The 57,671-nt window shown below is 42.1% G+C and carries 52 protein-coding genes (2 of these 52 only partly in view); 33 read left to right on the top strand and 19 right to left on the bottom strand.

All coding sequences use genetic code 11. From position 1 onward, the window contains the following. Positions 1 to 1,365 carry the 5' portion of a carboxy terminal-processing peptidase gene (locus V6259_RS04100; RefSeq protein ID WP_133010963.1) on the bottom strand. It extends 696 nt beyond the left edge of the window, so 1,365 of the gene's 2,061 nt are visible here — the first part of the coding sequence; the start codon lies at positions 1,363 to 1,365; the stop codon falls past the left edge of the window. A 122-nt stretch (positions 1,366 to 1,487) separates the two neighbouring features. Between V6259_RS04100 and V6259_RS04095 the strand changes: the two genes are divergently transcribed. Then, positions 1,488 to 2,786 (top strand): M18 family aminopeptidase, encoded by a 1,299-nt coding sequence (locus V6259_RS04095; RefSeq protein ID WP_341583420.1) that lies wholly within the window; start codon positions 1,488 to 1,490, stop codon positions 2,784 to 2,786. A gap of 166 nt (positions 2,787 to 2,952) precedes the next feature. Here the strand turns inward: V6259_RS04095 and V6259_RS04090 are convergent, their stop codons facing one another. Both V6259_RS04090 and V6259_RS04085 read right to left on the bottom strand, forming a co-directional pair. Then, the gene (locus V6259_RS04090; protein WP_341583419.1) at positions 2,953 to 4,275 is read right to left on the bottom strand and encodes a TolC family outer membrane protein; all 1,323 of its coding nucleotides are present in this window, start codon (positions 4,273 to 4,275) and stop codon (positions 2,953 to 2,955) included. Between the two features lie 174 nt (positions 4,276 to 4,449). Further along, positions 4,450 to 5,685 carry a hypothetical protein gene (locus V6259_RS04085; RefSeq protein WP_341583418.1) on the bottom strand — a complete coding sequence of 412 codons (1,236 nt, stop codon included), beginning with the start codon at positions 5,683 to 5,685 and terminating at the stop codon, positions 4,450 to 4,452. A gap of 117 nt (positions 5,686 to 5,802) precedes the next feature. Here V6259_RS04085 and xni point away from each other — a divergent pair, with 117 nt between their 5' ends. Continuing rightward, on the top strand, positions 5,803 to 6,585 hold the full coding sequence (gene xni / locus V6259_RS04080; RefSeq protein ID WP_341583417.1) for a flap endonuclease Xni: 783 nt from the start codon (positions 5,803 to 5,805) through the stop codon (positions 6,583 to 6,585). A 131-nt stretch (positions 6,586 to 6,716) separates the two neighbouring features. Continuing rightward, entirely contained in the window at positions 6,717 to 8,198 is a 1,482-nt protein-coding gene (gene gltX, locus V6259_RS04075) for a glutamate--tRNA ligase (RefSeq protein ID WP_341583416.1), read from the top strand. Positions 8,199 to 8,285: 87 nt separating this feature from the next. Here the strand turns inward: gltX and V6259_RS04070 are convergent, their stop codons facing one another. From V6259_RS04070 to V6259_RS04055, 4 genes are all read right to left on the bottom strand, one after another. Beyond that, positions 8,286 to 10,172, bottom strand: a complete 1,887-nt coding sequence (locus V6259_RS04070) for a methyl-accepting chemotaxis protein (RefSeq protein WP_341583415.1) — start codon at positions 10,170 to 10,172, stop codon at positions 8,286 to 8,288. Positions 10,173 to 10,398: 226 nt separating this feature from the next. Further along, positions 10,399 to 10,713 carry a DUF3301 domain-containing protein gene (locus tag V6259_RS04065; RefSeq protein WP_133010970.1) on the bottom strand — a complete coding sequence of 105 codons (315 nt, stop codon included), beginning with the start codon at positions 10,711 to 10,713 and terminating at the stop codon, positions 10,399 to 10,401. 238 nt (positions 10,714 to 10,951) lie between these two features. Further along, the gene (locus tag V6259_RS04060) at positions 10,952 to 11,488 is read right to left on the bottom strand and encodes a flavodoxin (protein WP_133010971.1); all 537 of its coding nucleotides are present in this window, start codon (positions 11,486 to 11,488) and stop codon (positions 10,952 to 10,954) included. A gap of 22 nt (positions 11,489 to 11,510) precedes the next feature. Beyond that, a complete protein-coding gene (locus V6259_RS04055; protein WP_341583413.1) occupies positions 11,511 to 12,401 on the bottom strand; it encodes an AraC family transcriptional regulator in 891 nt (296 codons plus the stop codon). Between the two features lie 206 nt (positions 12,402 to 12,607). On the opposite strand from V6259_RS04055, the gene V6259_RS04050 reads away from it, so the two are divergent. Further along, complete coding sequence (locus V6259_RS04050) at positions 12,608 to 13,240, top strand: OmpA family protein (RefSeq protein WP_133010973.1); 633 nt, start codon at positions 12,608 to 12,610, stop codon at positions 13,238 to 13,240. Positions 13,241 to 13,354: 114 nt separating this feature from the next. On the opposite strand, the gene V6259_RS04045 is transcribed toward V6259_RS04050, so the two are convergent. The 3 genes from V6259_RS04045 to V6259_RS04035 are packed head-to-tail and all read right to left on the bottom strand — an operon-like array spanning position 13,355 to position 16,442. Beyond that, positions 13,355 to 14,311 carry an AEC family transporter gene (locus V6259_RS04045; protein ID WP_341583412.1) on the bottom strand — a complete coding sequence of 319 codons (957 nt, stop codon included), beginning with the start codon at positions 14,309 to 14,311 and terminating at the stop codon, positions 13,355 to 13,357. A 28-nt stretch (positions 14,312 to 14,339) separates the two neighbouring features. Continuing rightward, positions 14,340 to 15,017, bottom strand: coding sequence for a response regulator (locus V6259_RS04040; protein ID WP_133010975.1), 678 nt, complete (start codon positions 15,015 to 15,017; stop codon positions 14,340 to 14,342). 18 nt (positions 15,018 to 15,035) lie between these two features. Next, the gene (locus V6259_RS04035; RefSeq protein WP_341583411.1) at positions 15,036 to 16,442 is read right to left on the bottom strand and encodes an ATP-binding protein; all 1,407 of its coding nucleotides are present in this window, start codon (positions 16,440 to 16,442) and stop codon (positions 15,036 to 15,038) included. Between the two features lie 454 nt (positions 16,443 to 16,896). Between V6259_RS04035 and V6259_RS04030 the strand changes: the two genes are divergently transcribed. Next, on the top strand, positions 16,897 to 17,613 hold the full coding sequence (locus tag V6259_RS04030; RefSeq protein WP_133010977.1) for a YebC/PmpR family DNA-binding transcriptional regulator: 717 nt from the start codon (positions 16,897 to 16,899) through the stop codon (positions 17,611 to 17,613). A 129-nt stretch (positions 17,614 to 17,742) separates the two neighbouring features. Then, positions 17,743 to 17,949: a DUF1289 domain-containing protein gene (locus tag V6259_RS04025; RefSeq protein WP_133010978.1), complete on the top strand. Its 207-nt coding sequence runs from the start codon at positions 17,743 to 17,745 to the stop codon at positions 17,947 to 17,949. Positions 17,950 to 18,004: 55 nt separating this feature from the next. Here V6259_RS04025 and V6259_RS04020 read toward each other — a convergent pair whose 3' ends face one another. After that, the gene (locus V6259_RS04020; protein ID WP_341583410.1) at positions 18,005 to 19,240 is read right to left on the bottom strand and encodes a glycosyltransferase; all 1,236 of its coding nucleotides are present in this window, start codon (positions 19,238 to 19,240) and stop codon (positions 18,005 to 18,007) included. A 166-nt stretch (positions 19,241 to 19,406) separates the two neighbouring features. On the opposite strand from V6259_RS04020, the gene fabV reads away from it, so the two are divergent. Together fabV and V6259_RS04010 are read left to right on the top strand one after the other, a co-directional pair. Next, the gene (fabV, locus tag V6259_RS04015; RefSeq protein ID WP_133010980.1) at positions 19,407 to 20,612 is read left to right on the top strand and encodes an enoyl-ACP reductase FabV; all 1,206 of its coding nucleotides are present in this window, start codon (positions 19,407 to 19,409) and stop codon (positions 20,610 to 20,612) included. A gap of 103 nt (positions 20,613 to 20,715) precedes the next feature. Continuing rightward, complete coding sequence (locus V6259_RS04010; RefSeq protein ID WP_341583409.1) at positions 20,716 to 21,276, top strand: hypothetical protein; 561 nt, start codon at positions 20,716 to 20,718, stop codon at positions 21,274 to 21,276. Positions 21,277 to 21,284: 8 nt separating this feature from the next. On the opposite strand, the gene V6259_RS04005 is transcribed toward V6259_RS04010, so the two are convergent. The 3 genes from V6259_RS04005 to ubiG form a co-directional block, all read right to left on the bottom strand. Then, positions 21,285 to 24,206: an insulinase family protein gene (locus V6259_RS04005; protein WP_341583408.1), complete on the bottom strand. Its 2,922-nt coding sequence runs from the start codon at positions 24,204 to 24,206 to the stop codon at positions 21,285 to 21,287. Positions 24,207 to 24,268: 62 nt separating this feature from the next. Continuing rightward, on the bottom strand, positions 24,269 to 25,015 hold the full coding sequence (locus V6259_RS04000) for a YciK family oxidoreductase (RefSeq protein WP_341583407.1): 747 nt from the start codon (positions 25,013 to 25,015) through the stop codon (positions 24,269 to 24,271). Between the two features lie 31 nt (positions 25,016 to 25,046). Further along, positions 25,047 to 25,772, bottom strand: a complete 726-nt coding sequence (gene ubiG / locus V6259_RS03995) for a bifunctional 2-polyprenyl-6-hydroxyphenol methylase/3-demethylubiquinol 3-O-methyltransferase UbiG (RefSeq protein WP_341583406.1) — start codon at positions 25,770 to 25,772, stop codon at positions 25,047 to 25,049. Between the two features lie 346 nt (positions 25,773 to 26,118). On the opposite strand from ubiG, the gene gyrA reads away from it, so the two are divergent. The 6 genes from gyrA to rpsA all read left to right on the top strand — a co-directional run bounded on the left by gyrA (position 26,119) and on the right by rpsA (position 35,878). Continuing rightward, positions 26,119 to 28,791: a DNA gyrase subunit A gene (gene gyrA / locus V6259_RS03990; protein WP_341583405.1), complete on the top strand. Its 2,673-nt coding sequence runs from the start codon at positions 26,119 to 26,121 to the stop codon at positions 28,789 to 28,791. 70 nt (positions 28,792 to 28,861) lie between these two features. Continuing rightward, the gene (gene serC, locus V6259_RS03985; protein ID WP_341583404.1) at positions 28,862 to 29,941 is read left to right on the top strand and encodes a 3-phosphoserine/phosphohydroxythreonine transaminase; all 1,080 of its coding nucleotides are present in this window, start codon (positions 28,862 to 28,864) and stop codon (positions 29,939 to 29,941) included. 5 nt (positions 29,942 to 29,946) lie between these two features. Then, positions 29,947 to 31,068 (top strand): prephenate dehydratase, encoded by a 1,122-nt coding sequence (gene pheA / locus V6259_RS03980; protein WP_133010987.1) that lies wholly within the window; start codon positions 29,947 to 29,949, stop codon positions 31,066 to 31,068. A 20-nt stretch (positions 31,069 to 31,088) separates the two neighbouring features. Next, positions 31,089 to 33,329 (top strand): prephenate dehydrogenase/arogenate dehydrogenase family protein, encoded by a 2,241-nt coding sequence (locus V6259_RS03975; RefSeq protein WP_341583403.1) that lies wholly within the window; start codon positions 31,089 to 31,091, stop codon positions 33,327 to 33,329. Between the two features lie 19 nt (positions 33,330 to 33,348). Beyond that, on the top strand, positions 33,349 to 34,032 hold the full coding sequence (cmk, locus tag V6259_RS03970) for a (d)CMP kinase (RefSeq protein WP_133010988.1): 684 nt from the start codon (positions 33,349 to 33,351) through the stop codon (positions 34,030 to 34,032). Positions 34,033 to 34,195: 163 nt separating this feature from the next. Next, entirely contained in the window at positions 34,196 to 35,878 is a 1,683-nt protein-coding gene (gene rpsA, locus V6259_RS03965; protein WP_133010989.1) for a 30S ribosomal protein S1, read from the top strand. A gap of 134 nt (positions 35,879 to 36,012) precedes the next feature. Here the strand turns inward: rpsA and V6259_RS03960 are convergent, their stop codons facing one another. Together V6259_RS03960 and tsaA are read right to left on the bottom strand one after the other, a co-directional pair. Beyond that, positions 36,013 to 36,264, bottom strand: a complete 252-nt coding sequence (locus V6259_RS03960) for a hypothetical protein (protein ID WP_133010990.1) — start codon at positions 36,262 to 36,264, stop codon at positions 36,013 to 36,015. An 11-nt stretch (positions 36,265 to 36,275) separates the two neighbouring features. After that, a complete protein-coding gene (tsaA, locus tag V6259_RS03955) occupies positions 36,276 to 36,992 on the bottom strand; it encodes a tRNA (N6-threonylcarbamoyladenosine(37)-N6)-methyltransferase TrmO (protein WP_341583402.1) in 717 nt (238 codons plus the stop codon). 134 nt (positions 36,993 to 37,126) lie between these two features. Between tsaA and V6259_RS03950 the strand changes: the two genes are divergently transcribed. The 17 genes from V6259_RS03950 (at position 37,127) to bfr (V6259_RS03870) (ending at position 54,654) form a co-directional block, all read left to right on the top strand. Next, on the top strand, positions 37,127 to 38,407 hold the full coding sequence (locus V6259_RS03950; protein ID WP_341583401.1) for a glutamate-5-semialdehyde dehydrogenase: 1,281 nt from the start codon (positions 37,127 to 37,129) through the stop codon (positions 38,405 to 38,407). After that, positions 38,397 to 39,068, top strand: coding sequence for a nicotinate-nucleotide adenylyltransferase (gene nadD, locus V6259_RS03945; RefSeq protein ID WP_341583400.1), 672 nt, complete (start codon positions 38,397 to 38,399; stop codon positions 39,066 to 39,068). Before V6259_RS03950 ends, nadD begins: the two co-directional genes overlap by 11 nt. After that, entirely contained in the window at positions 39,065 to 39,418 is a 354-nt protein-coding gene (gene rsfS, locus V6259_RS03940) for a ribosome silencing factor (protein ID WP_133010994.1), read from the top strand. The genes nadD and rsfS overlap by 4 nt, the downstream gene beginning before the upstream one ends. Positions 39,419 to 39,427: 9 nt before the next feature. After that, positions 39,428 to 39,895 carry a 23S rRNA (pseudouridine(1915)-N(3))-methyltransferase RlmH gene (gene rlmH / locus V6259_RS03935; protein ID WP_133010995.1) on the top strand — a complete coding sequence of 156 codons (468 nt, stop codon included), beginning with the start codon at positions 39,428 to 39,430 and terminating at the stop codon, positions 39,893 to 39,895. Between the two features lie 11 nt (positions 39,896 to 39,906). Next, positions 39,907 to 41,790, top strand: coding sequence for a penicillin-binding protein 2 (mrdA, locus tag V6259_RS03930; RefSeq protein ID WP_341583399.1), 1,884 nt, complete (start codon positions 39,907 to 39,909; stop codon positions 41,788 to 41,790). Further along, entirely contained in the window at positions 41,787 to 42,908 is a 1,122-nt protein-coding gene (rodA, locus tag V6259_RS03925) for a rod shape-determining protein RodA (protein ID WP_133010997.1), read from the top strand. Before mrdA ends, rodA begins: the two co-directional genes overlap by 4 nt. Then, on the top strand, positions 42,905 to 43,963 hold the full coding sequence (mltB, locus tag V6259_RS03920; protein ID WP_341583398.1) for a lytic murein transglycosylase B: 1,059 nt from the start codon (positions 42,905 to 42,907) through the stop codon (positions 43,961 to 43,963). Before rodA ends, mltB begins: the two co-directional genes overlap by 4 nt. After that, on the top strand, positions 43,963 to 44,880 hold the full coding sequence (locus tag V6259_RS03915; RefSeq protein ID WP_445928498.1) for a septal ring lytic transglycosylase RlpA family protein: 918 nt from the start codon (positions 43,963 to 43,965) through the stop codon (positions 44,878 to 44,880). The genes mltB and V6259_RS03915 overlap by 1 nt, the downstream gene beginning before the upstream one ends. A gap of 84 nt (positions 44,881 to 44,964) precedes the next feature. Then, on the top strand, positions 44,965 to 46,113 hold the full coding sequence (locus V6259_RS03910) for a D-alanyl-D-alanine carboxypeptidase family protein (protein ID WP_341583396.1): 1,149 nt from the start codon (positions 44,965 to 44,967) through the stop codon (positions 46,111 to 46,113). Between the two features lie 25 nt (positions 46,114 to 46,138). Next, positions 46,139 to 46,444 (top strand): YbeD family protein, encoded by a 306-nt coding sequence (locus V6259_RS03905; RefSeq protein ID WP_133010999.1) that lies wholly within the window; start codon positions 46,139 to 46,141, stop codon positions 46,442 to 46,444. Further along, the gene (gene lipB, locus V6259_RS03900) at positions 46,445 to 47,089 is read left to right on the top strand and encodes a lipoyl(octanoyl) transferase LipB (protein ID WP_133011000.1); all 645 of its coding nucleotides are present in this window, start codon (positions 46,445 to 46,447) and stop codon (positions 47,087 to 47,089) included. Between the two features lies 1 nt (position 47,090). Continuing rightward, positions 47,091 to 48,050, top strand: a complete 960-nt coding sequence (gene lipA, locus V6259_RS03895) for a lipoyl synthase (protein WP_133011001.1) — start codon at positions 47,091 to 47,093, stop codon at positions 48,048 to 48,050. A 166-nt stretch (positions 48,051 to 48,216) separates the two neighbouring features. Then, entirely contained in the window at positions 48,217 to 50,112 is a 1,896-nt protein-coding gene (gene speA, locus V6259_RS03890) for a biosynthetic arginine decarboxylase (protein WP_341583395.1), read from the top strand. Positions 50,113 to 50,223: 111 nt separating this feature from the next. Further along, positions 50,224 to 51,108, top strand: coding sequence for a GNAT family N-acetyltransferase (locus V6259_RS03885; RefSeq protein ID WP_341583394.1), 885 nt, complete (start codon positions 50,224 to 50,226; stop codon positions 51,106 to 51,108). A 238-nt stretch (positions 51,109 to 51,346) separates the two neighbouring features. Further along, complete coding sequence (parC, locus tag V6259_RS03880) at positions 51,347 to 53,650, top strand: DNA topoisomerase IV subunit A (RefSeq protein ID WP_133011004.1); 2,304 nt, start codon at positions 51,347 to 51,349, stop codon at positions 53,648 to 53,650. A 54-nt stretch (positions 53,651 to 53,704) separates the two neighbouring features. After that, positions 53,705 to 54,178, top strand: coding sequence for a bacterioferritin (gene bfr, locus V6259_RS03875; RefSeq protein ID WP_341583393.1), 474 nt, complete (start codon positions 53,705 to 53,707; stop codon positions 54,176 to 54,178). 11 nt (positions 54,179 to 54,189) lie between these two features. After that, the gene (bfr, locus tag V6259_RS03870) at positions 54,190 to 54,654 is read left to right on the top strand and encodes a bacterioferritin (protein WP_341583392.1); all 465 of its coding nucleotides are present in this window, start codon (positions 54,190 to 54,192) and stop codon (positions 54,652 to 54,654) included. Between the two features lie 4 nt (positions 54,655 to 54,658). On the opposite strand, the gene V6259_RS03865 is transcribed toward bfr (V6259_RS03870), so the two are convergent. The 3 genes from V6259_RS03865 to V6259_RS03855 all read right to left on the bottom strand — a co-directional run bounded on the left by V6259_RS03865 (position 54,659) and on the right by V6259_RS03855 (position 56,366). Next, entirely contained in the window at positions 54,659 to 54,853 is a 195-nt protein-coding gene (locus V6259_RS03865; RefSeq protein WP_133011007.1) for a (2Fe-2S)-binding protein, read from the bottom strand. A gap of 156 nt (positions 54,854 to 55,009) precedes the next feature. After that, positions 55,010 to 55,657 carry a DsbA family oxidoreductase gene (locus V6259_RS03860; RefSeq protein ID WP_341583391.1) on the bottom strand — a complete coding sequence of 216 codons (648 nt, stop codon included), beginning with the start codon at positions 55,655 to 55,657 and terminating at the stop codon, positions 55,010 to 55,012. A 34-nt stretch (positions 55,658 to 55,691) separates the two neighbouring features. Beyond that, a complete protein-coding gene (locus V6259_RS03855) occupies positions 55,692 to 56,366 on the bottom strand; it encodes a DNA-3-methyladenine glycosylase I (protein WP_341583390.1) in 675 nt (224 codons plus the stop codon). Between the two features lie 152 nt (positions 56,367 to 56,518). Between V6259_RS03855 and V6259_RS03850 the strand changes: the two genes are divergently transcribed. Together V6259_RS03850 and V6259_RS03845 are read left to right on the top strand one after the other, a co-directional pair. Then, on the top strand, positions 56,519 to 57,244 hold the full coding sequence (locus tag V6259_RS03850) for a pyridoxine 5'-phosphate synthase (RefSeq protein ID WP_133011010.1): 726 nt from the start codon (positions 56,519 to 56,521) through the stop codon (positions 57,242 to 57,244). A 4-nt stretch (positions 57,245 to 57,248) separates the two neighbouring features. After that, positions 57,249 to 57,671 carry the 5' portion of a tRNA-uridine aminocarboxypropyltransferase gene (locus tag V6259_RS03845; protein ID WP_341583388.1) on the top strand. The gene runs 189 nt beyond the window's last position, so the window shows 423 of its 612 coding nt (coding positions 1-423); it begins with the start codon at positions 57,249 to 57,251; the stop codon falls past the right edge of the window.

The following is a 57,671-nucleotide window of genomic DNA, read 5'->3' as shown; positions in this document are numbered from 1 at the left end:
CAATGGACCACTGTAATCTGTTTTACCATCGCTGTCGCCAAGTGGCGTTACGCGACCTTTTTGATCGCGAATTTGCACAACAGGACCTGATGGGAAGAATAGGCCGGCGAGAGAATTTGCTTCTTGAAGTGATCCACCGCCGTTGTTTCTTAGATCAAGGATCAATGCAACAACGCCTTCTTGTTTCAGCTCATCGATCAATTTTTTAGTATCACGAGTTGAGCTCTTGTAGTTTTTGTCACCGCGCTGAATAGCGGCGAAATCAGAGTAAAAAGTTGGTAAGTGGATAATGCCTACTTTGTAGGTTTTTCCGTCACGCTTAACCTCAATGATGTCTTTTTTCGCAGACTGATCTTCAAGCTTAACTTTTTTGCGGACTATAGTGATTTTTTTACTGGTTTGGCCATTGCCTTTACTCGGAATGATTTCCAGATTCACCTTGGTGTTTCGTTCACCACGAATCATCTCAACAACATCGTCAAGACGCATTCCGACGATATCTACCATAGGTTTGCCTTCTTGACCTACTGCAATGATTTTATCGTTAGGAGCTAAATCTGTTTGCGTTGCAGCTGGACCGCCGGGAACTAAGCGAACGATTTTTGTGTAATTGTCGTCAGCTTGCAATACAGCGCCAATGCCTTCTAGTGACAGGCTCATATTGATGTTGAAGGTCTCAGAAGCGCGTGGTGCAAAGTAAGACGTGTGAGGGTCTAGTGTTGCGGTAATGGAATTAGCAAAAATTTGATATACGTCGACGGCGTTTGTTTGCTCAACTTGTCTAAGCTGATTTTTATAACGACGAGTTAACGTTTCGATGATTTTTTCTTGAGAGTCTCCGTTCATTTTTAGAACAAGCGCTCTGTTCTTTAAACGTTTTCGCCAATAATCATTGAGTTCACTTTCGCTGGTGGCCCATTTCAATTTTTCTGGGTCATTATTCAGTGATTCTTTTTTTGTGTAATCGAAGCCTTTAACGATGCTAGGAATGTCTTTTTCAACTTCATTTAAACGATCTTCGATGCGTTTGTCGAAGAGATTGTAGATAGTGTAGGCAACTTGTGTGTCACCGTTACGTAGAGCATCGTCAAGGCTGTCTTTGTATTTAGACAAGGCGTCAACGTCACTTTGCAGTAAGAAGCTTTTGGATGGGTCTAGAGCATCCAGGTAATATCCGAACGCCTTTTCTGAGATTTGATTATCAATAGTGGGTTTGTCATAGTGTTCGCTTTCTAGCATACTTACTAGTTGCTTGGAGACTTTGTCATACTCATGCGGTGGTTGAAGGTCTGTGTAGGCATTTGCTTGTGCCGAGGCAAAAATAAGACCCGTGAAAAGGCAAAATAATAGGCGTTTATAGTTCATCCGGTATGGGTTCTCTTAGTCTGTATTTATGTAATTAGTTAAAATCATATTAGACACAGAGCAGTAAGGCTAGCCTAACTGCTAAAAAGTCACTTTTTTAAGGTATTGTCCTTCAGGAAATTATGGAACATTCTAACTTTAATCATTCATTGTTGTCCTTTTTAAAAGATTCTCCTACTCCTTTCCATGCCACAGACAGTATGCGTAACGCGTTAACCGATGCCGGCTTCATTGAGTTGTTTGAAGAGCAAAGTTGGGTTATCGATGAAGGTGGAAAATATTTTGTTACTCGCAATGAATCTTCCATCATTGCTTTTACCACACCACAGATAGATTTTCATCAAACAGGGTGGCGCATGGTCGGGGCTCATACCGATAGTCCATGTTTGAAATTAAAACCCAATGCTCACGTTCAGCGTCATGGCTATCATCAATTAGGTGTTGAAGTATATGGCGGCGCTTTACTTCACACATGGCTAGATCGCGATTTATCTATTGCTGGGCGGGTTAGTTTTAAGAATCAAGAGGGGAGTATCGTTAGTTGTTTGGTCGATTTTAAGGACCCTATTGCCGTCGTTCCCAATTTAGCCATTCATTTAAACCGACAAGCCAACGAGGCTTTTTCCGTTAATCCACAAACGGAAATATTGCCTATTTTATGTGGTGCAGAAAATGAGTTTGATTTACAGGTTCTGTTGAAAACGCAAGTTGAGAAACAACATCCTGATGCACAAGTCGCCACTATTTTGGATTTTGAACTGAGTCTTTATGATACTCAAGCACCTGCTTTGGTAGGACTTCATCAAGAGTACATTTGTTCTGCTCGCTTGGATAACTTGCTAAGTTGCTTTGTTGGTCTTCAAGCGTTAGTAGATTCTGATATGCAGCGTCCTAGTTTGCTTATTTGTACTGATCATGAAGAAATTGGCAGTTTGTCCGCATGCGGAGCCAATGGGCCGTTTCTTGACGACGTATTAAGAAGATTGTCTCCTAACCCAGAGCGCTATGTTCAAGCCATGCAGCGTTCTATGCTAGTCTCAGCGGATAATGCTCATGCGCTACATCCAAATTATGCGAGTAAGCACGATGCAAATCATGCTCCTATGATCAATAAGGGAGCGGTGATTAAAGTTAACGCGAATCAGCGTTATGCGACCAACAGTGAAACGTCTAGCATCTATCGTGATATTGCTGCAGAAGAAGATTATACGGTGCAGAGTTTTGTGGTGCGAAGCGATATGGCTTGTGGTAGTACGATTGGTCCTATTACCTCTGGAGAAATTGGCGTACCAACGATTGATATCGGTTTACCAACCTTCGGTATGCATTCAATCAGAGAATTAGCTGGCAGTCATGATGCCCATGGTCTTTATAAAGTATTGGCGCGCTTTATGAAACGTGGAAAGTTGATAACACGTTAATATACTAACTTTGTATTAGCGAATGGGTGCTAAAACAAAAGTATTAGAGCAGAGGTATTAAGGCAGAGATATTAAGATAGAGGTATTAATACTTTTGTTAGTGAAACAGCAATGCAAAAAAAACGCCGTGAAGCGAAAGTTTCACGGCGTTTTTTTAGAAATTGGATTATTTAGCGGCGACTAACCACTTATCCAATCCTTTGATTTTATCTTCTGTTAAATCCCCAGTCGCTTCAAGCAATTGCAGTTTTTGCAATACAAAGCTGTAACGGTATTGCTGGTAAGCGTTGCGAGCATCAAATAAATTTGATTGCGCTGTCAATAGTTCAACTAGGTTTCGTGTACCGACTTCGTAGCCCGCTTTACTGGCTTCGAGGGCGCTTTGACGTGATTTAATTAACACTTGCTGTGCATGGATTCGTGCAACAGACGTTTGAAGCTCTAAGAACAAACTTCTAATGTTGAGTTCAATCGATTGTAAGGCACTGTCACGAGATTCGCGGCTTGCTTCAGCTTCGGCAGCGGCTTGTCTGATGGACGCATTAATCGATCCACCACTGTATAAAGGCATATTAACCGCTAGACCAATTGCGCCCTTATTATAAGTACCATCAGGGGTGCTAGTATTTGGATTGCTTTGGCTGTTAGAGCGAGATAATGAGCCAGTAATGGAAACGGTTGGTGTACGACCACTGGCCTTCTTGATGTCTATATTGTTTTCAGCGCTTTGCACGGAAATATCAAGAATACTAAGCTCTTTGTTATTTTTAATGGCTTGTTGAATCAAAGAATCAACTGTCATCGTTGGATCAAGTTTAATAGGGTAGCTTTTTGACAATTCTGGGATGTTGGTAATGACACGTCCGGTTAATTGTAAAAGTACTTTTTGAGCGTAAGCCACATTGGATCGATCGGTTAGTTCGGTAACTTTGACGGCATCGTATTCAGCTTGAGCATCTTGAAGATCAGTAATAGATACCAAACCTACGTCATATTGTTTTTGAACTTGATCAAGTTCACTTTTGGTGCTTTTTACTTGTGACAAGGTCGTATTAAGCGTTGACTGAGCCATTAGTAAATTAAAATAATCAGTGAGAGCGGTAAGAGATAAGTTCTCTTTTTTATTGTCGTAACTAACGCCAGCACTTTTATAATTTAGCTCAACGGCGTCAACACCGTAATTTAAAGCTGGCGAATAGATGGGATAATCTAAATCCAATGATACGGCATTGGTTTTTGCGTCGTAGTTGGTCGTTGGAGTGTCATTCTTTGCATACCCCAAACTCCCATTAAGGGAAATGCTAGGGTATAGACTGCCTTTTGTTACAGTAACCTGCTCCTTTTGAGCATTGTAAGTTGCGGCAGCAGCTCTAAGACCTGGATCCGTTTGGATTGCCAACTTATAGACATCATATAAGCTTTCAGCATGAACGGTCGCGCTGCTGATTGTCGCAGCAGCTATAAGAGTAGAGATGATATGCTTTTTCATGGATTTTGATCGGCTCTTAGTATGAAATATAGTTATATTACCCTACGGCGTGAGTAGATGGCAGTAGGGTAAAGAGTATATCTATTATTACTGTTGACCATATCATAATCAGAAAAGTTAAAAAGATATGCATTGTGTAAATTCAATGCATCGCGTTGTTATTGTTTGCAATATCTATTCTTTTAGATGAATTTGATAGCGAATTCTCTGAGTTTTATTTGCCTGAAGTTCTCCTTTCATCTCTAAGCTACTGGCTGTTTTCTTATTAATGTTTGCGCCTTCCACATTACTAATGATGCCTCGTGTATTTTGCGTAATAAAATAGCTTTGCGGTTTGTTGGCATGGTTGCTAATAGTAAGTTCCCAAACTTGTGTTGTTGGCAGCTTTTGCGACGTGCTGCTAATAAGAGATAAATTGCCTGTTAAATCAAAGCTTTTATTGGTGATCACACTAATTTCTTGTTTGGCTCGTGCACTATTAATGTTAGTGCTGTTGCTAGGAATGAGCAGGCCATTACGTTGCCAAAATGTCTGATATTGTCCAGGGAGTGCTGCGCTGTTAAGGGTGAAGTAGAGCGTATTTTGAAAAGTGAGTGGCATATTGCCTGAGTCACTAAGTGAGGTGAAAATAGTGGCGCTATGCTGACTTTTTTCGATGTTTGATTCTAGTCGAATAAGTTTAACTAATGTGTCTGAATTAGCTTTTAAATGAGTGGTTCCTAACGGATAGGTGACTTCACTGTTTGCGTAGCTAGGTGAAGCATCACTTTCATTTAATCTCATTGTGCTCTGTAGCGCTTTGGCCCTCATCATAGAGATTGGCGAGTAGTGGAGGAGGCTTTTGTTTAAGGTAATAGCATGCGTTGATCTGTTATGAATTTCCGCTGAGTTGATAATGGAAACAAGGCCATTTGCAAAGATAAGCGTACGCTTAGGTGTCCAAGATACGTCATTGGATTGATAACTTACAATACTTGGGTACTGAGCGATGTCACTTTTATGAAGAGAGTGAGCTTTTGTTGGGATAAGGTAAAAGTCATTCATGGGCAGAGTGATTAATGTGTTATTTACTTTAAGAGCAAAGCTGCCGTTAGGTTGCTCAATATTAACCAACTCTCCAGAATAAGAGAGGTCTCTTTGCTTACTGTCGACTGTTACTGGGTAGCCGACTTGAGAAGACCAATCATGATAGTTTGCTGGATGTATTTGTGTAACGGGTGAGAAGTTGGCTACTAAAGGCAACAGACTGCCTTGGTTAACCGACAAGCTAGGTGTTTTGGACGGTGCAATGTTTTCGACAATCTGGCTATTTTGAGCGTCAATTACTGCTCGTATTGGTGACGCGTGGGCGATGCCCTGAGTGCCAATAAATAATAATGGTAGGCAGAAATATATCGTCAAGCTTTTCATAAAGTCCTTCTGTTCATCAATGATTGAGCGTCGCTGTGTCGTTCTACTTGCCTGAGCATGGTAATCTACAAGCAAAATATGGCATTAATATCACAGCGTGTAAATAAAGGGTCGAGAGTGGATAAACGATTACTAATCATTGATGGACTGAATTTGATTCGCCGTCTTTATGCAGCACTTGAATCTGAGAAAGATTTAGATCGTCGAGTGGAACGCACACAAAGTATTTCTATTGATGCGTTGGTCAAATTAATTCATCAAATCGTACCGTCTCATATGGTGGTTGTGTTCGATTCTAGTGGACAAACTTGGCGTCATAAAATTTTCCCTGAGTATAAGTTAGGTCGAGTTCCAATGGATGATCAATTACTGGAGTCGTTACCTGATTTCGCTAAAGTGTTTCGATATAACAAGATCCATTGTTTACGATTAACGGGTTGGGAGGCGGATGACTTAATTGCAACCCTAGCGGTAAAGGCCGCAAATAAAGGGGTTAAGTCATACATTGTTTCTACCGATAAAGGTTTCACTCAGTTGCTTGATAATGAAAATATCCTGCAATACGATTATTTTGCCAAGCTCGGGTACGACAAGGTATGGGTACCAGGTAAATACGGCGTTCAAGCCACTCAACTGGCAGATTACTGGGCGCTTGTTGGTGATACCACTAACCGTATACCAGGCGTAAAAGGCATAGGTCCAAAAACAGCGTTGTCTATTATGGAAACGCACTCCACGATAGAAAGCATCTACCAAAATGTAACGTCCTTTTCAGACCGTATTCAGCATCTTTTATCAGACAACTATGAGCAATGCTTATTATCACGTCGGCTAGTGTCACTAAAAGTAGATGCTGAAATTGGTGTGAGACTTTCTCAGCTTGTTTATCAACCGACATAAAAGAGCAGGCATTATGGTTTGTTTGCTTAACGGCAAATATGAGGTTGGAAAAGATGTGAAACCGCTCTTACCCCATGCTACTAAGAAGATTATAATAGCGGTATTTCACGAACTGGATAAATGAGATTGATATGTCAGAGGTAAGAACTCGTATTGCACCGTCTCCAACAGGTGATCCCCATGTTGGTACGGCTTATATTGCTTTGTTCAATATGGCGTTTGCTCGAAAAATGGGCGGTAAATTTATTTTACGCATAGAAGATACCGACCAAACGCGCAGTACACCAGAATCAGAAAAAATGATTCTCGATGCGCTTCGTTGGTTAGGATTGGATTGGGCAGAAGGTCCAGACGTTGGTGGCGAATACGGCCCTTATCGTCAAAGTGAACGTGGTGACATTTACGGACAATACGCAGTGGAATTGGTGGAAAAAGGCCATGCCTTTTATGCCTTTGAAACATCAGAAGAACTCGATCAAATGCGTATTGAGCAAAAAGAACAAGGTTTGCAGCAGAAATACGATGGCCGAGCATTGGCATTGAGCGCTGAAGAAGTGCAAGCCAAACTAGACGCCGGTGTCCCGTACGTTATTCGTATGAAGATTCCTGAAGAAGGTACCTGTGTTGTTCAAGATATGCTGCGCGGCACCATCGAAATCGATTGGTCTCAAGTCGACATGCAAGTCTTGCTGAAAGCCGATGGCATGCCAACCTATCACCTTGCTAACGTGGTGGATGATCATCTGATGAAGATCACCCATGTTATTCGTGGTGAAGAGTGGATTAACTCTGCGCCTAAGCACATCTTGTTGTACCAATATTTTGGTTGGGACATGCCAACATTGTGCCATATGCCATTGTTGCGTAACCCTGATAAGTCAAAATTATCAAAACGTAAAAACCCTACCAGTATCTTGTATTACCAACGTATGGGTTACATGGCTGAATCTGTGATCAACTACCTTGGTCGCATGGGCTGGTCAATGCCGGACGAGCGTGAAAAATTCTCCTTAGACGAAATGGTTGAGCAGTTCGATATTCAGCGTGTTTCTCTAGGTGGTCCTGTTTTTGACGTAGAAAAATTGAGCTGGTTAAACGGTATGTGGATTCGTGAGAATCTTAATCCTGAAACCTTCGCACAGAAATACGTTGAATGGGCGTTAAACCCAGAGTATTTGATGCAAATTATTCCGTTGATCATGCCGCGCGTAGAAACCTTCTCTGACGTTGCTAACGTGGCAGGTTTCTTCTTGAAAGGTATGTTGCCGATTACTAAAGAAGATTTCGCATCGGTGAAAATGGAAGAAGAAACATTGCGCAAAGCGATGCAGTTTGCCTTGTGGAAACTGGAAGCATTACGCACTTGGGAAAAAGATGAAATCTTTAATACCTTGAAGTCTCTTGCTCAGGCGATGGAAGTGAAACCAAAAGACTTCTTTGCGCCTTTGTTTGTGGCTATTTCTGGCTCCAGTGCTTCTGTCTCTGTATTTGATTCAATGGCGATCCTAGGACCTGATCTTTCTCGTGCACGCATGCGTACCGCGGTGAATGTGTTGGGCGGGCCGTCTAAAAAAGAAGCGAAGCGTTGGGAAAAAGAATTCGCTGATTTGTAATTCATTTTATAGATTGGTTAACGAGCAATAAAAAAAGCCGGTTTAGCAAAATGCTAAGCCGGCTTTTTAGTGGATAGTATTTTTTGACTACTTGGTCGTGAACACACTTGTTTTACTGTCAAGGCTAGCCACTTGATCGTGAATATGGCGAGTATTTCCTTCAATACTATTGATGTCGTTATTATCGCGTTGTAGCTGTTGTGCAATTCGATCCATCTCTTCACTCATGTGAACTGCTGTTTTAGAGACCTCTTGAATTGAATGCGCCATCTGGATAGAAGAAGCTGAGCTCGTTTGAGCATTTTGTTCAATTTCACGAATAGCTATTTCGGCTTTCTCGCTGAAGCTTTCAATTGAGTGAAGGCTTTCTTGCCCACTTTGCATGGTTTTAATTGCTGTCTGGGTAGATGTTTGAATGGTGCTTACGATGTTGGTTATTTTAGATGTTGCATCGACTGTTTTTTCAGCCAATGATCTGACTTCATCAGCGACAACAGAGAACCCACGTCCAGCTTCACCTGCTCGAGCGGCCTCAATAGCAGCGTTCAAAGCGAGAAGGTTGGTTTGGTTTGCTAGATCGTTGATCATTCCTATTACATTATCAATGTCTTTCGATAGCTGACCTAGTTCATTAAGTTGCACGCCAGTTTGGTTTACAACCGCGATGGTGCTTGCCAAGCTAGACAGGGCACCTTTGATTGTTTCTGCCCCTACTTTTGCTGACTCATAAGTATCTTGAGATTGGCTACTTAATTCGTCAGTAGTGATAGAGATGCTCGAAATAGTCGTCGATATTTCTTCAGTTGCCGCAGCCAGAGAGTTAGTTTGTTCACTAACAGATCGGTTACTATCCGCAATGTTCTTTACCGCAGTATTTAGTTCAGCGACCATGCCAGAGACATCTTTGGTCGTATGAACAACATCGCCAATCACAGAACCTAGCCCGTTCGTCATTTCATTTACAGAGCTGCACAGCAAGTCAAACTCATCATTGCGCTTGCTGTTTACAAATAATCGTGCAGTTAGATCGCCGCTTTTTACTTTGCCTAAGTCTCGGATAATTTGATTAAGGGTTTTATTTACACTTCGTCCAATCCCCATCATCATCAGAGCAGATAAGATCGCAACAATGATGCTCACAATGATTAAACCGATACTGGCTTGCTCTGAGCTTTCTGATGCTTGTTGACGAGCATTTTGAACCGCACTTTGCATGAAGCCTGCTGCCGCTAAGCGGGATTCATAGAAGATTTGTTTGTTTTTTTCAAATGCGTTTTGTAGTGTGACAAGAGCATCGTTGGATTTTTCATAGCTTTGCATCGCAGAGAAATATTGCCCAATAATGTCGCTAAAACGCTCCTCAAGCCCAAAGTCTACGATGCGTTGATGAAATTTTTCGTACTTTTCCATGAAGGCATCTTTATTCGCTTTGGTCGGTTCAAAAATAAAGTTTTTTTCTGCTTCACGAACGGGGAGGAATTGTTGTTTGACTAGGCTTAAGAATGAAATTTTGTCGAGGACTTTAGTGCTTAGTTCAGATATTTGACCTTTTAAGCCAGATGAACCATTAAACCCTATCATTTGTCGTTGATGAACCAGTTTTGTTAAGGTGGTGTTATACGTGGTTAGCGTCATTTTTACATTCTTTAAGCGCTCTTTTGCCTCGGGTGAAGACACGGCCTTTATGTTTGTATCTAGAGTACCTATTGAATTCGAAAATTCAGTGTTCAAAGAGTTTAAAAAGCTTTTATAGGATTTATCATTAATATTCGAAAGCGTGTCGTATTGTTCCATTGACGCGATGACAAGCGAATCTAGATTTTTATCTACTCGTGTTAGCACTTCGAACTTTTCAGAAGCGGATGTTTGAGTATTAAGCCCTTGAAGGGCGACGGCAGTAACAATGACAAAACCAATAATAGCGGCAGATAATAAAGCCATAAGTTTGGTGCGAAAACTTAGGTTTAACAACATGATAGATCCCTATCTTTTTTATTATGCTTTATGAGTCGACGATGTCTGAAAACAGCGCATATCCGAGTAAAGTTGAAACCATTCGTGCTTAGTTGACAGTTTCATGACTATTCTATTTCTTGTGGATCTTGTTTTGCAATTAAATCAAAAGAAATTATTTAGATACGCTAAATATAATTTTTAAGTGATAAAAAAGTACATAAAAAATGAGATATTGTGTATTTCATTAGATGTCATGAGGGCTCAGCCAGATGCTCAGCATTCTATTGCCTATAAACACAACATAGCCTTGGTAGCGAACACGGCCAGTAGAGGAAAATTCAAATAGATAGGTTCGTTTTATACAGGGTTGGTGATTTGCCCAAGAAGGCCTCCAGCCATCACCTGCGACACTTTCATCGAGAAGCTGTAGGTTCAGCTTTTTACAGTGATCCCTTGCGGTAGCGACCGCTTTTTCTCGCACGTTACTGTTGCACCACCAGCCATAAAAAAGCGCAAAAATGAGTAAGATAAAAACGATGTCGGAAAGTTGTAGATTCATAGCGGTCGCTTTAAATAAAATGAAAATACATCATAGCGAATAGTAGAGAAAAAAAGAAATGCGTGACCACCCCCAAGCAGGAGAGAAAGGAAGGGTGGTCACGTGCTTCACGCTTTTATGAGCAAGCAACATAAATATCCATTAGATAAGGTGTAATTTGGTCATTCGGGGCAGCGAATGTGCAGTCGTCCAAATTTTGAGTCGTGAACCTCTTTCTAATGTGCCAGTCAGGCGATATTTACGCGGCTTCAACTGCTCTTTCTGCGTAAAGTTGGATAACCCACTGTTCGATGCGCTGATCAGTAAGTTCAAACTGTTGATCGTCGTCTATAGCCAAACCGACAAAATGTTTCTTGTCTTTTATGCAGGCTCTAGACGCTTCAAAATCGTAGCCTTCAGTCGGCCATTCACCAATAAAAGTGGCGTGTGTAGGGACCAGTTTTTCGTAAAGCCAGCCCATAGCATCAACAAAGTAATCACCATAACCAAATTGGTCGCCAAGACCATAAATAGCGATGATTTTATTGGCTAGGTTTAGCTCACTTAGGGCGTCACCTAATTCTTCCCAGTCTTCTTGAATGCCGCCAAAATCCCAAGTTGGTATGCCTAAAATCAGCATTTCGTAGCTTTCTAGTTGGCTGATAGCAATGTCCTTTACATTGAGCATTTCGACATCAATGCCAAGCTCTTTCCACTGTTTAACTATTTTCGCACCGACTTCTTCAGTGTTATTGGTATCTGTGCCATAAATAAGGCCTATTGCGGGTTGATTCATGGTTCTTTGTTAATCCTATTACTTAATGAATTTGCCCATATTGATGGCTGCTAATACCAAAATGCTGGATAAAAGCCGCTTCAAATTGAGATTCGGTGAAACCGCTTCCGGCAATCACGGAGGGTTTTGATTTTGGATTTTTACGCAACATAGCCGCGGCATAATTGATTCGGCTTCTCATGTAATAATGACCGATAGATTGACCCACCAGATGTTGGAATCCAAGTGTTAGCGCATCTTTATTCAAACCCACGTGATGAGCGAGTTGTCCAATTTTTATAGGGGGCTGATTAGGAACTTCTAACCAGTTTTGAGCCTGAAATATTTTGCTTTGACAGTCTTCACACTTTACTAGGTGATTCAAGGTTTTGATTTGTTCGACGAATGTGAAGATACAGGAATAAATGTGCCCAATAAGGCTCAAAGTTTGCTCCTGATTGGTCAGCATTGAATGACAAACGGCTCTATTTTTTTCAGTAATTGGCAAGGTAAGTGATTTTTGCCCCTTGTTAATAGACTCAAATACATCTAAAAAATATTGCACGACTTGCTCTTCTGTTTCGTTAAATAACGTAGCAACTTGTTCTGCTGTTATATGTATTTGAAATAAAGATTTAGCGTCATCTTTGGCCATGATGAAGTCGCCGATTACATCTTGCTCCTGATAACTAATCTGAATGGCCTCAATGTCATTTACTGTTAGAATTTGGCTACTACCTAGGAGTGAGAAATACAGCCCTCGACGAGCTTGTTCGATGCATAATATGTCTGAATGACTACAAAGCTGCTGGTCTATTAGTTGCAAGTTAGGGAGCAGGCTTGTGTGTCGTTTGTGCCCACTTATAATATCAGTAAGGTCCATATTGACGTCTCCATGTTCGTCATAGGCTTCGTGTAAGTAAATATTTCGCATAGGCTTGGCCTCTGTTGATAATGGTTATCATTAAAATATTATATGCCTTCAAATGCAAGTGATTATCATTAATAATTTAAATTATTATCTTGTTCTGTGTGAATGGGCAATAAGCTAGCGTGTTGTTATGTATTGCTGGCTAGTCTTGGCAATTAGGTACTTGTTACACTGGGCGCATTGATTAATAAATACAGTCTGAGGAAATTATGAATAAGTCATTAGTAATAACAGGTATTGCTATATCGATAGCATTAAGTGGTTGTACGACTACGCCAAATAATACGCAAAAAGGGGCGGGTATTGGTGCTGTTGTCGGGGCTATTTTGGGTAAGGCGACAGGTGATAATGACAAAAGTCGTTATGTATGGGGTGCTGCGGTTGGTGCTTTAGCTGGTGGTGCGATTGGACGTTATATGGACAATCAAGAGCAAGAGTTTAAGAATGAGCTTGCTGGTACTGGTGTTCAGGTTGTGCGTGAAGGCGATAATCTTCGTTTAGTTATGCCTAGTGATATTACTTTTTCGACAAGCAGTGCGGCAGTAAACCAAAGTATTGATCCAGTGCTAAACGATGTGGCAAAGGTGTTAAATCACTATCCTAAAACGACCTTGTTAATCGAAGGGCATACTGACAGTTCGGGTTCTGAGCAATATAACCAACTACTGTCAGAGCGAAGAGCGAAATCGGTGAAAAATTTACTAATAACAGATGGTGTGAATTCTCAGCGTATTACGGCGATTGGTTTAGGGGAATACCAACCGAAAGTGCCTAATACTAGTGCGGCGAATCGTCGAGAGAACCGACGTGTTGAGTTAAAAATTCAGCCTTTAGTACAGTAAAGTCATTGTTTTGAGTGTTTGTTGCTGATTTTCCATTAAGAAAAATGGGTAAGTGCAGATTTGAAACGTCATAAATGATTTTATGGCGTTTTTTTATAAGTATAAACCAATAATTTACATCAGATTGAAATTGCGTAGTACGGCAACACCAATACTGGTCGTTACTAACGAGGCAATGGTTGTTATAACGATAATATTCGCAGCTAAAGTAGCATTTCCCCCCATTGCTCTTACCATAACATAGCCTGCTGAGGCAGATGGTGCAGAGGACATAAGAAACAGCACGCCAAGCTCCATTTCCCTGTAGCCAAGAAGGTAACCACCAAAGGTAATCATTATTGGTATAAAAATAAGTTTACCTGCAGAAGCGAGTAAAGCGACGGACATGTCTTTTTGTAGCGCTTTAAAGCTTAGTGAGGCACCAGCGCATAACAGAGCCAGAGGCAATGTCATTTGTGCAAAGTAAGCGCCTGCTTTATGGAGTGTAGAAGGCAGTGTAAGGCCACTAGCAGAGAAGACTAGAGCAGCACTTATCGCAATAATTAGTGGGTTTTTCGCGATTCCCTTAAGTGTCTGGGCAATAGTATTATTCGCGCCCATAGACTTATTTAAGCAAATTACAGAGAGAATATTAAAAAGAATGGTAACGCCACCTAAATAAATTGAAGCGACAGAGAAAACGTCTTCTCCATAAGCATTAACACAATAGGCGAGACCAATAATACCCATATTTGAACGAAAGGCACCTTGGATAACTACCCCACGATCAGATTTGCTGTGAACTAATTTGGTGGTGAGTAATTCTAAAATGACATAGGTTACAGCGACCGCCAGCATGGCGTAAATGACAAGGGAAAAGTCTGTCTCTCGGCTGAGTTTTGCTTTTGATATATTGATAAATAGTAAGGAGGGGAGAGTGACGTTGAAAACTAATTTAGAGGATATATCAATGAAGTTATCATTGATTAGCTGTATTCGATATAACAGAATCCCTAGCACCAAAATCAAAAAAATTGGCATGGTGATAGAGAAAGAAAAACCGAGTACATCTAAAAAATTGTTCAACGCCATTCCTTTTAAAATGACTAGCCTTTATTGATTAGTCATTGTTTTCAAAGCGGTAGCCGGCGCCGTATACAGAATGAATTACATTTAATTCAGGTGCAACCGCAGAGATTTTTTTACGTAGTTTCTTAATGTGACTGTCAATAGTACGGTCACTTACTACGCGGCTATCAGCATAGATGCTTTTCATAATAAGGTCGCGGCCAAAAACGCGACCAGGTTCTTTGATTAGCAACTGAAGCAATTGAAATTCGACAGTTGTTAGATCAATTAACTCACCTTTATAAGTGGCACGAAGACGGTCAACGTCCAGATCAAAGCCATCTGTTCTTGGTGATTCGGTTTGGTCAAGTTCAACACGGCGAAGATTGGCTTTAACGCGGGCCACAATTTCACGAGGGCTGAAAGGTTTACAAACGTAATCATCTGCTCCCATTTCTAGGCCGATTAAACGGTCAATTTCTTCAGCTTTCGCCGTCACCATGATAATTGGAACACCACTAAACTGACGAACTTGCTTACAGATTTCGATGCCATCTAAGCCAGGTAGCATAAGGTCTAGAAGAATCAAGTCCACCTGATTGTTCTTTACGTAATCAACCGCTTGATCACCACGGTCGATATGGTGATTTTCATAACCAGCTTGGTCTAGGTAAGCACCCACTAATTCAGCTAATTTCGGTTCGTCTTCAACAATTAGTATTTTGCTCATAATTCTCTATGTTCCATATTAATTTAAAGGGAATTCTATTTTTATTCCTAAACCACCCTGTGGCGAGTGATAGGCATTAATACTGCCTTGATGGCCATCTACGATATTAGTACAGATGGCAAGGCCTAAACCTCTACCGCCTGTTGCTCTGTTACGTGAATTTTCTATTCGATAGAATTGTTCGAAAATTCGGTTTTTCTCTTCTTCGTTCACTCCTGGAGGCGTGTCTTCAAATAGCACAACAGCTTTCTCGTCTTCTCTTGTTAATACTATTTTTAGTTTTCCAGGAGCATTTGTGTACTTTAACGAATTATTCATTAAGTTTGCAAAAAGTTGGTGTAAACGATCAGTGTCACCAGTAATGATTATCGGGGTCTTCTTAATAATATCAAGTTCTAGTTCGATGCCCGCTTCATTATAACGAAGAGACATTGATTGAACGGTTTGTTCGATAATCTCATTTAGATCCGCGTCTTCCATTTTGTAATTAAGATTACCCACATCATGCATGGATAATTGATTTAAGTCATCTATAAGTCGAGCAAGATGAATCGTTTCTTGTTGCAGCGAGGCAAGGCTATCTGGTGAGACTTTGATAATCCCATCTTGCATTGCTTCAATCTCGCCTCTTAATATCGCCACAGGAGTACGTAATTCATGAGCGGTATCGGCAACCCATCTTTTTCTGGAATCTCTTGTATTCTCTAGTGTGATGGCGAGGTGATTAAAATCTGTACCTAAATCCGCTAATTCATCAGAGCCGTGAATTTTAATACGAGTATCAAAGTGGCCTTTTGACAGTTTGCGCGTTGCTTCACGCACTGTGCATAACGGTCGGCTTAGCCACTGGGCAAGCGGCCATGTGAGCAATGCAGCAATGGCCAACATAAAAGCAGATATCAATAAGAAGGCTTCCCCTTGTTGTCGAACAAATCGTAGGGTTTGGTCTTGCACTAGCGCGCGAATGGAGCGTAGCCCAATGTAGCCCACAATTTTTTTATTGACGATAACGGCGTGCGTCTCGGCTTTATCAAACGAGGTATCACCAATAAGGTTTTTCTGATTTTTGTTAAATAACAAAAATCGTTGGCGATAATATTGAGAAGGATAGATAAGATCCAAATTTGGAGTGCTTGGTGGTGGCACAAGATCTCTAAGATTTTCTAGTTTTTGTTTATGCCATGCTTTTTCCATTTGGCTTTCTTGTACCAAGAAATACCAGTCATCGTAATAAACGTATAAGTTGGCGGTTCTGTTCGCCATTTGTTCAAGAAAATCACGGTCTCTTTCTGTGGCATAAGATACAAAGCCACGGTCAAAGCTCCATTGAAAAACCTGCCACATAGAAACAATCACTAAGATATTGCTCAATACGAAGACGGCAAACAGTTTATGGCGAATTTTGAATTTCTTAGTAATCTTCATAATGGAGTCAATAAAATCCTGTTATGTGTGGACTTTCTTATGCTTAGAAAGTCGTAACGAGTTAAATAAAAATAACCTATCTATAGGCTAAAAGTAATGGCTCCGAATAGAATGTTTATCATACAGTTTTAATAATAATGTTCGCTACTTAGTCGTGGTGTAAACAATGAGGATTTGCTTGTTTTTCTGGATTTTTGTTGTTTTCGTGCTCAATGAAGAATCTTTTATGTATTTTAGCGACGTTTTAGCTTGCTGTATTGATCTAGAAAAATGTTTATATATCTTTCGTATTGGCTATTAAATTGATTCTCTTGGTATTTTTGTGACAGGTTGTAAACTCAATCAGTCGCTCGAAATGCATTTAAAAGGAGGAATCTCGCATTCTAGCAGTTCCTTCTTTTTCTCCTTCACGTTAGAATCTTGCTTTTAAGAACGCATAGAATAGGAAAATGTAATGGGCAGAGCCTTTCAAAACCGCAAAGAGTCCATGGCAAAAACGTCTGATCAAAAAGCCAAGGTTTATAGTAAATACGGCCGTGAGATTTATGTTTGCGCAAAATCCGGTGGTGTTGATCCAAACGGTAACTTGGCACTTCGTTCGCTAATCGACAAAGCGAAAAAAGATCAGGTGCCAACCCATGTTATTGATAAAGCGATTGATAAGGCGAAAGGTGGCGGAGGCGAAGATTTCGACACGGCTCGTTATGAAGGGTTTGGTCCTGGTAACACCATGGTTATTGTCGATTGTCTATCGGATAATCCGAATCGAACGTTTGGTGATGTACGTACTTGCTTTAACAAGGTTAAGTGTAAAATCGGCGGTCAGGGTAGTGTGAGTCACATGTTTGACCACAGTGCTATTTTTGTTTTTGATGGCACCGATGAAGAAGCTGTTTTAGAAGCATTGATGATGGCTGATGTCGATGTTACAGATATTGAGTTGGAAGATGGAAAGGTAACCGTTTTTACGCCAAATACAGAATATGGCAAAGCCAAAGCGGCGTTAACAGAAGCCTTTGGTGAAGTTGAGTTTGATGTTGATGAAATTCAGTTCGTTGCACAAAATATGACGGCCATTGAAGGTGACGATGTTGATCAATTTGATCGTTTCCTAGATCTTCTTAATGATCTTGAAGATGTTCAGCGTGTTTATCATAATGCTGAATATTAGGTGTTAGATTGATTCAATGGGATTTGATGCTATCAAACGGCATCAAATCCCATTGTTTTATGTTCAATATTCAATGTGTATTGATTGCTCGGCAAAGTAGCATAGTGCTAACTAAATAAGAGGTTCTGAGTGTCAAAGAAATACTCTAAAGCAAACCCTTCTAAGATAACGTCTCCCTGTGTTAATTTGTGTTCTCTCGACAAAGATGATGTTTGTATTGGCTGCTACCGTACTGGTAAAGAAATTAGTGCTTGGGGTCGTATGTCGAGTCATCAGCAGCGCGATGTGCTAATTAAAGTACGTGAACGTGAACAAGCCAGCCCGCTTGTTGATTGATTCTTTCTGCTGGCTTGTTAATAAGCTTCTAGTGTTAGTCTCGTCGATTTTGTTGTTACTTATTTTCCTCATTTTGGTTTTTTAACGCTATCCATTGAGACATGTACTGGGTGCTTTTTAGGCTGTGGTGTCTAAGCATTTTTCCCAGGAAGTGATTTCTTCTTAAGCTGTCTTTCAGTGTTAACTGCAGATCAATCCGAGTCAAAAGTCGTGGTTCCCAAACGGCTTTGTCGTAAAGAGTGTTCAGAATGCAAAAACCATTTTGTTGCATTAATTGCCAGCTGCTTTGGTCCTGATACAGTGAAACAGCAGCGTCGACAAACTCTTCTATATCGTCAGTTATTACGCCGTTCCAAGGCAAGTGACCATACATGGCTTCGGCGCCGACTGATGTGGTGATGCTAGGGGTGCCCATTTGCATGGCTTCGACCAATTTACCCTTGATGCCAGCACCAAAACGAATAGGTGCCAAGCAAATTCTGGCGCTCTTCATGACTTCTTGTGCGTCTTTTGCCCAGCCCTTGATCAGAAAGCCTTCTTTTTCATTATGCAGTTGGGTTGCTTTGGGTGGTGGGTAAGCGCCATATATATGCAGTTCAGATTTGGGAAGTTTTTTGCGTATCTTTGGCCATACGGTTTGTTTTAGATATAGCACGGCATCCCAGTTCGGAGCGTGTCTAAAATTACCAATGGTAATGAAGTGTTGGCGCTCTTCAAATGTCGGTATGACGCCGTACTCAGTGGATTTTTCCAACATGAAGGGAAGGTGAAAAACATGTGATTCTGGAACATGGAATTCATTAACGAGAAGATCTTTCTCAAACTCAGAAATCATCAAGGTTAGGTCGCAGCGATGAATAGCGGCAATTTCTCGAATGCCTAAGTCGCTGTATAAATCTTCTAATTGGAATTCTCTTTTCTGCTTTAGCGCTTGATGACGAGCTTCGCGTAGTGAGTGAAGGTCTTCGGTATTTAAAATACGCAGCGCCGTCGGGCAAAACTTTTCCACCCGCCAGCCAAATTGTTCTTCCATCATAAAGCGATCATAGATTACGGCATCGGGGGCCAGCGTAGCAATATACTGGTCAAAAGAGGCATCGTTAAGTGCGATGTGGTCGCTAGTGATGCCAAGCTCATCAAGATTGCTCATGTGTTCGGTTTGTTGAGCAGGACTAGCAAATGTAATTTGCCAATCGGCGCTACGAAAAGTATTCAGTAATTGCATCATCCGGCTGCCAGCCGCGGAAGAATTTGGTTCTGGCCATACATAACCAATGACGAGTAGATGCATTAGTGGTCTCTTTGTAGGGGAATAGGGAATGAATGTCCGGTTATTGAAAGTGAGCTAGGACATATAGGATGAGCTATTGTATCATTGTGCATAGATTTGTCTTGTCTGACGAAAGGATTTTCTGTTTGGGCAAGGTGTAAGCAAAACATGACGTTGAGAAGATAATATGATCATTAAACCAAAGATTCGCGGATTTATTTGTACGACGACCCATCCTGTAGGTTGTGAACAAAACGTAAGAGACCAGATTGCTTTTACAAAAGAGAAAGGCCAAATTGAAAACGGCCCTAAAAAAGTATTGGTCATTGGTTCTTCTAGTGGTTATGGCCTTTCTTCTCGTATCGCGGCGGCATTTGGGTCTGGTGCGGCAACAATCGGTGTTTTCTTTGAAAAACCTGCTAGTGAAAAGAAAACGGGTACGGCAGGTTGGTACAATGCGGCAGCCTTTGAAAAAGTAGCAAAAGAAGAAGGCTTGTATGCGAAGAGTATCAACGGTGATGCTTTCTCGAATGAAGCGCGTGACAAAGTAATCGAATTGATCAAGCAAGACCTTGGTGAAATTGACATGGTGGTTTATTCATTGGCATCGCCAGTGCGTAAAATGCCAGAGACTGGTGAAGTGATTCGTTCTGTGTTGAAGCCAATTGGCGAAACTTACCGTTCAACTGCGATTGATACGAATAAAGATGTCATTATCGAAGCGGAAATTGAGCCAGCAACAGAAGAAGAGATTGCTGCAACGACGACGGTAATGGGTGGCCAAGATTGGGAATTGTGGATGTCTGCGTTGCAAGAAGCGGGCGTGTTGGCAGAGGGTGTTCGTACGGTCGCTTACTCTTACATCGGTTCTGACATCACTTGGCCTATCTATTGGCATGGCGCGTTAGGTAAGGCGAAAGAAGATTTAGATCGTGCTTCTGCGGCGATTAATGGCCAGTTATCACCACTTAATGGCGGTGCGAATGTGGCGGTATTGAAATCTGTAGTCACTCAGGCGTCTTCTGCCATTCCTGTTATGCCATTATATCTTGCTATGGTCTTTAGAATAATGCGTGAAAAAGGTCTTCATGAAGGCTGCATGGATCAGGTTTATCGCCTATTCTCTGAACGTTTATATAACAATCATAATCCGGCTGAATTCGTAGATACTGCTAACCGTTTACGCTTAGATGATTTGGAATTACGCGAAGATGTACAGCAAGCTTGTCGTGAGTTGTGGCCACAAATCACCGATGAGAACTTGTTTGAAGAAACAGATTATCAACTTTACAAAGATGAGTTTCTAAAGCTTTTCGGCTTTGGCCTTGACGGTGTTGATTACAACGCTGATTCGAACCCATTGGTTGAATTTGACGTTATTACGTTACCATAAGCTAATAATAGCCTTGTAGAAAAAGGGGACTAGGTAACGGCTTAGTCTCCTTTTTTATTGTTTGATTATCTCTTATAGTATGGACTCTGCGTTTGGGGTGGTTATGAAAAAAATTATAGGCGTTGCGTTTTTGTATCCATTAATGACCTTTGCACAAACGGTCGAGATTCAGCCTGTGGATATTATTTATGGAAATCAGGTGATTCATGGTCGTCATCAAGTTGTGCTTAATTCGCCAGACAAGGTGGCAATTATTCCTGCAGAGCAGAAGAAAGCTTCGCCATTGGGTCTAAATGTTGTTGTCACCGATACCGGGGATGATCGCTCTTATCTAGAGCGTAAAACCATTGCAGCCAGAGAGCAAGCCATTTACGACGAAGTGAATAAGCGAACTAAAGACGCGCCATTTACCGTTTTATTCACTGGTCACATACCGGACGATATTCAAGAAAAGCGCTTGCGGATGATGCCTGAAATAGGTGTGTTTGGTGATCAGCTTAATAAGCTTGATAAGGCTCAGGGGACAAATACAGCTCAGTCCAATACGCTAGATACAGGCGAATTTTCAGAAGTGAGACCGAATAATTCTGGTGCAACGTCGACGACAAAGTCTAAGCCTGTTGCGACACAAGAAGATAAGTTGGAGAAATTGATAGGCGGTTGAATCTTATCTTATGGTTTTTCTAACATAAGATTGTTGCCCTCTGGTTGAGCTTTTTCCCACTTTCCTTTTAAAAGTACATTCTTATCTAATGCTTTATTGTGGATGAGTATCTTTGCGGTGTTGCCTTCTTCTATCTTTTGCTTGATATATTGAATAAATCCTTTCTGTGTCATCTCTGTTACAACTTGAATAGCTTGTTTTTTATGGTCGAAATCTTGTTGGTGTTTGGCTATTTCATGCCATTCGTCGTAGGCGTTATCGCCTAAGTTTCTCGCTTTGTTTTTTAAGTTATGAAGTAGGTTGTTTTTAGCATTCTGGAAATCTTCTTGAGGTAATGATTGCAATAGTATTGCTTGTGTATGAATGAATTTTTCAATGGCTTTTATAATGGTGGTGGAGTCTTTATTAGGAGACTGTATTAAAAATCCCAAAATAGGGGTGTTGCGGGTGCTTAAATCCTCCACTGCAACAATGTAGCCTAGTTGTTGAACGGTTCGAAGTTGGTTGTAGAAACGACTATTCAGAATATTGCATAAGATAGAAAAATACGACATTTGTAGTGTTGCTTCGTATTCCGTTTTTTTGGCTGTTTGAGGGTCTGTATCAATTAGTGAATAAAGTATGGTGCTGTCTTTACTAATAGAGGGAAAGCGATATTCAATTTTTTCTTGCGGTACTAGATGTTTCGTTTCTACAGGTCTTGGTATCTGATCTGCTAATCTGCCAGTAAAGCGCGCGTGAAGTGTTTTTGCTAGTTGTATTGTGCTGCTTTTAGATAGGTTGCCGGTACTGTAGGCAATAACATCAAAGCTGCTTTTGGCCTCTTTAATAAAGTTTTGTAGATCATTTAAAGATAAATGTTGAAGGGCTTTTTCTAGCTCTTTGGTCGTGAAATTATTTTTTGTAATGAGCGAATTGAGTGCCATATTAGCACCTTGATAGGCTTGGCGACTTTTTTGGTTATCAAGATCTTTTTGAAGTTGAGATTTTATGCGTTCAAAGTCTTCTTGATCTGGACGAAATAAGAAAAGTTGATCGACAAGCCAAACTAAATAGTCTCCTTGTTTGCCTGAGTAGCCTGTGGTGTTTATGGTGATGCCATTTAAATGGGGATATAAGCTATAACCTAGTCCGGCAATATACGGCTCGTAAGTTGAGTCACTGATGCTGTCGTTAAACGTTCTGGTCCATAGGTAATTTAATGCGGTGTGCTTAGCGGTATTGGCTGCATTTTTAAAACGAATGGCCAGAAAGTTGATGCCAGTTGGTTTTTTAAAGCTGGTGTCTGCCTTATGCCAAAATACAAAATCTTTTTTCTGATAAATGACGTGTGGTGTTGCATCTTGTTCATCGATTAATGTCAGCGTTTTGGGGATAAATGGGTTTTTCCTAGGTAGCGTAACGAGCGTACTTTTTGCCGATAAATGTACGATATTTAAAAAGCTTTGGCTAAATTGGTTGTTACTGTATTGACTCTGATACCAAGGTTCTGTCTGCCATTTTAGTGGCTCTTTTGCCCACGACGTTGGAAGTTTCTGTTGGGTGGAAAGTTGTACTAAAAGATTTTTGCTATTTAGTTCGTTCAAGATGTGAGTGATGACTTCTTCACTGGCTGATTTTTCGATTCTAAAGCTGCTTAAGGTGTCTTTAAGGGGAATCGATAGCATTCTTGAAGACAACAGTTTTGCGAGAGCTTGAGGTTCTATGTAGTTGTGGTAATCGTAAGTTAACTTGCTAAGTATTAAGTCTTCATCTAGATAGGTGGGGTTGATAGGGGTGGATTTAATGGTATCGATGGTTGCAAAAAATGCTTGTGCAACGTCGTTTATTTGTTGGTTGCCTTTATCCGTTAAACGTATTCTTGTGCAGAATAAAGCATTTTTTTCGTAATCGGGTGAGAGGCTGCTATCTAGGCTGTTTATAAGTCCTTTGTCTTTCAGTGAGGCATAAAGTGACCCTTTGCTTTCATTTCCCAGTAAATATGATAAATAGCGAGCTGGGCGCGTGCGAAAGTTTTTGTTTTGGCTGTCAATTTGATAGCAGAAAGACAGCATGTTGCTATTGATATTCGGTCGCGTGAATTGCAGCTGAGGCATGCCAGCCTTAAGTAAAGGGGGGGCTTGTGGTCTTTTTTTAATCTCCCCTGATGGTATTGCTGAAAAATACTTTTCGGCCAGTGCTTCGAGTTGAATATAAGGTAAATTGGCGACTAATACTAAGGCCATGTTGCTGGCGACATAGTTTTGTTTGTAGAGTTTTAGTAGTTGCTGGTGTAGCGGGTTATGCGGTCTGTCCTTTAGTGTGCTGAGGCTTCCTACAGTAAATTTGCTTTGAGGGTGATCTGGATTTAGTAGGGTTTTGAAGGCTTGGTTGAGTCTTCGGCGTTCACTGGTCAGTTTTGCTTTGTATTCAGCATTAACGGCATTTTTCTCCCTCTGTGCAGAGGATGAGCTTAATAGTGGCGATATGAAAAATTGAGAGAAGCGGTCAATAGCGCCTTCATAGTTATTTTTTTGTATGTCGAAAAAGAAATTTGTAGAGTTGATGCTGGTGTAGGCGTTATAAGTTCCGCCATGATTGCTGATGTAGGATTGGTACTCGCCAGGCGTCGGGAATTTTTTTGTTCCTAAAAGTAGCATATGCTCTAGGAAATGAGCCAAACCTTGTTGGTTTTTAGGGTCTTGATAGCTGCCAACATTAATCGCCATTGACGCTGCAAAGCGTTCTGCTTCGGGATCACTGACAAGAATGACGCGCAATCCGTTTTTAAGAGTAAGTAAATTGTAGTTGTTCTTATCGCTTGTTGCCTTGTTGGGAAGGGAGTGGGGTGTAGGCGATGGTGGGCTATCTGCTACGGCATAAGAATGAATGCCGATGGTTGCAAATGAAAAAATAAGTAAATTAATTAGTGCTCTAGGTGATAATGTCATTTCAGCATGGTAGCTGAATTGTTAATGGGCACGCAATGGAAGGATTCCCATTGCGTGCAATTTTATTTTATTTGAGCATCTAATGATTTTCCATTAATGCCTTGGCTATCAGCGCCCATTAAATACAGGTAAACGGGCATTATATCTTCTGGTGTAGGAAGGGTGTCCGGATTTTCTGCAGGATAGGCTGAGGCGCGCATTGCGGTGCGAGTGGCGCCTGGATTGATGGCGTTACAGCGAATGTTGGAGGTGTTTTCTAATTCATCCGCGAGCAGTTGCATCATTCCTTCTGTGGCAAATTTTGAGATAGAGTAAGCGCCCCAATAAGCTCTTGCTTTTCTACCCACACTGGACGTTGTAAATACAATAGATGCGCTAGTGGCTACCTTTAGTAAGGGGATGAGGGCTTGGTTCATCATGAACTGGCTGAACACGTTGACTTTCATGACTTGGTCGAACGTTTCGGCGTCATAAGTTTCGAGTGGTGTTCGTTCTCCTAGTAAGCTGGCGTTGTGCAAAATGCCATCTAAGTGTCCGAATTCATTTTCTAGTGTAGTGGCTAGCTCCACAAAATCATGCTCATTGGCGCCATCTAGATTGAGGGGTACGATGGCGGCTTGTGGGTAGCCTTTCGCTTCAATGATGTCGTAAACCGTTTCTAGCTTTTTAGTGGTTCTGCCTAATAAGACAACGGTAGCGCCATGTTGTGCGTAGGTGAGAGCGGCGGTTTTACCAATACCATCTCCTGCGCCAGTAACCAGAATTATCTTGTCTTTGAGTAGTTGCTCTGGGGCTTGATAATCAAACATAACGCCTCCTTTATCTCTTTGTTTTTATCAATTACAGGTTGGGTTTTTGAGTATGCACCATGTAATTCACAGACACGTCTTTGTCCGTTAGCTTATATTGCTTAGTGATTGGGTTATAAGTCAATCCTGTCATATGAGAGACTTCTAGTCCTGCTTGTCGTGCGTAATTGTTAAGTTCGGCAGGCTGAATGAATTTGGCGTAGTCGTGAGTGCCTTTTGGTAGCATGTTTAAGATATATTCAGCGCCAATGATCGCAAATAAATACGCCTTGGGATTGCGGTTGATAGTAGAGAAGAACACATGGCCGCCGGGTTTGACAAGTGTCATGCATGCTTTGATAACAGACGCTGGATCAGGTACGTGCTCAAGCATTTCTAAGCAGGTGACGACGTCGTAAGTGCCGGCTTCGCGTGCCGCGATCTCTTCGGCAGTGATTCTTTCGTAATCGATGTCGAGTTTAGATTCTTCTAAGTGCAGCTTGGCGACGGCCAGCGGTGCTTCGCCCATATCGATGCCTTTTACGTCAGCGCCGAGTTTTGCCATGGCTTCTGACAATATGCCACCACCACAGCCTACATCGATTACTTTTTTGCCAGAGAGGTCTGCGCGTTCGTTAATGTAGTCGACTCGTAATGGGTTGATGTCGTGTAGAGGTTTGAATTCATTTTCGGTATCCCACCAACGACTGGCTAGCGCTTCAAATTTAGCCACTTCAGTAAAATCGACATTGTCGTGCTGTTCTTTTGTGTTGGTCATGGTTAATTTCCAGTGGTGTTGTAGGGCGCTTTTTGGCATCTAGGGTGTTGATTTGGATAGATGTCTGCCATTTAGTGGCGGATTGGCCAAAGTAATCTTTGCATTATAGCGAGATCAATAGAGGCAACCAATAGGAAACTTAGCTTGCTTACAGTTTCTTTGTCAGTTAATGGTCTGAATCGAGTCTTAAAATGTGTCAAATTGAAGGTCTTGAATTAGTCGCCAATTAGCAAACAAAAGATCCTGTCGCAGAGGTGTTATTTATTTCCTTATGATACAATGCAGCGCTTATAAAAAGATATCAGGGCGTCTGTCAGACTCCGAGGCATAAGGATCGGTTGTATCTATGGGTGAATTAGCCAAAGAAATTATTCCCGTCAGTATCGAAAACGAACTAAAGGGTTCCTACCTCGATTACGCAATGAGCGTAATTGTTGGGCGTGCATTACCAGACGTACGAGATGGTTTAAAACCTGTCCATCGTCGTGTTTTGTTCGCGATGAATGAACTGAAAAACGATTGGAATAAACCGTACAAAAAATCCGCGCGTATCGTCGGTGATGTGATCGGTAAATACCATCCACATGGTGATGTCGCAGTTTATGACACTATCGTACGGATGGCTCAGCCTTTTTCCATGCGTTATACATTGGTTGATGGCCAAGGTAACTTCGGTTCCGTTGATGGTGATAGTGCTGCAGCAATGCGTTATACCGAAATTCGTATGGCGAAAATTGCTCATCATCTATTAATGGATCTTGAGAAAGAAACTGTAGATTTTGTACCTAACTATGATGGTACAGAGTTTATGCCATCAGTAATGCCTTCACGAGTGCCTGCTTTATTAGTAAATGGTTCTGCAGGTATTGCTGTTGGTATGGCGACAAATATTCCCCCTCATAATCTAGGGGAAATAATCGATGGCTGCTTAGCTGTCATTGATAATGCTGACATTACTATCGAAGAGTTGATGGAGCATGTGCCTGGGCCTGACTTCCCAACAGCGGCCTTTATTAATGGTCGTGCGGGTATTGTCGAGGCTTATAAAACAGGTCGCGGCCGCATTTATATGCGTGCTCGTCATCATTTTGAAGACATGGAAAAGGGCAATCGCCAATCCATCGTTTTCACTGAAATTCCTTATCAGCTGAACAAAGCGAAAGTTATTGAAAAAATCGCTGAGCTGGTAAAAGACAAAAAGCTAGAAGGTATTAGTGAATTGCGTGATGAGTCTGATAAAGACGGCATGCGTATTGTTATTGAATTGCGTCGCGGTGAAAATCCAGACGTAGTGGTAAATAATATTTTCACTCAAACACAGCTACAGTCTGTTTTTGGTATCAATATGGTGGCCTTGGTAGATGGTCGTCCACAATTGCTTAACCTGAAACAAATTCTTGAATGTTTCGTTAAACACCGTCGTGAAGTGGTGACTCGTCGTACTATCTTCGAGCTTCGCAAAGCGCGTGAACGTGGTCACATTCTGGAAGGTTTGGCAGTGTCTCTGGCCAATATCGATCGTGTTATTGAATTGATCAGAATGTCGCCAACCTCGGCTGAAGCAAAAGAAAGAATTGTTGCGGAATCTTGGCAGCCAGGCAATGTAATGGCAATGCTGGAGCGAGCAGGTTCTGATGCGTGTCGTCCTGATGATCTGGATGTGCAATATGGTTTTGTTGATGGTGCTTACCACCTTTCTCCAGACCAAGCGCAAGCTATTCTTGATTTACGTCTGCATCGTTTAACAGGGTTAGAGCACGAAAAGCTCATGGCGGAATACAAAGCGCTGATTGAGTTGATTGCTGAACTGTTGGAAATCTTGTCTAACCCTGATCGTTTGATGGAAGTTATTCGTGAAGAGTTAGAAGATGTTCGTGATTCTTTTGGCGATGTGCGTCGAACTGAGATCTTAACCTCTCGTCAAGATTTGACGATTGCCGATTTGATTGATGAAGCGCCTATGGTTGTGACTATTTCGGATACAGGTTATACGAAATCTCAACCATTAGAAGAATACAAAGCTCAACGCCGTGGCGGTCGAGGTAAATCTGCTTCAGCCATGAAAGACGAAGATCACATTAGTCATTTGTTGGTAACAAGCAGTCATGACACGGTTATGCTGTTTAGTAACTTCGGTAAAGTGTACTGGTTGCGAGTGTTTGAGATTCCAACGGCCAGTCGTAACTCGAAAGGTCGTCCGATTGTTAACTTGTTGCCACTGGCTGAAGGCGAACATATTTCAGCATTGCTACCACTGACGGCGCCAGAAAAGTCAGATGCTGATGCAGAAGTTGATGAAGACGCTCAAGAAGCAAGCAGCTACATCTTTATGGCAACCGCTAACGGTACTGTTAAGAAAACGGCGATGGAGCATTTTGCTCGACCTCGTTCTACCGGTTTGATTGCATTGAGCTTGGATGAGACGGATGCCCTTGTGGGTGTTGCTCAAACAACTGGCAATGATGACATTATGTTGGTATCTAGCTCTGGTAAAACGATTCGTTTCTCTGAAGGCGATGTTCGTGCCATGGGTCGTACTGCAGCAGGTGTTCGTGGTATTCGTTTAGGCGAAGACGCTAAAGTGGTTTCTTTGATCGTTCCTCAAGAAGGCGCTGCCGTCTTGATGGCCTGTGAAAATGGTTATGGTAAACGTACTGCGATTGACGACTTCCCTGTCTATGGTCGTGGTGGTCAAGGGGTTATCGGTATCCAAGTGTCTGAGCGTAATGGCCCAGTGGTTGGTGCGACTCAAGTGGACGAAACGGATGAGATTATCTTGATCACAGATCAAGGAACCTTGGTTCGTACGCGCGTCACCGAAGTCTCTTGTCAAGGTCGAAACACACAAGGTGTTACCTTGATTCGCCTCACAAACGATGAGCACCTAGTGGGTGTGGTTCGTGTTGTCGAGGACGATGAAGGTGATGTGGAAGAGGATGAAGAGCTTGGAGTAGATGAGGCGGCAGCGCCGACTACTGCTTCTGGTGAGACGCCTGATACCACCGAAGACAAAGAGTAATAAAAGCGGCGCACCTTGGTGCGTCGCTTTTGTTTAAGTTAGATCCTGGATACTAGAGGTAAAAAACAGGATGAGCCGAGTTTATAATTTTTGTTCTGGTCCAGCTGCACTCCCTGAAGAAGTTCTAAAGAAAGCGCAGTCTGAATTGTTGGATTGGCATGGCGCTGGCGTTTCCGTAATGGAAATGAGTCACCGCAGTGCTGAGTTCATGTCTATTCTTGCTTCGGCAAAAGCGCGTTTGACGCGGTTGCTGGATATTAGTGATGACTATGAAATCTTGTTTGCACAGGGTGGCGCGTCTACCTTGTTTGCACAGATTCCTGCCAACCTAATGAATGGCTTTGACTCGGCTTGTTACTTGGATACGGGCGCATGGTCCACCAAGGCAATTAAAGAAGCAAAAAAATACGGTCAGGTTAATGTGGTAGCGTCTTCTAAAGAGCAGAAGTACCAAACTGTACCTGATTTTGTTTCTTTGGCATTGGATGAAAGTGCAGCGTATCTGCATTTGTGTCCGAATGAAACCATTGGTGGTTTGGAGTTTTCTGAATTGCCAGAAACGTCTTTGCCGATTGTGGCGGATTTATCGTCTACTATTTTGTCTCGTAAAATAGACGTTAGCAAATACGGTTTGATTTACGCGGGCGCTCAGAAAAACGTGGGCCCAGCGGGTGTGGTCATTTGTATTATTCGTAAAGACTTGTTGGCGCGCAGCAGTGATGACTTGCCGACAACGTGGAATTTTGCAAATTTGGCGGCAAATGATTCGATGATCAATACGCCACCTACTTTCGCGATTTACTTAGCGGACTTGGTGTTTGAGTGGTTGGAAAATCAAGGCGGTGTAGACGCCATTGAGCAAGCCAATATCCGTAAGGCTGAGGCCTTGTATCGTGCGATTGACGAAAGCAGTTTCTATTCTAATCCGATCGACCCTGCGTATCGTTCGCGTATGAATGTGCCTTTTGTGTTGGCGGATGAGTCTCTTGAAGCCTTGTTCTTAGAAGAGTCAGAAGCGGCCGGTTTGAGAACCTTAGCAGGCCATCGTTCTGTTGGTGGTATGCGTGCGAGTATTTATAACGCCTTGCCGATGGAAGGGGTGCAAGCCTTGATCGACTTCATGCATTCTTTTGAACAGCGTCACGGATAATTATTATGGCAAATACGAAACAGTCTGTGCCTGAAACACTGCCTTTGCTGAGAGATCGAATTGATTCCATCGACTCGCAAATTCAATCATTGATTAATGAACGAGCTCAGTGTGCTCAAAAAGTAGCAGAAGTGAAGTTGGCTGATCAAGGTGGCGACGCCGTGGTGTTTTATCGTCCAGAGCGCGAGGCTCAGGTATTGCGTCGCGTGATGGAGCGCAATGAAGGGCCACTTGGCAATGAAGAAATGGCGAAGATCTTTCGTCAAATTATGTCTTCTTGCTTGGCGCTTGAAAAGCCGATGCGCATTGCGTTTTTGGGGCCAGAAGGGACCTTTACGCAGCAGGCGGCATTGAAGCACTTCGGTAAATCTATTGTCAGTGCGCCGATGGCGGCGATTGATGAGGTGTTTCGTGAAGTCGAGTCTGGTGCGGCCAATTATGGTGTGGTGCCAGTTGAAAACTCCACTGAAGGTGTGGTGAATCACACCTTGGACAGCTTTCGAGATTCGCAATTAAAAATCTGTGGTGAAGTGGAAGTGCGTATCCACCACCATTTGTTAGTGAGTCCGCATAGTAATGCGGATGAAGTGACGCATATTTACTCGCATCAGCAATCGTTGGCGCAATGTCGTGCTTGGTTGGATCGTTATTGGCCACATGCCGAGCGCGTGGCGGTGAGTTCTAACGCGGAAGCGGCACGTCTTGCGGCAGAAGCGGGCAAGAACGGTCGTGCTGTAGCGGCCATTGCGGGTGAAGTGGCGTGTGAATTGTATGGTCTGATGACGATATCTGCCAATATAGAAGATCGTCCTGATAACACGACGCGCTTTTTGATTGTTGGGAATCAGGATGTACCAGCTAGTGGTAAAGATAAAACCTCCTTGTTGATCAGTGCGAAAAATGAGCCGGGTGCTCTATATCGTTTGTTGGAGGCGTTTGAGCGTCATGGTGTTGATATGACCCGCCTTGAAACAAGACCTTCACTGATGAGTCGTTGGGGATATATCTTTTACATCGATTTTGTTGGTCATTATCAAGACGAAGGTTGTCAGGCGGTAATTGAAGAGTTAAGAGCTCGAGCGTCTGAAGTGAAGGTGCTTGGCTCTTACCCGATTGCCGTTCTTTAGTCTAATGGTTGGTGTTGTTTGTGAATAGAAATGATTCAGAAAGCGTGCTTGATCTTCTCCAGGAGGTTAAGCCGTTCGGTAATGTATTGATTGTCGGGCTTGGCATGATTGGTGGCTCTTTTGCCAAGGCGCTAAAAGAAAGAGGTTTGGCCACGCTTTACGGTGCAGACCGTAGAGAAGGTGAGTTGGCCTTAGGTGTGTCGACAGGTGTTATTGATCATCCTGCCGCTCTGACAGAAGAATACATTGCGCGCATGGATGTGATCATTTTAGCGACTCCCGTTAGAGCTATGGAGTCCGTGCTATTAGAAATACAGCCGTATTTAAAAGCGACGACTCTGCTGACCGATGTGGGCTCTACGAAAGGCAGTGTAATCAGTGCCGCCAAAAAAGTCTTTGGTGAGGTGCCTGCGAATTTTATACCGAGTCATCCTATTGCAGGTGCGGAAAAAAGTGGTGTATTAGCCGCTAATTCTCAGTTGTTTGAAAAGCACATGGCGATTGTGACGCCTTTGGTCAGCAGTGATCCGGTTTTGTTGGATCGGTTGCATCAATTGTGGGTGGCGGTTGGTGCTGATGTGGTGAGTATGGATGTTGAGCATCATGATCATGTTTTGGCGTCGTCGAGCCATTTGCCACATTTGCTTGCTTATACATTGGTTGATGCATTAGCTAACAGTGATCGTAGTCAAGATGTATTCAAATTTGCTGCGGGTGGGTTTCGTGATTTTACGCGTATTGCGTCAAGCGATCCTGTCATGTGGCGAGATGTTTTCTTATCTAATAAAGATGCAACATTAGCGACCTTAGATCACTTTACTGAGCGATTATCGGTCATGAGGTCTGCCATCGAACAGGGTGATGGTGCGAGTATGTTTGGTGTTTTTACCCGAGCAAAGTCTGCGCGAGATCATTTTTTAAGGTTATTAGAGCAGCGTACTTCTAAAGTCATTAAAGAAGTAAAGCCTGTCACTATCAGTGTTGCACCGGCCTCATCGATAAAGGGAGATGTTTCTTTATCAGGTGACAAGTTATTGTCACATAAAGCGATTACGCTAGCGAGTCTGTCTCATGGTGTGAGTCATTTGCGTAATGTCGATTTGACTGGCGATGTTCGTGTGACCATGCAGGCCTTTAGGGATATGGGGGTAGTCATTGAAGAGGTTGCTTCCAATCAGCTAAGGGTTCATGGTGTTGGTTTGAAAGGGTTGCAAGCACCTATTGCACCGATCAATGTGCATCAGTCTGGCGTGAGTTTGTCTCTTTTATTGTCCGTTTTAGCGGGTCAAAGCTTTCCTGTTACTTTAATCGGTGAAGGGGCTTTGTTGAATCAGCCGATGAAAGAATTGTTTGATATTGCACGCTCCATGGGTGGTCACGTAATGACGGCTACTGCGGATTGTTTGCCAGTATCCTTGGCCCCATCAAACTCGCAGCGAGTGTCTTTAGTATTAAGTAATGGCTCGAAAAAGCTACATGCTGCGGCTATGTTTGCCATGTTGTATTGCCCAAAGGGTTCTGAGTTACGTGCCTGTAGACAGGGTGTGTCGCAGATAAAAACCTTGTTTTCATGTTTTGGCCTTAATGTTGCAATTGACGGCCGTGTTGTCAGTCTGGTGCCAACAACACCGCAAGGAACGGATATTGAGTTGCCGGGAGATGTTAATCAAACGGCTTGGTTAGCACTGTCTGCCGCGCTATCGCCGGGTTCAAGATTGAGTATTCAGAATGCGTTGATTGGTGAAATGGCATCACCTTATTTGCCTTTTTTGAAAAGGATTGGGGCGAATCTTCGGATTATAGAAAAAGCGTCAGGTGGGTTTTCTGTTGGTACGGTGAATGTCTCATTTTCGCCATTATCTTCTTTTGAACTTAGTGCTGACGAGGTTTATTGTTTGCGTGAAGAGTTGACGTTTGTTTGTGTGGCGGCGGCTTATGCTTCTGGTGTTAGTGTAATACGAGGTGTGTCTGATTTACCGTATTATTATGAAGATCGTATTTTGTCTTTAATTGATGCATTAATGCATGTTGGCATCGTATGTGAATACAGCTCAGGTAATTTATTAATCACTGGTGGTATGCCATCGGGTGGTGAAGTGGACTGTGCTGGTGACGATCGTTTGGCTTTGGCTATGCTGACGCTTGGTTTGCGCAGTAAAGAAATAACCAAAGTAAATGATTGTCAGAAATTATTAGAAGAATTTAACGAATTAGAGAGTATTACGGCACAGTTGGGTTTTCATTGTGCGGTAATGCAGTAGTAATTGAAGAGGAATGTTTATGATAAATCAAGCTCCAGTCATCGCGATAGATGGTCCAAGTGGTGCCGGTAAAGGCACTGTCAGCCAGCTAATCGCAGAGAAACTGGGATGGCGTTTGCTTGATAGCGGTGCATTGTATCGATTGTTGGCGTTGGCTGTGTCTCACCATGGTATGTCAGTAGACGATGCAGAAACATTAAAGGTGCTGGCTGAGCATTTGGATATTCAGTTTGAGCAAGCGGAAGATGGTAAAGTTGAAATTATTTTAGAAGGTGAAATTGTTACTCAGGCGATTAGAACCGAAGAAGTGGGTAATAATGCATCTAAATTAGCGGCTATTCCTGAAGTGCGAGAAGGTTTATTGTTGCGTCAGCGTGCTTTTGCCCAGACCCCAGGGTTGGTTGCGGATGGACGTGATATGGGGACGGTTGTGTTTCCTGATGCACAAATTAAAGTCTTTTTAACGGCCTCTGCAGAGGAGCGAGCGCAAAGACGTTTGCTTCAATTGGAGCAGAAAGGTGCCGTGGTTAATTTTGAAGAATTAGTAAAATCTATAAAAGAAAGAGATGAGCGTGATGCCAACCGAGCCATCGCGCCTTTAGTGCCTGCAGCAGGCGCCCTAGTTATAGATAGTACTGAACTTACAATAGATCAGGTGGTTGAGATGGTATTTGCTGAAACAGCAAAGGCTGGTCTTATATAACCTGTTCTTTTGTGTGTGTTAAATGTGCTAGAATAGATTAAATGTTATTCAAGTCGGTGGGAGACCAGCAACGCTCTTATCGCAACAATCATAAAAACTGACCCGTATTTGCTGGTGATACGGATAAGACCAAGATTTTTTGGTCAACTATATAGGAAATACAATGACTCAAAGCTTCGCAGAACTGTTTGAAGAAAGCCTGTTAACCGTCGAAATGGCGCCAGGCTCAATTGTTACTGGTCTTGTTGTTGATATTGACAGCGAGTGGGTAACTGTTCATGCAGGTCTTAAATCTGAAGGCGTAATTCCTCGTGCTCAGTTCCTAACGGAAAGTGGTGAGTTCAACGTTAAAGTCGGTGACGAAGTTAAAGTTGCACTTGAAGCTGTTGAAGATGGTTTCGGCGAGACTAAATTGTCTCGTGAAAAAGCGAAACGTGCTGAAACTTGGGCTGTTCTTGAAAAAGCCTACGAAGAAGGCGCCATCGTCAATGGTGTTATCAATGGTAAAGTCAAAGGTGGCTTCACAGTTGATATCGCTAATATCCGTGCTTTCTTACCTGGTTCTTTGGTAGATGTTCGCCCAATCCGCGACACGTCTCACCTAGAAGGTGTGGATCTAGAGTTCAAACTTATCAAGCTTGATCAAAAACGTAACAACGTTGTTGTATCTCGTCGTGCCGTTATGGAAGCGACTAACAGCGCTGAACGCGAAACACTACTTGCTTCTCTAGAAGAAGGCCAAGAAGTTAAAGGTATCGTTAAGAACCTTACAGACTACGGTGCGTTCGTTGATCTTGGTGGTGTTGATGGTCTTCTACACATCACTGACATGGCTTGGAAACGCATTAAGCACCCAAGCGAAATCATTGCTGTTGGCGATGAAATCGATGTTAAAGTCCTTAAATTTGACCGCGAGCGTAACCGTGTGTCTCTAGGTCTTAAGCAATTGGGTGAAGATCCATGGGTAGCTATCAAAGCGCGTTACCCAGAAGGTACTAAAGTAACGGCTAAAGTTACTAACTTGACTGATTACGGTTGCTTCGCAGAACTTGAAGAAGGCGTAGAAGGTCTAGTTCACGTATCTGAAATGGATTGGACTAACAAAAACATCCACCCATCTAAAGTAGTTCAGATCGGTGATGAAGTTGAAGTTATGATTCTTGATATCGACGAAGAACGTCGTCGTATCTCTTTGGGTATCAAGCAGTGCACCATGAACCCATGGGAAGAATTTGCTACATCTTTCAACAAAGGCGACAAAATCTCTGGCGCAATCAAGTCTATCACTGACTTTGGTGTGTTCATTGGTCTTGACGGCGGCATTGACGGCCTTGTACACCTTTCTGACCTATCTTGGGAAGAAACAGGTGAAGACGCAGTTCGTGCATACAAGAAAGGTGATGTTCTTGAAACTGTTGTATTGTCTATCGATGCAGAGCGCGAGCGTATTTCTCTTGGCGTTAAACAACTTGAAGAAGACCCATTTGTTGGTTTCGTTGCTGAAAACGACAAAGGCACTATCGTAAACGGTGTTGTCTCTTCTGTTGATGCTAAAGGTGCGGTTGTTACTCTAGCTGAAGGCATTGAAGCTACTTTGAAAGTATCTGAAATTAGCCGTGAGCGCGTTGAAGATGCAACAACAGTATTGAAAGAAGGCGATAAAGTAGAAGCAGCGATCATTAGTGTTGATCGTAAAGCTCGTACTATTACAATTTCTATCAAGCAGAAAGATGCAACTGAAGAAAAAACTGCTCTTAAGAATCATTCTGAGAAGCAACAAGTTGAAGCGAACGGTCCTACCACTATCGGTGATTTGATCAAAGCACAACTAGAAAACCAAAACTAAGTTTTGATTTTCATTAGCTATTAAAAAGCGGGCTTAGGCCCGCTTTTTTTATGTCAAAATTACGATAACGCGTTGACAAGAAAACTATACATAAAACATGTGGATAACTGTGGGTATAGACTCTGTGTGACCTGTTATCGGAGTGATTTTAGCAGTGTCTTTGTGTCTTCTTCGTCCCAGTTTTCTTTTTCTAATAACTGTTTCAGTGAGTCATTGTTTTGAGTTTGCTGAAGGTTCTTCTGAAATTTTGCAAAATGCATGTCTTTGATGAGCTTTTCATCATAAGGAGAGCGGTACAGTGGCGGAGTTTTCTCGCTTTTAGAATCGTCCGCTTGTTTTAATTTATCGATATTCTTGTACGTCTTTAAGAAGTCTTTTTTATTCATCTTAGTTGTCCTTATTGGGTGTGCTCAATATGGAGTATTTCAAAATGCTCTGGATGGGCTCGCCATCTAATGTTCAAATCCCACAAACTTATACCATGCTCTTTGCCTTCTTTATTCTGTAAGTAGGATGGCCTAGGGTCTTGCTCAACAATCTGTTTAATTAAAGTCTTAATATCTCGTTGATGCAATGATTGGTAGTGTGCGCATTGGATGTTGGCCAGCTCAGAAAAAACTACCTTGGTGGTGTTGTCCGCTTGTGGTGCGAAGCCACCTTGAGCATCTGGAATGCTGTCGGCATAAGGAATATATGGCTTTATATCTAAAACTGGCGTGCCATCTAGTAAATCCGCCCCGTGTAACTCGATAAATATTTTGCTGTTTTCCTGGTAGATTTTGCCAAGTTTAACGACAGACAACCCTATCGGGTTTGGTCTATGCGTGGCGCGAGTGGCAAAAACCCCCATTTTAATTTTTCCGCCTAAGCGTGGAGGGCGGACTTTGGCTTTCCAGTTTTCGTTCATGGTGGCGTGAAAAATGAACTGAATCCAGATATGGGAAAAATCACTTAACCCACTTAATGTGTCTAGTCTGTTGTATGGAGGAAGTAGCTCTATTCTTGCAGTCGCTTCCGTGACCAGTCCCGGTTGTCTGGGGATGCCAAATTTTTCTTTGTAGCATGAGTGAACGATGCCAACGGTGGCTAGGTTAAAATGTAGTGGAACAGACAAGGTGCTTCCTTTTTATGATCAAATTCAAGACTAAAGGATTAAATAGTTTGTGTTAGTATACTGATTATATGGTTGCCCACACGATAAACTTTACTGCTATCGATACTACTTATTAACGTAATTAGAGATTAAAAATGTCTTTAGAATCCTATATGAATCAAATTGGTCAGCAAGCGAGAGCCGCTTCTCGTTTGCTTGTAAAAGCTTCCACAGAACATAAAAATAGTGCGTTATTGGCGATGGCTGACGCGTTAGAAAATGCTCGACCTCGACTAATAGAAGAAAATACTAAAGACATTAAAAATGGTAAAGAAAAAGGGTTAGACGCTGCGTTATTAGACCGTTTATTACTTAATGATGCTCGTATTGACGGCATGATTGAAGGTCTTAGGCAGGTGGCGGCTTTGCCTGATCCTATTGGTGAGATAACCGATATGCTTTATAGACCTTCTGGTATTCAATTGGGAAAAATGCGAGTGCCTTTAGGTGTTGTTGGTATCATTTACGAATCTCGTCCAAATGTTACGATTGATGCGGCAAGCCTGTGTTTAAAATCCGGCAACGCTACCATTTTAAGAGGTGGATCTGAGGCTTTCTATTCGAATCAAGCCATTGCCAAGGCGGTTTCAGCTGGTTTGAATGCTGTTGGTTTGCCTGAGCATGCGGTGCAAGTATTAAATACCACTGACCGTGATGCCGTAGGCAAATTAATTACCATGCCAGACTATGTTGATGTGATAGTACCTCGAGGTGGTAAGGGATTAATTGAGCGCATCAGTCGTGATGCTCGAATTCCTGTCATTAAGCATTTGGATGGTAATTGCCATGTCTATATTGATGATGAGGCAGATTTAGAAAAAGCGTTCAATATAGCGATAAACGCAAAAACGCGTCGCTATGGTGTTTGTAATGCGATGGAGTCTTTGTTGATTCATCAGGCGATTGCGGCAGAAGTGTTGCCAACACTGGTGTCGGCGTTTCATGAAAAAGGGGTTGAGCTCGTTGGTTGTGAAGCGACTCGATCTATCGTTGCCGAATCCGTTGCGTCGCAGATAACAATTGGCGTAGCCACAGAAGAAGATTGGTTTACCGAATACCTTGCCCCTAAATTATCAATTAAGATAGTGACAGATATGGATGACGCGATCGCTCATATTAATCACTATGGCTCGCACCATTCAGATGCGATCGTTTCTCAAGATTATTCAAAGACTCGGGCCTTTATGACAGAGGTGGATTCATCGTCTGTAATGGTGAATGCATCCACAGCGTTCGCAGATGGCTTTGAATATGGTCTAGGGGCAGAAATTGGTATTTCTACGGATAAAATACACGCTCGCGGCCCCGTTGGCTTGATTGGTTTAACCAGTCAGAAATACATTGTTTTAGGTGATGGTCATACGCGTGACAATTAAAACAAAAAAGCCTTCTGGTGTGGCCATTATGGGTGGGACATTTGATCCTATTCATAATGGTCATTTAAGAGTAGCCGTGGAGATTTTAGATCGTTTTAATTTCAAGACGATGAAGTTGATTCCTTGTTTTCAACCTGTTCATAAAGGGCTACCCAGTGTCACCGCTCAGCAACGTTTGGAAATGGCTAAAATGGCTATTTCTAGCGATGTTAGATTGGCGGTAGATTCAAGAGAGATCTTAAGAGCGGGGCCGAGTTACTCAATTGATACCTTGAGAGATATTCGAGCCGAAATCGGACCGGATGTGCCATTGATTATGGTATTGGGAATGGACAGCTTTTTATCGCTACCGACTTGGTCTGAATGGCGAAAATTAATTGAATATGCGCACATCTTGGTCGTTTCTCGACCTGGTTGGGAGCCAGAATTAATCTCAGAATTGAGCGCTTTCTGCGAAAACTATCGTGCCGCTTCATCGCATGAGTTACAATGCGCGCCCTCAGGCTCTGTTTGGCTAGAAATGCTGCCATCTTTGGAGATTTCTTCCAGCATGATAAGGATCTTGTGTAATAAACAGGAATCCATTGCGTATCTGCTACCAGAGCCCGTACAAACATACATAATAGAAAATAAATTATATCAGGATATCGTAACTTTATGAGTCAGCCTAATCTCACAGCAGATCAAATCTTAGCTTTAGCAGTGGAAGCACTGGAAGATGTCAAAGGTGATAAGATCACTGTGTTGAATGTTTCAAAGCACACAGACATGATGGACTATATGGTCATTTGTACTGGTACCTCTAAGCGTCATGTTAATGGCTTGGGTCAAAATGTCATCGTGCATCTGAAATCTAAAGGACTTCAGCCATTGGGTTTTGAAGGTCGTGGGTCAGGCAGTGATTGGGTCTTGGTAGACTTGCATGATGTTGTCGTTCATGTGATGACGGAAGAAGCTAGAGCATTTTATGATCTAGAAAAGCTTTGGGACATTAAACCAGAAGTAATGTAAGGCCTTGAAATGCGTGTTCGATTGATTGCTGTTGGTACAAAGATGCCGAAATGGGTAACACAAGGCTATGATGATTATGCCAAACGGTTACCCAAAGATTTTGCTTTAGAATTGGTAGAAATCCCTATGTCGCCACGAGGGAAAAATACCGATATTCCTAAAGCAATTCGCAAAGAAGGTGATTTGATGCTCGATGCGATTCCCCAGGGTGATAAAGTCATCGCGATGGAAGTGCTTGGTAAAGAGTGGTCAACAGCGCAATTAGCCGATCAAACAGAACAATGGCGAATGGACGGCTACAATGTCAGTTTGCTAGTGGGTGGGCCTGATGGGCTGGACCCTCGCTGTACTTCTAGAGCAGACCAAGTCTGGTCATTATCTCGTTTAACACTTCCGCACCCTATGGTACGGATTATTCTTGCTGAGCAAATATACCGTGCTTGGACCTTAATGAATAATCATCCGTATCACAGATAGAGGGTAATTCGGTGAGTCGTCGACATCAAAATTTTCGTAATTACCGCAAAGAAAAAACACTGACGCAATCGCGTATTATTATCGCAGGGCTCTTGGTGTTGCTCTTAGCCGGTGTTTTGATGGCGCGCTTATTCTATCTTCAAGTTGTGCAGTACAAGCTTTATCAAACTAAATCAGATGAGAACCGCGTGATGCTGGTCACTGTGCCACCGCCACGTGGGCTTATTTATGATCGCAATGGTGTTGTGCTTGCTGATAACCGTCCTATACACAGTTTAACAGTCACTCCTGAACGGATTAAGAGTCTGCCTTGGTTGAAAAAAACGCTTTCGGGCATGATTGATATTAGCCAAGACGAATGGGATCAGTTTGACGAAAAGTTAAAAGAGTATCGTCGCCCTTACCAATCTATTACCTTAAAATCACAACTCACTGATGCGCAGTGGGCCAGAATTGCTGTTAACCTTTATAAGCTTGATGGTGTTCAAGTCGAAGCGCAGTTAACTCGATATTACCCTTATGGAAAAGATAAAGCCTTTGCTCACTCTATCGGCTATGTTGGGCGCATTACTTCCAAGGATTTAGAGCGTGTAGATAAGCAAGCTTATCAAGGTGCTTTGTTTATCGGGAAAACCGGTGTTGAAGGTTACTACGAAAGTACTTTATTTGGTAAAGCTGGTATTAAAAAAGTAGAAGTGAATGCCCGTGGTCGTATCATGGAAGAGCTTAGTCAGGTCAACCCTGTTCCAGGTAAGAATATTCACCTTTATATGGACGCACGATTACAGCAATATGCCTATGACTTGATGGGCGATTATAAAGGTTCTGTCGTTGCTATTGACCCCAATACGGGCGGCATTTTGGCCTTGGTATCTAAACCAGGGTTTGATCCTAATTTATTTGTGAGGGGAATCTCTTACAAAAATTATTCTACTCTGCGTAATTCTAAAGACCTGCCTTTGTTTAATCGTGCATTGCGAGGAGGATATCCGCCGGCCTCAACAATCAAGCCTTTTATGGCGCTGGCTGGGCTTGAATATGGTTTTTCTTCTTGGACTGAACGCTATTTTGCTCGAGGCTATTATCAAATCAATCCAGGCGGTCGTCGCTACCGTGATTGGAAGCGTGGTGGTCATGGTTGGATTAATTTGCAGCGCGCTATTATTGAATCAGTGGATACCTACTTTTATCAGCTGGCAAATAAAATGGGCGTGACACCTATTCATGATTTTTTATCGCGCTTTGGCTTTGGTAAGAGCACGATATTAGACCTTGATGGCGCTAGTGTGGGGTTGTTGCCATCTAAAGAGTGGAAGCGTGCCAAATACAATCAACCTTGGTATCCAGGTGACTCAGTAAATATTGGTATTGGCCAGGGCTTTATGGTGGCGACGCCGATACAAATGGCAACAGCGGTTTCCGCTATTGCCGCACGTGGGCATTATTATTATCCGCGTATGGCTAGGACGATAGGTGGTAAGCCGGCTACTTTCCAAGGTGATTCTGGTGGGGTGCATAATATTATTCTCAAAGACCAAAGTAATTGGGAAAAGATAGCAACCGCCATGAGCAAAGTAATCACTGACCCTAAAGGCACAGGTCGTCGCTTGCAAGGTACGGATTATACGATTGCGGGTAAAACAGGGACTGGTCAGGTTTTCAGTCTGCAAGATGGTGAAGAGTACGAGGCAGATAAGTTAGTCAAGCGACTTCATGACCATGGGTTGTTTATTGCATTTGCACCTGTAGAAAAACCTAAAATTGCGATTTTTGCCATTTTCGAAAATGGTGGCGGTGCCGCTTTACCAGCTGATTTAACGAAAAAGATTTTTGATGCCTATATCGATGGTAAATATCCAAAACGTTACGACTATTTAAAAGGTAAAAATCAGTGACTGATAATGTTTATAAGAGGGCGCTTACTTTTGCTAACGCTCGTCTTTGGAAACTGATCCACGTTGATATATTGCTCTTGGGCGCGCTGCTGTTATTGATGGCTGGCGGTCTAGTTGTGCTTTATTCTGCTTCTGGCGAAGATATGGCTATGGTAGAGCGACAAGGTGTCCGTTTCTGCATTGGCATGGGAGTTTGTCTGGGTTTGGCGCAACTGCCACCTAAGTACATGCGTAGGGCATCTCCGGCGTTATTTGTTTTCTTGGTTTTGCTGCTGATCGGCGTGCTACTTTTTGGTGTGGGGGCAAAGGGGGCGCAGCGTTGGTTGGCTTTGCCTGGCGGGTTGCGTTTTCAACCTTCCGAAATTATGAAAATCCTTATGCCAATGATGATTGCTTGGTACTTTTCTGATCGACAGCTCCCACCAACGTTCAAAGAAGTGTTGTCTGTGCTGGCGCTTATTTTGATTCCAGTCGTCATGATTGCTAAACAGCCCGATTTAGGGACCGCGTTATTGGTGGCAGTGTCCGGTATTTTTGTTTTATTTTTGGCAGGTCTAGGGTGGCGCTATATTGTCAGTGCCGCTGTTTTAGCGCCTGCTGCGGGTTATGCTCTCTGGCATTTTATGCATGATTATCAGCGCCAGCGAGTGCTTACTTTTTTAAATCCAGAAAGCGATCCCCTTGGCTCTGGTTGGAATATTATTCAATCTAAAACAGCCATTGGTTCCGGTGGTTTGTACGGCAAGGGGTGGTTAGAAGGGACTCAGGCGCAACTTAATTTCTTACCTGAAAGCCATACCGATTTCATTGTCGCAGTGCTTGGCGAAGAATTTGGCATGCTGGGTTGCGGTATTTTGATTTTCTCATATCTCTTGGTTATCTCTCGTGGTTTATATATAGCAGGTACGGCTGAAGATAATTACGCCCGCTTATTGGCTGGTAGTTTAACACTCACATTTTTTGTTTATATGTTTGTAAATATCGGCATGGTATCAGGCATTTTACCTGTGGTTGGGGTACCCTTGCCTCTAGTGAGTTATGGTGGAACATCGATCATAACGATTATGGCAACCTTTGGCATTCTTATGTCGGTGCAAACACACAAAAGAGCAAGATGATGATAAAACTAGCAGTAGGAATACTACTAGTGCTTGGCCTCGCTGGGTGCAGTAGTTTAGACCAAGCAAAAAGTAGAGAATTAGGGGATGAGCTTAAAGTAAGCAATGAATTACTTGAAGATGCACCACAAAGCATAGCGTCTTCTTACGCAGCCAACCCTCAGGTGCAAGCTTTCATAGATCGTTTAGTAAAAAACGATCACTTTGATAAGAAAAGATTAGAGCTTGCTTTTTCTCGAATTAAAGTTCGTGAGAAGGTGATTGAAAAATCTAATAATCAACCTGAAGTACTCATTCCCTATTACAAATATCGCACTCGATTTGTAAGCAGTCAGCGGATAGAAAGCGGTAAGGCTTTTGCCATAAAGAATAAATATTGGCTCGATAAAGCGGAAAAAGAATACGGTGTCGACTGGCATATTATCGTGTCTTTGATTGGTGTTGAAACCTATTATGGTCGTATTACAGGGTCGCAAGATGTCTTTACTTCTTTAACGACGCTTGCTTTTGATTACCCTAGACGACAAAAGTACTTTCAAAGTGAGCTGAAAGCCTATCTTTTGCTTGCTCGTGAAAATGGTTGGAACATTGGTGCGACTAAAGGCTCTTATAGTGGCGCTATGGGAATGGTTCAGTTTATGCCTTCTAATTACCGTAAATTAGCAATTGATTATGATGGTGATGGGCGAATTGATCTTTGGCATTCTGATGCTGATGCAATAGGCAGTGTTGCTAATTACTTGAAACATCATGGTTGGGAATTCGATAAGCCTTGCTTGGTTATGGCAAATGTAAAATTCCCTGAAACAGTGAAAAAATGGGTAAATTTTGATAGCAAACCAATCAAAACGGCAGCGCAGTGGTCTACGTTAGATATATTGCCAAGCCAGTCATTTTTACCAGAGAAAATGGGGCTGATTGGATTGCGTACAGCTGAAGATAAGATGTCTTATTGGCTAGCTTATGAAAACTTTTTCACTATCATGGATTATAATCCAAGCAGACGTTACGCAATGTCTGTATTGGAACTTGCCAAGAGTATAGGAGAGAAGTGATTAATCGTTGTTTTATTTTTCTATTAGTGAGTTTTAGTGTCGTATTGTTGAGTGGTTGTACTGGTAATACGATGAGTTCTGCTGACTATGATAAGGCTTCTGCTGGCGGACGCTATACTATTCTTAAAGATCACGCTCCGGATCATGATGTCAAAGTGGATCATTTACCCAATTTGGTTCCTAAATGGGAGCCAAAAAGCCGCGGAGGAAATAAAAGTCCTTATGAGGTTTGGGGTAAGAAGTATTGGGTGATGAAATCCGCTAAAGGGTACGTTGCGGAAGGGACTGCTTCTTGGTATGGGATGAAGTTTCATGGACACACTACTTCAAATGGGGAAACATATGATATGTATGCTTTTTCAGCGGCACATAAATCCCTTCCTTTACCGACGTATTTGAAAGTGACGAACCTTGATAATCAGCGCTCGGTAATTGTTAGGGTCAATGATCGAGGACCTTTTCACGGTAATCGATTAATAGATCTTTCTTATGCAGCGGCCGTGCGGTTAGGTTATCAGAAAAAAGGTTTGGCTCGTGTTAGAATAGAAGCGATTACACCGCCTAAAGGTGGTGTATATCGTGCGGAACCTACCTCGTCATCAGTGACGAAAAAAGAGGTTAATCCCCCGATTATATTGGCTCCTAGCCCTGTTGTTAGCGTGCCGAAAAGTACGAAAGAAACACCGGTTTTTACGCACTTACAGCTGGGTGCATTCTCAACTAAAGAAGCGGCTAATCGTTTAAAACAGCAGCTATTTTCTGTTTTTGATACTCAAGTGAATATCGAGATAGTTAAACAGAATGATGCTCTGTATAAAGTGTTAGTAGGGCCTTATGCAAGTGATGTTGAATTGTCGAATTGGCAAGATAAACTTCATAAAGCTGGTTTTGCTAAGCCTGTACGAGTTGCCATGTAACTGTAAAGGCGAATTCCATGGGCTAGAGATTCGTCATATCCTCTAGTATTATTTGTAAACTTTTTTAACCAGATGTTGTAGAGCATGAAACGACTCCTAATTATTTTATCCGTATTTCTGGGCATTACCGCCAATGTCCTTCACGCAGAACCTACGCTAATTCCAGCACCTCCAGAAATTGCCGCTAGTAGCTACATCCTTATGGATGCTTATACTGGTGATATTTTGGTATCGCATAATGCTGATGAAAAATTGCCACCAGCAAGCTTAACTAAATTAATGACGGCCTATATTACTGAGTACGAGTTAGCTCGAGGTGATATAGCAATGACGGACCAAGTTACTATTAGTAAGAAAGCTTGGCGTATGCAAGGTTCACGCACCTTTGTTCGCGAAGGAACCAAGGTCCCTTTAAAAACACTGATGCAAGGTATGATCGTACAGTCTGGTAACGATGCGACAGTAGCGATTGCAGAGCATATTGCAGGCAGTGAATCTGCCTTTGCTGATTTGATGAATCAACATGCAAAACTGCTTGGGATGAAAGACTCTCATTTTGTAAATGCAACGGGATACCCAGTTGATGGTCATTACTCTAGTGCCCATGATATTGCAATTGTAGCGCGAGCTACGATTACTCAGTTCCCTGAAAACTATCCTATTTATGCTGAGAAGTACTTCACTTACAACAATATTCGCCAGCCTAACCGAAATCGTCTTTTATGGCGTGATAAGTCTGTTGACGGCTTGAAAACAGGTCACACTGAAGCCGCAGGTTACTGTTTGGCCGCTTCCGCTGTTCGTAATGGTACTCGTCTAATTTCCGTAGTAATGGGGACGAAATCAGATGAAGCGAGAGCCGGTGAATCGCAAAAATTATTGGATTACGGTTTCAGATATTATGAAACTCGTAAGCTTTACAGCCGTGGACAAGTGCTAAGCAATGCGCGTGTTTGGGGTGGTAGCCAGAATACAGTCAAAGTGGGTTTTGCTAACGATGTATTAGTGACATTGCCTCGCCAAGATGCAGATTCTTTGCCAGCAAGCTTGCAACTAAACCCTACGCTTGAAGCGCCGATTAAAGTGGGTGATGTTTTAGGTAAAATTACTGTAGGGACACCAGGAAATATTGTGTTGGAGAAAAACGTTGTTGCTCTCGAACCGGTTGATCAGGGTGGATTCTTTAAGCGTATGTTTGATAAAATTAAACTCTTCTTCATGAATTTATTTTAGATCTTAATGGTCTATTGGAATACTGATGGCTCTGATTACAAAAAACGGTGACCAAGCTGAGAACGCTGTAGATGCACCTAAAATAGAATTTCCTTGTGAAAACTACGTTGTAAAAGTAGTGGCGCTTGATGTTGATGGTGTGCATATGGACATTGTCGAGTGCATGCAGGTTCATGCTCCTGAAATGGGGAATGAAGCGAGTAACATAAATCGTTCTAGTAAAGGTCGCTTTGTCAGCTTCAGCTTCCGTATTTTGGCTCAGGGTGAAGAGCAGCTAGGAAATTTGCATAAAGATCTAATGGCGCTTGAAGCGGTTAAGATGGTTCTTTAGATGAATTTGAACCTTATTTGCCGTGATTTAGGTGTGGTCGCTTATGAGACAACTTGGGAACGAATGAAAGCATTCACCCAAGTTCGCTCTAAAGAAGATCAAGATGAAATTTGGCTGCTGGAGCACCCATCTTTATTTACACAAGGACAAGCAGGTAAAGAAGAGCATTTACTTGCACCCGGAGATATTCCTGTTATCCAAGTAGATAGAGGGGGGCAGGTTACCTATCATGGTCCTGGTCAGCTAGTCGCGTACGTACTGATTGATTTAAAACGACTCGGTATTGGTGTGAGGGATTTGGTCAGTGTGCTTGAAAATGCCATTATTGAGACACTAAAGCTTAATAGTATTGAAGCTTATGCCAAACCTGATGCGCCTGGTGTGTATGTAGATGAAAAAAAAATAGCGTCTTTGGGTTTGCGAGTTCGACGAGGATGTTCTTTTCATGGGTTAGCGCTAAATGTCGATATGGATCTATCGCCGTTTAATCGTATTAATCCATGTGGTTATCAAGGTCTTCAGATGGTCGATATGGCACAACTTAACAGCCAGGTCGATTTTTCTAATGTTAAAGTTCAGTTAGCGAACCAGCTTGCTGAGCAGCTCGGATACAAACATCCGACTATCCAACAAGGGTGGAAATAGAATGACTGCAGAACGCAAACGCGTTGTCCAAGGCGAAAAACTTCGTGGTGCCGATAAAATGGCACGCATACCTATAAAAGTAGTTCCAACAGAAGAAATTCCACGCAAACCAGATTGGTTGCGTGTACGAATGCCTGCTTCTCCTGAGATTGCTCGTATTAAAAAAACGTTACGTGAACATAAATTGGCGTCAGTATGTGAAGAAGCTAATTGCCCTAATCTGGGTGAATGCTTTAGTAACGGTACGGCTACATTTATGATCATGGGTGAAATTTGTACACGTCGCTGTCCTTTCTGTGATGTGGCACATGGTCGTCCTAATGCGCTTAGTCCTGACGAGCCAAAACAGTTAGCAGCCGCAATACGAGATATGAAACTTAAGTATGTCGTAATTACATCTGTAGATCGCGATGATCTGCGTGACGGTGGTGCTCAACACTTTGTAGACTGTATTACTGAAACTCGTGCATTAAGTCCTAACATTGAAATTGAAACGTTAGTGCCTGATTTTCGTGGTCGTATGGAAACAGCTCTGGATATTTTGCAAATTGCACCACCTGATGTGTTTAACCATAATTTGGAATCCATTCCACGCTTGTATCGTCAAGTGAGACCTGGTTCTGATTATCAATGGTCTTTAGACTTGTTGAAAAATTTCAAGGATCGTTGCCCTGATGTTCCAACAAAATCAGGTTTGATGGTTGGTTTAGGTGAGACGTTTGAAGAGATCGTCGATGTGCTGAAAGATTTGCGCGCACATAATGTTGAAATGTTGACGATTGGTCAGTATCTTCAGCCTTCTAAGCATCATTATCCTATGGCGCGTTTCGTGCCGCCGGAAGAGTTTGCTCGCTATGAAGAAGTGGCAAAAGAACTTGGCTTTAAGCATGCCGCTTGTGGACCGCTAGTGCGATCTTCTTATCATGCCGATAAACAAGCTCACGGTGAACGAGTTTCTTAAGCTATTATAACGGTACAAAAAAGAGCGGAGTCGAGGGTTTTGTCCTTGGCGCCGCTTTTTTATTATGTCATTGAAAGATATAAAAATTATAGTAAGTTGAGATGATGAGCATTTGGGCCATTAATCTAAGCTTTTTGATGTATTTATACGGATTTTAGGAGGCAAAATGAAGCCTTGGTCAGTGAAAGATTCTATTGAACTTTATAACGTCACTCATTGGAGCGCAGGCTTTTTCTCTATTAACGATCAAGGTCGTGTTATGGCGTTGCCAGATAGGGAAAACAGTATTGATCTAACAGAGCTTTCTAAAGCGCTAAAAGATCAAGGTATTCCGTATCCGTGTTTGGTGCGTTTTCCTAACATTCTGCATTCAAGAATCGAAAAAATCACTGAATCATTTTGCCAAGCCATCGAGCATTATGATTATAAAGCGAACTATTCAATTGTTTATCCTATTAAGGTAAACCAGCAACGACGTGTAGTAGAAGAAATTGCAGGTTGTCAGCCAGATAATCCTTCTACCGTTGGTTTGGAAGCAGGAAGTAAGCCTGAATTAATGGCTGTGCTTGCCATGCACCAGAATCCGAATGGCATCATCGTTTGCAATGGCTATAAAGATCGTGAGTTTATTCATTTGGCTTTGATGGCTGAAAAGATGGGTCATCAAGTCTTTATTGTGGTTGAGAAGCTCCATGAGCTTGATCTTATTTTAGATGAAGCCAAGAAGATTAATGTGAAACCACGAATCGGTATTCGGATTCGTTTAGCATCCACCAGTTCCACCCATTGGAGTAACAGTGGTGGGGAAAAGTCTAAATTTGGCCTAACAACATCTCAATTATTGCGTGCGGTTGATCGTTTGCGCGACTTAGAAATGCTGGGTTGTCTTGAGTTGATTCATTTTCATCTTGGCTCTCAAATTACTAAAATTCGTGATATTCAAAACAGCTTAAAAGAATGCGCACGTTATTATTCAGAGTTACACCAGATGGGTGTTCCTGTGAAATGGGTCGATGTTGGTGGCGGGCTAGGTGTAGATTACGAAGGAACTCGTTCGCAGAATGCCTATTCTGCAAATTATAGTATCAGCGAATACGCTAATAACGTTGTGTTTGCATTCCATAACGTGTGTGATCAATACAATTTGCCACACCCAAATTTGATTTCAGAATCTGGACGAGCGGTGACGGCGCATCATGCAATGATGATTGCAGATGTCTTTTCTCATGGCGCAGAGCTATTGCCGATTGAAGCGCCAGATTCAGACAGTGTGCTAGAAATACAGCGCCTTTGGGATTGTTATCAGAGTCTGAAAAATGACGAGGAAAATGATACCCGTTCTCTAGTTGAGATTTACCATGATCTTCTCGATGACTTTAAAGACAGCTTAACTCTTTATAACCATGGCCAGCTTAATCTTGAGCAGCGAGCTCAGGCTGAAAACCTGTTTGTTGTGGCTTGTCGTAATTTATTGCCAAAATTAGACAATCGTAACCGTGGTCATCGACCTGTTATTGATGAGCTTAACGAACGTCTTGCAGAGAAGTTATTTGTGAACTTGTCTGTTTTCCAATCCATGCCAGATGCGTGGGGGATTGATCAGCTTTTTCCTGTTTTACCATTGCAAGGGTTGGATCAGGCGCCTTCGTTTAGAGGTAAAATACAAGACGTTACGTGTGATTCAGATGGTTGCTTATATCGTTATGTTGATGGACAAGGGATCGAGTCTTCATTGCCGCTTCCGCCACCGCCAGTCAATGATGATTATCTAATGGGCTTTTTCTTGGTGGGTGCTTATCAAGAGACTCTCGGAGATTTGCATAACCTTTTTGGTGATACTTGCTCGGTCGATGTTTATCTCACTGATGATGGTTTTAGAATTGACCATGTGTTGATGGGGGATAGCGTTCAAGATGTACTTAAGTATGTAAGTTATGATGAAACAGCACTGCTGAAGTGTTATCAAGATAAAGTATCTGCTAGTGATTTGGACCTTGAAGAGCAAACAAAACTTATTGAAACCTACAATAAGGTGTTAAGAGGAACAACGTATCTATCGTAATGATAGGCTTAAATTCGTTGTTTTAAAGGATTAGTCCGAAATAACTCCATTGTAACTCGTGCTCACTTTTGTGGGCACGAGTTAGTTATTTTTCTATTAACTAGGATGACTATGACGATTCAATCTCAATCGAATGCACCTTGTTTTGCCGTTATACTTTCTAGCGTGGTGATGCTTGAGAATATGACCTATAGAATTATGATTGATAAGCTTCGTGACTTAGCAAAAGAGCAAGCTGGCTTTTTAGCGTCAGAGTGTTCACTAGGTGAAACCGATTTACTGATTACCTACTGGCAAGACCGCGAAACAGCCACTAGTTGGATCAACAACAATATCCTGCGAAGAACGCTGTCGTTAGCTGAGCAGTTTTGGTTTGAATCTTATTCGCTACGATTAGTGGAAGTGTTAGAAAATAGATCATTCAAGCAAACTAATGCAGCGGATCAAACGTCGCGTTTCCCGAGGATTAACACCGCAAGAGGCGTGCTTAAGCTTCTCGATGAGTCAGACGCTGGTTTATTAAAGGCGTATGTATCTGAAGAAAAAAAATTCCTTGCGCCTTGGGAGCCTTTGCGAGCAGATGCTTACTATTCGCTAGAAGTTTGTACCTTGCGGATACGAGAAATGCGTCGAGATTTTATTGAAGATCGTGGCGTCGCTTTTTGTTTTTTATCGCCTGATGAAAGTCGAATGCTAGGTTATGCCAATTATTCCAATATTGTGCGCGGTGTGTTTCAGTCTTGTCACCTTGGTTATAGCTTAAGAGAAGCTGAACAGGGTAAAGGCTTGATGCATGAGTTGTTGAGTGTGGCAAATGACTATATTTCCAAAGAGTGCCATCTTAGCCGGATTCAGGCAAATTATATGCCTAGAAACGAGCGAAGTGGTGCGGTACTCAAGGCGTTAGGTTTTGTGAAAGAAGGTTATGCTAAAGACTATTTAAAGATAAATGGTCAATGGGAAGATCATGTGCTAACGGCCATGTTATTAAGATGAAATCCAGCCACTAACGAATAGTGGTATTAAAGCAGAGCCTCAATATTTCTCTCATGTCTGTTGCCATAATTCATTTATAACTAGGTTATGGGTGAGCGATTAAAGAACCTATCCAGATAAACTTTAGAGCTAAGGTTGCAGGCAATAAGCATGTTTCTTTATAGTACGAACACACTATTTTTTTCAATTCTTGGTGTACGAGTAATTTACGCCAAAATGCAGTAGAAGGAACTCCTCCTTGAGTGAGCCGTTAAGTTTTGAGTCTAATGAAACGCTGTCATTAAAAGACTATACAGAGAAAGCGTACCTAAACTACTCCATGTACGTCATTTTAGATCGTGCTTTGCCACACATTGGTGATGGATTAAAGCCCGTTCAGCGACGTATTGTTTATGCAATGAGTGAGCTTGGTTTAAAAGCATCGGCTAAGTATAAAAAATCAGCGCGTACCGTGGGCGATGTATTAGGTAAATTTCATCCGCACGGAGACAGTGCTTGCTATGAAGCTATGGTGTTGATGGCGCAACCATTTTCATATCGTTATCCATTGGTGGATGGGCAGGGCAATTGGGGGGCACCGGATGACCCGAAATCATTTGCAGCGATGCGTTATACAGAGTCTCGATTATCAAAGTATGCGGATGTTTTACTGGGCGAAGTGAGTCAGGGGACTGTTGATTGGGTGCCTAACTTTGATGGTACGTTACAGGAACCATCAGTATTGCCTTCGCGCCTACCCAATTTATTGCTTAATGGTACGACAGGCATTGCTGTTGGGATGGCAACGGATATTCCTCCTCATAATTTAAGAGAAGTGGGAGAAGCTTGTGTTCATCTTCTTAATAATCCGAAGGCGGAATTAGATGATCTACTCGGCTTTATTCAAGGGCCAGATTTTCCAACAGGCGGTGAGATTGTTACGCCACGTAGTGATATACGCAAGCTTTATGAAACAGGTAAAGGGCAGATTAAGGCGCGTGCTCGTTACGAAGTGGAAGAAGGGGAGATCGTTGTTCATGAACTACCGCATCAGGTATCTGGTAGTAAAATTCTTGAGCAAATAGCCGCACAGATGCAGGATAAAAATCCGGCTAAAAAGCTGTCGATGGTGGTTGACCTTCGAGATGAGTCTGATCATGAAAATCCTACTCGTTTGGTTATTGTTCCTAAGTCTAATCGCGTGAATATCGAATCTGTAATGACGCATCTTTTTGCGACAACGGATTTAGAAAAATCCTACCGTGTAAACATGAATGTCATAGGGTTGGATGGCTTGCCTCAGGTTAAAACGCTTAAAAACTTTTTAACGGAATGGTTACGCTTTCGCATTGATGTGGTTCGCCGCCGTTTACAGTTCCGATTAGATAAGGTGAATAGTCGGCTTCATATATTAGAAGGCTTATTAGTTGCCTTTCTAAACATTGATGAAGTAATTCATATTATTCGTACTGAAGAAAAGCCCAAAATCGAGTTGATAGCCAAGTTTGGATTAACAGAAATTCAAGCAGAAGCTATCTTAGAGTTGAAGTTACGTCATTTGGCAAAACTTGAAGAAGTTAGAATTCTAGCAGAACAAGCGGAGTTGGAAAAAGAGCGTTTGCAGCTAGAAGCATTGCTTTCTTCAGATAGTAAATTGAAAAAACTGATTACCAAAGAAATTCGTGAAGCCATTGATGCTTTCGGTGATGATCGTCGCACACCTATCGTTGAGCGCAAAGAGGCCCAAGCGTTTAATGAAGAAGATTTACTTTCAAATGACCCTATTACCGTTGTTATTTCTAAGCAAGGCTGGATCCGCGCTGGTAAAGGTCATGATTTGGATGTGGAAGGGCTTAGCTACAAATCGGGTGACAGTTTCTTAGTTAGTGCTAAAGGCCGATCAAATCAAACCCTAGTTTTATTCGCCTCTAACGGTCGTACCTACTCAATGAAGGCGCATACTTTACCTTCTGCACGAGGACAGGGCGAGCCAATTACAGGTCGTATTAGCCTTGAAAAAGATGTCTCAATTGTGGCCGCAGTCTTAAATAATGAAGATACCCATTATCTTATTGCCAGTGATGCCGGTTATGGTTTTGTTGCGCAGTTAAAAGACCTTTATGCAAAAAACAAATCTGGTAAGGCAACACTAACATTGCCTAAAGGTGCTGAGCTGATGGCGCCTGTGTTGGTAGAAAATCCACAAACAGGGCGAGTTGTAGTGGTTTCCAATGAGGGGCGTATGCTGGTGTTTGATGTGGCTTCTTTACCTCAAATGGCGAAAGGCAAAGGGAATAAAATGTTAAGTATTCCAAGTGCTCGAGCGGCCGAGAGAGAAGAGCTACTGGTATCAATGGCGTGTGTATTACCCAATGACCTACTGATGGCTTACGCGGGCAAACGCTTTATGTCCTTTATGGAAAAAGACTTGCTAGATTATGTGGGTGAGCGTGGCCGTCGAGGTTTAAAATTGCCTAGAGGCTTCCAGCGAATTGATTCCTTTGACGTTAAAGTCGGAGAAGGCAAGCCGAATAAAGGTGAAGCGGATTTGTTACGCGATTAAAGACCCTATTGATAAATGCATGCAAGATGGTCTTATGGCCATAAGGAGATAGAGATGAAAGGCAGTAAGAAGGTTATTGATGGCTTAAATAAGCTCTTAGCGAATGAATTGGCGGCTATAGATCAGTATTTTATCCATTCACGTATGTACGATGATTGGGGCATGGATAAGCTTTATGTTCGCTTAAATCATGAAATGGAAGAAGAGACTCAGCATTCAGATTGGTTGATTAAGCGTATTCTTTTTCTGGAAGGTGTGCCATGTATGACCAACCGTCGAGATTTAATGGTAGGTTCAGATGTGCAGTCAATGATGTCTAATGACCTTACTTTAGAGCTTGAAGTGGTTGCTTGTGTTCGCGAAGCCATCGCCTTGTGTGAAGCAGAAGCTGATTATCAGACGCGTGAAATGTTAGAGAAATTACTATTTGATACAGAAGAAGATCATGTTTATTGGTTAGAGCAGCAGCTTGGCCTAATGGATAAAATCGGTCAACAAAACTATATTCAGTCGCAAATGGGTAAATAAGGAAGCATTTTATGAAAGGCGATCGCAGCGTACTTGCTGGTTTAAATAAAGTGTTAGCGAATGAGCTTGTTGGTATTAATCAGTATTTTTTACATGCTCGAATGTTTAAAGATTTCGGCTTTAGTTGCTTAGACAAAGCGGATTACAAAGTCTCTATTCAGAAAATGAAAAATGCAGACCGTTTGATTGAGCGAATTTTGTTCTTAGAGGGCTTACCTAATCTTCAGGATTTAGGGCGTTTACGTATTGGAGAGCACAGCGAAGAAATGATTGCGGCGAACTTAGAGTTTGAGCTTGATACACTCAAGGTGCTGAAAGAAACCATTGATCTGTGTGAATCTAAACTGGACTTTATGAGCCGAGACGCGCTTGAAAAGATTTTAGATGAACAAGAAGAACAAATTGATTGGCTGGAAACTCAACAGATTCTGATTAAAAATTCAGGTATCGAAAACTACCTTCAATCACAAATGTAATGACTTAGGCAGCCTGATATTGGGTTTCTGAAATTTTCAGAAGCTCATTATTCAGTATTTGTTTAGCGCATTGGCAGCATTTGCCGCACTGATTTCCCAAGTTGGTGTCTTGATACAAGGCTTTCATCGTCATGGAGCCTTCATGAATAGATTGTTTGATTTGATTGTCGGTTACTCCATTGCAAAGACATACGTACATAAATGAAAATCACTCTTATTAATGTTTTGATAATAGAATAATACTGCGAATGAAAATGATTATCAACTTTTATGGGGTTCTTTACTTATAGATAATGTCTTTGAAATAACTTATACGAGATAGCGAATAAACTAACTCGTATAAGTACACTAAAGGCTAGGCTAAGAGGCTTTTTTCCGCAATATCATTGAGGATTTTTAGAAAATCTTCAGGGGAGTGAGCGCCATGGATCATATATTTGTCATTAATGACGTAGGTGGGCGCTGAGGTGATGTCTAAACTTGTCAGTCTGGCTATTTTTTTGTCGACGATAGCCCTCGCTTTCGGGTCATAAGCGTATTGAATGTCGCTTTCTTTCATCCCAATACTCAACGCTATCTCTTCAAGTTTGGTCTTTTTGCCAATGTCCTGCCCAAGGGTAAAGTGCGCATTGAACAAGGCAACAACCAGTGGCGTTGATAAATCTACTTTACTTGCCGCTAAGATAAACTGATGAGCCAGTTTGGTATTAGGTAGGCGGTCTTTTTCTGAAAAGTTAAACGTAATGCCGTTTTCTATTCCTACTTGCTGTAGAGCATGAGTCGCTTCGTTTAGTCTTTCTTGGCTACCAAATCGCTTGCTCAAGTAAGCTTCTCTGTCTTCGCCCTCTGGTGATATATCAGGATGAAGTTCAAAGGGTTGCCAACGAATGTCGATCCGGTAATTGTCTCCTAACTGTTCTATTGCTTGTTTTAATCTTGTATACCCTAGATAGCTCCAGGGGCAAACAACATCTGAAATAATATCGATGCGCAGGTCTGCCATGTTCTCTCCTAAACTGTGATTCTTAAAAGGTAAGTTAATTGACGCTCATTGCAATACATTGGCTGATTTCATTTAGCGATCGACCACTTTCTTCTTGCCAATGATTAAAGGCATCTTGTGTTGCTTGGTGCGCGGATTTGGTATCTTTTCCTGTTATTATGATCTCATTAAGTCGTAAATAACCCTCAACATCTTTTGTCATTAAGAAAGTGTCTTTGCCCATTATCCTAAGCGTATACGGCCCTGTATTTCCACCCAGTCGTTGACCGTGTTTTTTTAGATAAGCCCATAACCCAATAATGTTATTTGTCGGCCAATCTGCAATGAATTTTGAAAATGAACCGTTGGATTGTTGGCATTCACTGATCATTAATGCATTTTCACGAATGGTCATGACTTTACCAAAGTTACGAATAATACGAGTGTCTTTGGCTTTTTCTTCCCACATTTCATTATGGATGAAAAGCATTTTTTCAATGTCGAAACCAAAGAATACCGTTTCGAACCCTTCCCATTTATTTCTTACAACTTGCCAATTGATGCCAGATTGAAATATTTTTTGTGAGAAGGCGGCTAACCAACGATCATCTGAATGTTGGCAAAGCTGAGTGTGATTTAATGGTTTGGTTAGTTGCTGTTCTAGGTTTTGTTTGCCACCGTGTCTTAATGCGGCGCGGTCATAAATTGTTTGAAATGGTTCGTAATACATGACGACTCCTTTTTACTATGGATAAGTTTACCATAAGGATATGAAATGAAACTGGGTAGAGGTGGGTAATTGATGTGGTATTTTAGTGATGTTAGCTAATGCTTTGTCTTATAATGCGACAAAATACATTCAAACAGATCGAGAGAAGTTAAATGACACACTTAAGCGTTAACTTGAATAAAATAGGCTTACTTCGAAATTCTCGTGGAAGAAATTACCCAAACATGGTTGATATGGCCAAGCGCAGCTTAGAGCTCGGCGCTTTTGGTATTACTATCCATCCAAGACCTGACCAGCGTCATGCAACTTATCAAGATGCTTATGATCTAAAAGAACTGTTAAAAAGTTATCCTAATGCAGAATTAAATATTGAGGGCTTTCCTGACGCACAGTTTTTAGAAGTGGTGCTAGAAGTCGTGCCTCATCAGTGCACTTTAGTACCAGATGATCCGAATCAACTAACCTCTGACCACGGTTGGAACATTGCTCGCGACCAAGATGCGCTGCGTCCAGTTATTGCTAAACTCAAAGAAAAAGGCATTCGGGTTGTGTTGTTTATGGATCCTGATGCAGACAATATGGCACTCGCAAAAGAAGTGGGCGCAGACCGAGTTGAGCTTTATACAGAGGAGTACGCTAATAATTATCATAATGCGGACTTTGAATCTATTGCACAAGCTTATCAAAATACCGCGCAAGCGGCTTTGAATGTAGGGCTTGGTGTAAACGCAGGACATGATTTAGATCTCACTAATATCGAAGTGTTATGCCAGCCAGGTCGGATAACGGAAGTGTCGATTGGTCATGCATTAACGGCAGAAGCGTTAGACTTAGGTTGGGATAATGTGATTAAAGCGTATCTAGAAAAACTTTCTTAATATAATGATGCGTGAGAAACGTCCGCGTTGCCAAGTTTGTCATTTTTTACAGACTCAGTGTGTTTGTCATTTATTGCCGTCAAGTCGCTCAGTTGATCTGCGCATTATCGTATTGCAGGATCCTAAAGAAGCGAAGCACGCGAAAAACACCGTATCTTTGTTGGCGCTGGCGTTGCCTCAAATTGAATGCATTGCGATGGACGATGTGACGTTGGAAGCTCGATTACAGAGTTTAGAGTTTACGCAATGGCGCGTTGTTTATCCTAATGAACAGGCGAACTTGATAGAGCAATTAGAGAAAGAAGAAATTGCCATTATCAAAGGGATTATTTTGATAGATGCCACGTGGCGAAAGGCAAAGCGATTCTATTTGACCCAGCCACTATTGCATTCAATTAATAGCCTAATGTTTGCCTGCCCGCCAAAA

The sequence above is a fragment of the Marinomonas sp. TI.3.20 genome, from assembly GCF_038155025.1.
Taxonomy (GTDB): Bacteria; Pseudomonadota; Gammaproteobacteria; order Pseudomonadales; family Marinomonadaceae; genus Marinomonas; species Marinomonas flavescens.
Note: the sequence above shows the minus strand (reverse complement) of the source record. Positions and strands in the feature narration are given on the sequence as shown.

What these genes read in the sequence shown, in the direction of transcription:
- V6259_RS04095 (WP_341583420.1), top strand. Translation starts at nt 1,488, where the DNA reads ATGGAACATTCTAACTTTAATCATTCATTGTTGTCCTTTTTAAAAGAT.
- V6259_RS04090 (WP_341583419.1), bottom strand. Translation starts at nt 4,275, where the DNA reads ATGAAAAAGCATATCATCTCTACTCTTATAGCTGCTGCGACAATCAGC.
- V6259_RS04085 (WP_341583418.1), bottom strand. Translation starts at nt 5,685, where the DNA reads ATGAAAAGCTTGACGATATATTTCTGCCTACCATTATTATTTATTGGC.
- gltX (WP_341583416.1), top strand. Translation starts at nt 6,717, where the DNA reads ATGTCAGAGGTAAGAACTCGTATTGCACCGTCTCCAACAGGTGATCCC.
- V6259_RS04070 (WP_341583415.1), bottom strand. Translation starts at nt 10,172, where the DNA reads ATGTTGTTAAACCTAAGTTTTCGCACCAAACTTATGGCTTTATTATCT.
- V6259_RS04065 (WP_133010970.1), bottom strand. Translation starts at nt 10,713, where the DNA reads ATGAATCTACAACTTTCCGACATCGTTTTTATCTTACTCATTTTTGCG.
- V6259_RS04060 (WP_133010971.1), bottom strand. Translation starts at nt 11,488, where the DNA reads ATGAATCAACCCGCAATAGGCCTTATTTATGGCACAGATACCAATAAC.
- V6259_RS04055 (WP_341583413.1), bottom strand. Translation starts at nt 12,401, where the DNA reads ATGCGAAATATTTACTTACACGAAGCCTATGACGAACATGGAGACGTC.
- V6259_RS04050 (WP_133010973.1), top strand. Translation starts at nt 12,608, where the DNA reads ATGAATAAGTCATTAGTAATAACAGGTATTGCTATATCGATAGCATTA.
- V6259_RS04045 (WP_341583412.1), bottom strand. Translation starts at nt 14,311, where the DNA reads ATGGCGTTGAACAATTTTTTAGATGTACTCGGTTTTTCTTTCTCTATC.
- V6259_RS04040 (WP_133010975.1), bottom strand. Translation starts at nt 15,017, where the DNA reads ATGAGCAAAATACTAATTGTTGAAGACGAACCGAAATTAGCTGAATTA.
- V6259_RS04035 (WP_341583411.1), bottom strand. Translation starts at nt 16,442, where the DNA reads ATGAAGATTACTAAGAAATTCAAAATTCGCCATAAACTGTTTGCCGTC.
- V6259_RS04030 (WP_133010977.1), top strand. Translation starts at nt 16,897, where the DNA reads ATGGGCAGAGCCTTTCAAAACCGCAAAGAGTCCATGGCAAAAACGTCT.
- V6259_RS04020 (WP_341583410.1), bottom strand. Translation starts at nt 19,240, where the DNA reads ATGCATCTACTCGTCATTGGTTATGTATGGCCAGAACCAAATTCTTCC.
- fabV (WP_133010980.1), top strand. Translation starts at nt 19,407, where the DNA reads ATGATCATTAAACCAAAGATTCGCGGATTTATTTGTACGACGACCCAT.
- V6259_RS04010 (WP_341583409.1), top strand. Translation starts at nt 20,716, where the DNA reads ATGAAAAAAATTATAGGCGTTGCGTTTTTGTATCCATTAATGACCTTT.
- V6259_RS04005 (WP_341583408.1), bottom strand. Translation starts at nt 24,206, where the DNA reads ATGACATTATCACCTAGAGCACTAATTAATTTACTTATTTTTTCATTT.
- V6259_RS04000 (WP_341583407.1), bottom strand. Translation starts at nt 25,015, where the DNA reads ATGTTTGATTATCAAGCCCCAGAGCAACTACTCAAAGACAAGATAATT.
- ubiG (WP_341583406.1), bottom strand. Translation starts at nt 25,772, where the DNA reads ATGACCAACACAAAAGAACAGCACGACAATGTCGATTTTACTGAAGTG.
- gyrA (WP_341583405.1), top strand. Translation starts at nt 26,119, where the DNA reads ATGGGTGAATTAGCCAAAGAAATTATTCCCGTCAGTATCGAAAACGAA.
- serC (WP_341583404.1), top strand. Translation starts at nt 28,862, where the DNA reads ATGAGCCGAGTTTATAATTTTTGTTCTGGTCCAGCTGCACTCCCTGAA.
- pheA (WP_133010987.1), top strand. Translation starts at nt 29,947, where the DNA reads ATGGCAAATACGAAACAGTCTGTGCCTGAAACACTGCCTTTGCTGAGA.
- cmk (WP_133010988.1), top strand. Translation starts at nt 33,349, where the DNA reads ATGATAAATCAAGCTCCAGTCATCGCGATAGATGGTCCAAGTGGTGCC.
- rpsA (WP_133010989.1), top strand. Translation starts at nt 34,196, where the DNA reads ATGACTCAAAGCTTCGCAGAACTGTTTGAAGAAAGCCTGTTAACCGTC.
- V6259_RS03960 (WP_133010990.1), bottom strand. Translation starts at nt 36,264, where the DNA reads ATGAATAAAAAAGACTTCTTAAAGACGTACAAGAATATCGATAAATTA.
- V6259_RS03950 (WP_341583401.1), top strand. Translation starts at nt 37,127, where the DNA reads ATGTCTTTAGAATCCTATATGAATCAAATTGGTCAGCAAGCGAGAGCC.
- rsfS (WP_133010994.1), top strand. Translation starts at nt 39,065, where the DNA reads ATGAGTCAGCCTAATCTCACAGCAGATCAAATCTTAGCTTTAGCAGTG.
- rlmH (WP_133010995.1), top strand. Translation starts at nt 39,428, where the DNA reads ATGCGTGTTCGATTGATTGCTGTTGGTACAAAGATGCCGAAATGGGTA.
- mltB (WP_341583398.1), top strand. Translation starts at nt 42,905, where the DNA reads ATGATGATAAAACTAGCAGTAGGAATACTACTAGTGCTTGGCCTCGCT.
- V6259_RS03910 (WP_341583396.1), top strand. Translation starts at nt 44,965, where the DNA reads ATGAAACGACTCCTAATTATTTTATCCGTATTTCTGGGCATTACCGCC.
- V6259_RS03905 (WP_133010999.1), top strand. Translation starts at nt 46,139, where the DNA reads ATGGCTCTGATTACAAAAAACGGTGACCAAGCTGAGAACGCTGTAGAT.
- lipB (WP_133011000.1), top strand. Translation starts at nt 46,445, where the DNA reads ATGAATTTGAACCTTATTTGCCGTGATTTAGGTGTGGTCGCTTATGAG.
- lipA (WP_133011001.1), top strand. Translation starts at nt 47,091, where the DNA reads ATGACTGCAGAACGCAAACGCGTTGTCCAAGGCGAAAAACTTCGTGGT.
- speA (WP_341583395.1), top strand. Translation starts at nt 48,217, where the DNA reads ATGAAGCCTTGGTCAGTGAAAGATTCTATTGAACTTTATAACGTCACT.
- V6259_RS03885 (WP_341583394.1), top strand. Translation starts at nt 50,224, where the DNA reads ATGACGATTCAATCTCAATCGAATGCACCTTGTTTTGCCGTTATACTT.
- bfr (WP_341583393.1), top strand. Translation starts at nt 53,705, where the DNA reads ATGAAAGGCAGTAAGAAGGTTATTGATGGCTTAAATAAGCTCTTAGCG.
- bfr (WP_341583392.1), top strand. Translation starts at nt 54,190, where the DNA reads ATGAAAGGCGATCGCAGCGTACTTGCTGGTTTAAATAAAGTGTTAGCG.
- V6259_RS03865 (WP_133011007.1), bottom strand. Translation starts at nt 54,853, where the DNA reads ATGTACGTATGTCTTTGCAATGGAGTAACCGACAATCAAATCAAACAA.
- V6259_RS03860 (WP_341583391.1), bottom strand. Translation starts at nt 55,657, where the DNA reads ATGGCAGACCTGCGCATCGATATTATTTCAGATGTTGTTTGCCCCTGG.
- V6259_RS03855 (WP_341583390.1), bottom strand. Translation starts at nt 56,366, where the DNA reads ATGTATTACGAACCATTTCAAACAATTTATGACCGCGCCGCATTAAGA.
- V6259_RS03850 (WP_133011010.1), top strand. Translation starts at nt 56,519, where the DNA reads ATGACACACTTAAGCGTTAACTTGAATAAAATAGGCTTACTTCGAAAT.